The 57,671-nt window shown below is 33.4% G+C and carries 49 protein-coding genes (2 of these 49 only partly in view); 31 read left to right on the forward strand and 18 right to left on the reverse strand.

Annotated features, from left to right (window positions below; translation table 11 throughout):
• Both L0669_RS12310 and L0669_RS12315 read right to left on the reverse strand, forming a co-directional pair.
• Positions 1–959, reverse strand: the 5' portion of a protein-coding gene (locus L0669_RS12310; protein ID WP_263763853.1) for a DEAD/DEAH box helicase. It extends 949 nt beyond the left edge of the window; 959 of the gene's 1,908 nt are visible here — the first part of the coding sequence; its start codon is at positions 957–959; its stop codon lies off the left edge, out of view.
• Positions 960–1,163: 204 nt separating this feature from the next.
• Complete coding sequence (locus tag L0669_RS12315; protein ID WP_263763855.1) at positions 1,164–1,742, reverse strand: non-canonical purine NTP diphosphatase; 579 nt, start codon at positions 1,740–1,742, stop codon at positions 1,164–1,166.
• A gap of 92 nt (positions 1,743–1,834) precedes the next feature.
• On the opposite strand from L0669_RS12315, the gene L0669_RS12320 reads away from it, so the two are divergent.
• Positions 1,835–3,613: an ABC transporter ATP-binding protein gene (locus tag L0669_RS12320; protein ID WP_263763857.1), complete on the forward strand. Its 1,779-nt coding sequence runs from the start codon at positions 1,835–1,837 to the stop codon at positions 3,611–3,613.
• Here the strand turns inward: L0669_RS12320 and L0669_RS12325 are convergent.
• Entirely contained in the window at positions 3,610–3,981 is a 372-nt protein-coding gene (locus tag L0669_RS12325; RefSeq protein ID WP_263763859.1) for a ribosomal maturation YjgA family protein, read from the reverse strand. The two genes, L0669_RS12320 and L0669_RS12325, sit on opposite strands and share 4 nt — an antisense overlap.
• Positions 3,982–4,317: 336 nt before the next feature.
• Here L0669_RS12325 and L0669_RS12330 point away from each other — a divergent pair, with 336 nt between their 5' ends.
• From L0669_RS12330 to L0669_RS12340, 3 genes are all read left to right on the forward strand, one after another.
• Positions 4,318–5,499, forward strand: coding sequence for a glycoside hydrolase family 88 protein (locus L0669_RS12330; protein WP_263763861.1), 1,182 nt, complete (start codon positions 4,318–4,320; stop codon positions 5,497–5,499).
• A gap of 4 nt (positions 5,500–5,503) precedes the next feature.
• Entirely contained in the window at positions 5,504–5,911 is a 408-nt protein-coding gene (locus tag L0669_RS12335) for a hypothetical protein (RefSeq protein WP_173972386.1), read from the forward strand.
• A 237-nt stretch (positions 5,912–6,148) separates the two neighbouring features.
• On the forward strand, positions 6,149–6,583 hold the full coding sequence (locus L0669_RS12340; RefSeq protein WP_173972384.1) for a hypothetical protein: 435 nt from the start codon (positions 6,149–6,151) through the stop codon (positions 6,581–6,583).
• Between the two features lie 59 nt (positions 6,584–6,642).
• Here L0669_RS12340 and L0669_RS12345 read toward each other — a convergent pair whose 3' ends face one another.
• A complete protein-coding gene (locus L0669_RS12345) occupies positions 6,643–8,154 on the reverse strand; it encodes an FMN-binding glutamate synthase family protein (RefSeq protein ID WP_263763863.1) in 1,512 nt (503 codons plus the stop codon).
• A 33-nt stretch (positions 8,155–8,187) separates the two neighbouring features.
• Positions 8,188–8,970 (reverse strand): NYN domain-containing protein, encoded by a 783-nt coding sequence (locus L0669_RS12350; RefSeq protein WP_263763865.1) that lies wholly within the window; start codon positions 8,968–8,970, stop codon positions 8,188–8,190.
• 203 nt (positions 8,971–9,173) lie between these two features.
• Between L0669_RS12350 and L0669_RS12355 the strand changes: the two genes are divergently transcribed.
• The 6 genes from L0669_RS12355 (at position 9,174) to L0669_RS12380 (ending at position 14,567) form a co-directional block, all read left to right on the forward strand.
• A complete protein-coding gene (locus L0669_RS12355; protein ID WP_173972379.1) occupies positions 9,174–9,620 on the forward strand; it encodes an RrF2 family transcriptional regulator in 447 nt (148 codons plus the stop codon).
• A gap of 21 nt (positions 9,621–9,641) precedes the next feature.
• Positions 9,642–10,160, forward strand: coding sequence for an azurin (gene azu, locus L0669_RS12360; RefSeq protein WP_263763867.1), 519 nt, complete (start codon positions 9,642–9,644; stop codon positions 10,158–10,160).
• A 103-nt stretch (positions 10,161–10,263) separates the two neighbouring features.
• A complete protein-coding gene (gene ric / locus L0669_RS12365; RefSeq protein WP_173972375.1) occupies positions 10,264–10,986 on the forward strand; it encodes an iron-sulfur cluster repair di-iron protein in 723 nt (240 codons plus the stop codon).
• Positions 10,987–11,090: 104 nt separating this feature from the next.
• The gene (locus L0669_RS12370) at positions 11,091–12,326 is read left to right on the forward strand and encodes a cbb3-type cytochrome c oxidase subunit I (protein ID WP_263763869.1); all 1,236 of its coding nucleotides are present in this window, start codon (positions 11,091–11,093) and stop codon (positions 12,324–12,326) included.
• A gap of 377 nt (positions 12,327–12,703) precedes the next feature.
• Positions 12,704–13,966: a cysteate-C-fatty acyltransferase gene (gene capB, locus L0669_RS12375; RefSeq protein WP_099711537.1), complete on the forward strand. Its 1,263-nt coding sequence runs from the start codon at positions 12,704–12,706 to the stop codon at positions 13,964–13,966.
• Positions 13,967–14,084: 118 nt separating this feature from the next.
• Positions 14,085–14,567: a hypothetical protein gene (locus L0669_RS12380; protein ID WP_263763872.1), complete on the forward strand. Its 483-nt coding sequence runs from the start codon at positions 14,085–14,087 to the stop codon at positions 14,565–14,567.
• 329 nt (positions 14,568–14,896) lie between these two features.
• Here L0669_RS12380 and L0669_RS12385 read toward each other — a convergent pair whose 3' ends face one another.
• Both L0669_RS12385 and L0669_RS12390 read right to left on the reverse strand, forming a co-directional pair.
• Complete coding sequence (locus tag L0669_RS12385; protein WP_173972369.1) at positions 14,897–16,015, reverse strand: GTP cyclohydrolase; 1,119 nt, start codon at positions 16,013–16,015, stop codon at positions 14,897–14,899.
• A 53-nt stretch (positions 16,016–16,068) separates the two neighbouring features.
• The gene (locus L0669_RS12390) at positions 16,069–17,046 is read right to left on the reverse strand and encodes a transporter (protein WP_263763874.1); all 978 of its coding nucleotides are present in this window, start codon (positions 17,044–17,046) and stop codon (positions 16,069–16,071) included.
• 89 nt (positions 17,047–17,135) lie between these two features.
• On the opposite strand from L0669_RS12390, the gene L0669_RS12395 reads away from it, so the two are divergent.
• The 6 genes from L0669_RS12395 (at position 17,136) to L0669_RS12420 (ending at position 25,152) form a co-directional block, all read left to right on the forward strand.
• Positions 17,136–17,456, forward strand: a complete 321-nt coding sequence (locus L0669_RS12395) for a DUF4834 family protein (RefSeq protein ID WP_228520363.1) — start codon at positions 17,136–17,138, stop codon at positions 17,454–17,456.
• 51 nt (positions 17,457–17,507) lie between these two features.
• Positions 17,508–19,967: a YfhO family protein gene (locus L0669_RS12400; protein ID WP_263763876.1), complete on the forward strand. Its 2,460-nt coding sequence runs from the start codon at positions 17,508–17,510 to the stop codon at positions 19,965–19,967.
• 56 nt (positions 19,968–20,023) lie between these two features.
• Positions 20,024–21,310 (forward strand): glycosyltransferase family 4 protein, encoded by a 1,287-nt coding sequence (locus tag L0669_RS12405; protein WP_263763878.1) that lies wholly within the window; start codon positions 20,024–20,026, stop codon positions 21,308–21,310.
• Between the two features lie 81 nt (positions 21,311–21,391).
• A complete protein-coding gene (locus L0669_RS12410) occupies positions 21,392–22,861 on the forward strand; it encodes a lipopolysaccharide biosynthesis protein (RefSeq protein ID WP_263763880.1) in 1,470 nt (489 codons plus the stop codon).
• 94 nt (positions 22,862–22,955) lie between these two features.
• Positions 22,956–24,608: a mechanosensitive ion channel family protein gene (locus tag L0669_RS12415; protein WP_263763882.1), complete on the forward strand. Its 1,653-nt coding sequence runs from the start codon at positions 22,956–22,958 to the stop codon at positions 24,606–24,608.
• Positions 24,609–24,852: 244 nt separating this feature from the next.
• Positions 24,853–25,152, forward strand: coding sequence for a hypothetical protein (locus L0669_RS12420; protein ID WP_065447970.1), 300 nt, complete (start codon positions 24,853–24,855; stop codon positions 25,150–25,152).
• 171 nt (positions 25,153–25,323) lie between these two features.
• Here L0669_RS12420 and uvrA read toward each other — a convergent pair whose 3' ends face one another.
• Entirely contained in the window at positions 25,324–28,119 is a 2,796-nt protein-coding gene (gene uvrA, locus L0669_RS12425; protein WP_263763885.1) for an excinuclease ABC subunit UvrA, read from the reverse strand.
• A gap of 331 nt (positions 28,120–28,450) precedes the next feature.
• Between uvrA and L0669_RS12430 the strand changes: the two genes are divergently transcribed.
• The 9 genes from L0669_RS12430 to L0669_RS12470 all read left to right on the forward strand — a co-directional run bounded on the left by L0669_RS12430 (position 28,451) and on the right by L0669_RS12470 (position 43,025).
• Positions 28,451–31,252: a triple tyrosine motif-containing protein gene (locus L0669_RS12430; RefSeq protein WP_341849971.1), complete on the forward strand. Its 2,802-nt coding sequence runs from the start codon at positions 28,451–28,453 to the stop codon at positions 31,250–31,252.
• 241 nt (positions 31,253–31,493) lie between these two features.
• Positions 31,494–34,565, forward strand: coding sequence for a SusC/RagA family TonB-linked outer membrane protein (locus L0669_RS12435; protein WP_263758013.1), 3,072 nt, complete (start codon positions 31,494–31,496; stop codon positions 34,563–34,565).
• Positions 34,566–34,576: 11 nt separating this feature from the next.
• Positions 34,577–36,052, forward strand: a complete 1,476-nt coding sequence (locus L0669_RS12440) for a RagB/SusD family nutrient uptake outer membrane protein (RefSeq protein WP_263758015.1) — start codon at positions 34,577–34,579, stop codon at positions 36,050–36,052.
• An 11-nt stretch (positions 36,053–36,063) separates the two neighbouring features.
• Positions 36,064–37,620 carry a PKD domain-containing protein gene (locus L0669_RS12445; protein WP_263758016.1) on the forward strand — a complete coding sequence of 519 codons (1,557 nt, stop codon included), beginning with the start codon at positions 36,064–36,066 and terminating at the stop codon, positions 37,618–37,620.
• A 14-nt stretch (positions 37,621–37,634) separates the two neighbouring features.
• Positions 37,635–39,293: a glycoside hydrolase family 16 protein gene (locus L0669_RS12450; protein WP_263758017.1), complete on the forward strand. Its 1,659-nt coding sequence runs from the start codon at positions 37,635–37,637 to the stop codon at positions 39,291–39,293.
• An 81-nt stretch (positions 39,294–39,374) separates the two neighbouring features.
• Entirely contained in the window at positions 39,375–40,133 is a 759-nt protein-coding gene (locus tag L0669_RS12455) for a glycoside hydrolase family 16 protein (protein WP_173972344.1), read from the forward strand.
• A 334-nt stretch (positions 40,134–40,467) separates the two neighbouring features.
• A complete protein-coding gene (locus L0669_RS12460) occupies positions 40,468–41,052 on the forward strand; it encodes an RNA polymerase sigma factor (RefSeq protein WP_173972342.1) in 585 nt (194 codons plus the stop codon).
• Between the two features lie 50 nt (positions 41,053–41,102).
• Entirely contained in the window at positions 41,103–41,246 is a 144-nt protein-coding gene (locus tag L0669_RS12465; protein ID WP_165606639.1) for a hypothetical protein, read from the forward strand.
• A 714-nt stretch (positions 41,247–41,960) separates the two neighbouring features.
• Entirely contained in the window at positions 41,961–43,025 is a 1,065-nt protein-coding gene (locus tag L0669_RS12470; protein ID WP_263758018.1) for a tetratricopeptide repeat protein, read from the forward strand.
• A gap of 24 nt (positions 43,026–43,049) precedes the next feature.
• Here L0669_RS12470 and L0669_RS12475 read toward each other — a convergent pair whose 3' ends face one another.
• The gene (locus tag L0669_RS12475) at positions 43,050–43,727 is read right to left on the reverse strand and encodes an endonuclease III domain-containing protein (RefSeq protein ID WP_263758019.1); all 678 of its coding nucleotides are present in this window, start codon (positions 43,725–43,727) and stop codon (positions 43,050–43,052) included.
• 223 nt (positions 43,728–43,950) lie between these two features.
• Here L0669_RS12475 and L0669_RS12480 point away from each other — a divergent pair, with 223 nt between their 5' ends.
• Both L0669_RS12480 and bcp read left to right on the forward strand, forming a co-directional pair.
• Entirely contained in the window at positions 43,951–44,631 is a 681-nt protein-coding gene (locus tag L0669_RS12480) for a hypothetical protein (protein WP_263758020.1), read from the forward strand.
• 33 nt (positions 44,632–44,664) lie between these two features.
• Positions 44,665–45,117 (forward strand): thioredoxin-dependent thiol peroxidase, encoded by a 453-nt coding sequence (bcp, locus tag L0669_RS12485; RefSeq protein ID WP_263758021.1) that lies wholly within the window; start codon positions 44,665–44,667, stop codon positions 45,115–45,117.
• A gap of 361 nt (positions 45,118–45,478) precedes the next feature.
• Here the strand turns inward: bcp and L0669_RS12490 are convergent, their stop codons facing one another.
• Positions 45,479–46,942: a TonB-dependent receptor gene (locus tag L0669_RS12490; protein ID WP_173971792.1), complete on the reverse strand. Its 1,464-nt coding sequence runs from the start codon at positions 46,940–46,942 to the stop codon at positions 45,479–45,481.
• Positions 46,943–47,032: 90 nt separating this feature from the next.
• Between L0669_RS12490 and L0669_RS12495 the strand changes: the two genes are divergently transcribed.
• The 3 genes from L0669_RS12495 to L0669_RS12505 are packed head-to-tail and all read left to right on the forward strand — an operon-like array spanning position 47,033 to position 48,790.
• On the forward strand, positions 47,033–47,797 hold the full coding sequence (locus tag L0669_RS12495) for an MBL fold metallo-hydrolase (protein ID WP_173971793.1): 765 nt from the start codon (positions 47,033–47,035) through the stop codon (positions 47,795–47,797).
• Positions 47,798–47,810: 13 nt separating this feature from the next.
• Positions 47,811–48,314: a hypothetical protein gene (locus tag L0669_RS12500; RefSeq protein ID WP_173971794.1), complete on the forward strand. Its 504-nt coding sequence runs from the start codon at positions 47,811–47,813 to the stop codon at positions 48,312–48,314.
• 44 nt (positions 48,315–48,358) lie between these two features.
• Positions 48,359–48,790 carry a hypothetical protein gene (locus tag L0669_RS12505; RefSeq protein WP_263758023.1) on the forward strand — a complete coding sequence of 144 codons (432 nt, stop codon included), beginning with the start codon at positions 48,359–48,361 and terminating at the stop codon, positions 48,788–48,790.
• Positions 48,791–48,841: 51 nt separating this feature from the next.
• On the opposite strand, the gene L0669_RS12510 is transcribed toward L0669_RS12505, so the two are convergent.
• From L0669_RS12510 to L0669_RS12530, 5 genes are all read right to left on the reverse strand, one after another.
• The gene (locus L0669_RS12510) at positions 48,842–49,435 is read right to left on the reverse strand and encodes a hypothetical protein (protein ID WP_263758025.1); all 594 of its coding nucleotides are present in this window, start codon (positions 49,433–49,435) and stop codon (positions 48,842–48,844) included.
• A gap of 58 nt (positions 49,436–49,493) precedes the next feature.
• Positions 49,494–50,138, reverse strand: a complete 645-nt coding sequence (locus tag L0669_RS12515) for an alpha/beta hydrolase (RefSeq protein ID WP_263758026.1) — start codon at positions 50,136–50,138, stop codon at positions 49,494–49,496.
• 238 nt (positions 50,139–50,376) lie between these two features.
• The gene (locus tag L0669_RS12520) at positions 50,377–50,703 is read right to left on the reverse strand and encodes a hypothetical protein (protein ID WP_055098245.1); all 327 of its coding nucleotides are present in this window, start codon (positions 50,701–50,703) and stop codon (positions 50,377–50,379) included.
• Positions 50,704–50,708: 5 nt separating this feature from the next.
• Positions 50,709–51,965, reverse strand: a complete 1,257-nt coding sequence (locus tag L0669_RS12525) for a dihydroorotase (RefSeq protein WP_263758027.1) — start codon at positions 51,963–51,965, stop codon at positions 50,709–50,711.
• A 187-nt stretch (positions 51,966–52,152) separates the two neighbouring features.
• Complete coding sequence (locus L0669_RS12530) at positions 52,153–54,081, reverse strand: vWA domain-containing protein (RefSeq protein WP_263758029.1); 1,929 nt, start codon at positions 54,079–54,081, stop codon at positions 52,153–52,155.
• Positions 54,082–54,365: 284 nt separating this feature from the next.
• Here L0669_RS12530 and L0669_RS12535 point away from each other — a divergent pair, with 284 nt between their 5' ends.
• Positions 54,366–55,478, forward strand: a complete 1,113-nt coding sequence (locus tag L0669_RS12535; protein ID WP_263758031.1) for a lactonase family protein — start codon at positions 54,366–54,368, stop codon at positions 55,476–55,478.
• A 132-nt stretch (positions 55,479–55,610) separates the two neighbouring features.
• On the opposite strand, the gene L0669_RS12540 is transcribed toward L0669_RS12535, so the two are convergent.
• The 3 genes from L0669_RS12540 to L0669_RS12550 all read right to left on the reverse strand — a co-directional run.
• A complete protein-coding gene (locus L0669_RS12540) occupies positions 55,611–56,963 on the reverse strand; it encodes a DEAD/DEAH box helicase (protein ID WP_055098242.1) in 1,353 nt (450 codons plus the stop codon).
• Positions 56,964–57,072: 109 nt separating this feature from the next.
• Positions 57,073–57,441 carry a response regulator transcription factor gene (locus L0669_RS12545; RefSeq protein WP_263758032.1) on the reverse strand — a complete coding sequence of 123 codons (369 nt, stop codon included), beginning with the start codon at positions 57,439–57,441 and terminating at the stop codon, positions 57,073–57,075.
• A 10-nt stretch (positions 57,442–57,451) separates the two neighbouring features.
• Positions 57,452–57,671, reverse strand: the end of a protein-coding gene (locus L0669_RS12550; protein ID WP_263758034.1) for a DUF4838 domain-containing protein. It continues 1,931 nt past the right edge of the window; the window shows 220 of its 2,151 coding nt (coding positions 1,932–2,151); its start codon lies beyond the right edge, outside the window — the gene reads right to left on this strand; it ends in the stop codon at positions 57,452–57,454.

A 57,671-nucleotide genomic window follows, 5' to 3' on the forward strand; every position in this document is an offset into this window, starting at 1 on the left:
GGAAGTTGGTAATTTACTACGTGAGTAATATTATCAACATCAATACCACGTGCAGCAACGTCAGTAGCAACAAGCATCTGAATTTGTCTTCCACGGAAAGATTTCATTACACCATCACGTTGCGCCTGAGATAAATCTCCGTGCAATGCAGCAGCGCTGTATCCATCTTCAATTAATTTTTCAGCTACAGCTTGTGTATCTCTTTTAGTACGACAGAAAACCACAGAGAAAATGTCTGGGTTAGCATCGGCTAAACGTTTTAAAGCTTCGTAACGGTCACGTGCATTTACTAAGTAAAATTCGTGAGAAACTGTTGCAGAACCTGAGTTCTTAGCTCCAACAGTAATTTCAACCGGTTCGCTCATGAATTGTTTTGCAATTCTGGCAACCTCTTGTGGCATAGTTGCAGAGAACAACCATGTACTTTTTTGATCTGGAGTATCTGATAAAATAGATACGATATCCTCATAAAATCCCATGTTCAGCATTTCGTCAGCCTCATCAAGAATACAGTAATCTATATTTTTAATGTTAACCAATCCTCTGTTGATCATGTCTTGCATTCTCCCAGGAGTAGCCACAATAATTTGTGCTCCTCTTTTAATGTCTCTAGCTTGCTCTGTAATACTAGCCCCGCCGTAAACTGCTACCACATTAATACCTTTCTCGTATTTTGAGTAGTTTTTAAGTTCGTTGGTAATCTGTAAACAAAGTTCTCGTGTTGGCGATAAAACTAATGCTTGTGTATTTTTGTTGTCAGCATCAATTTTTTGAATTAGCGGAAAACCGAAAGCTGCCGTTTTCCCTGTCCCTGTCTGAGCCAACGCAACCATATCTGTGTCTTTTTCCAATAATAGGGGAATCGCCTTTTCCTGTACCTCTGACGGATTTTCAAATCCTAGATCTAAAATCGCCTTCAGTAACGATTCATTCAATCCTAATTGTTCAAATTTATTCATATGTATTTTTAAAATAGGGTGCAAAATTACTGTTAATTATTCAGATAAACTAATGCTATTTTAAGAATTATGTATTTGTTATGATTTGATTATCAAAAAGTTATGTTTAGTGTAGCACGATTTTTTTCTAACAATCCAGAAAATTCGGGAAAAATACGTCGTGAAATATAAATTTTGGGCTCTAAAATGTTGTATTCTAAACAATTATTTTGCTGCGTTCAGAAAATCAATTAGTTGGTGAGTTGCTTTTGCACGATGACTGATTGTGTTTTTGATGTCTGAGGCCAGTTCAGCAAAAGTCTCAGTATAATTTTCAGGTTGAAAAATAGGGTCATAACCAAAGCCGTGATTTCCTGTTTTATTAAGAATAATGTTTCCTTTTGCAATTCCGGTAAATAAATGCTGTTCTCCTTTTAAATTTAAAGCAATAACAGTTTTAAATTGAGCGCTTCGATCTTCTTTATCTGACAAAGCGTTCAAAAGTTTGTTCATATTATCATCGGCATTGCGCTGTTCTCCGGCATATCGTGCAGAATAAACGCCAGGTTCTCCGTTTAAAGCGGTAACTTCTAAACCCGTATCATCGGCAAAACAATCGTAACCGTATTTTTCAGTAACATAATTGGCTTTCAAAATGGCATTTCCTTCAATCGTATCGGCAGTTTCGGGAATTTCTTCGTGACAGCCAATTTCTTCTAAACTTAATAATTGAATAGATCCTTTTAGGATGCTTTGAATTTCTTTGATTTTATTGAGATTGTTTGAAGCGAAAACCAATTGCATGATGCTATATTTTTAAAGTTGATTCTTGAGAGTAATTCTAAAACACAAATTTAGAATTCTTATATTTGATATGCGACATGAAACAAAAATAAATGCAGATATCATTATTATATAAAAAAATAACCCCTTTTGTTAAGCCTTACAAAAAGATGGTTATTGCTACTTTGCTGCTTACTTTTTTAGGATCGTTTGCGGCTCAGGTAAATGCATTAATATTAAAGTATACCGTAGATTCTATTAGTGATCTAATGGTGGCGCATAAACCTTTATCAGAAGGGTTTCATTTATTAGGTATAATAAGTATCGTTTTGCTTTCGAAAGAGTTGGTATATTCTGTGGTGCAGTTTGGTCAGAAATTTTATGGGGAAAAACTGCGAATCTTTATTACGCGGGATATATCTCAGGCAATTGTCGAAAAAAATCTGAGTTATCGAATGGAGTTTTATACTTCTAACGAAAATGAAAGCGGTAAACTGCAAACCAGAATCGATTTAGGAATTAGCAGCTTAACACGATTGGTTCAGAACTTTTTTATCGATATTTTGCCTTTGTTTGCCAATGCTTTTGTGGCTCTGGCAATTATGTTTTATGCCAATGTTTATGTGGGGCTGGTAAGTTTGTGTATTATTCCGATCTACTTTTATATAAGTCAGTTGCAGGCCACAAAACTGAGTGGTTTTAGACGAAGAATGCGCAATTATCGCGAAACAAAAAATAACGGAATTATCAGTTTAATCGAATCGATCACGGTGATAAAATCGTTTGTTCGCGAACCTATGGAAGCGGATCGTCATAAAGACATTCAGTTTGAAATGACCGAAAATCAGCTTGAAACCAGAAAAACCAGTTTTATTTTTGAAAGTGTAAAAGGCTTTGTAGAACAAATAGGAGTTGTCATTATCATTATTCTAACAGCTTATTTTGTGCTGAATAATACGATGACAATTGGTGCGATCATGTTTCATATTATGTTGTTTAATAATGTATCTGCGCCAATCAGACAATTACATCGCATTTATGATGAAGTCAATGATGCTTTGATTTATTCTGAAGGATTTTTTGATATTTTAGAATCGGATAATGAAAAAGAAACCAGCGGAGATTATAGTCCTGAAAAAATAGTAGGACTTATAGAAGTTAAAAATGTCGATTTTGTTTACCCAAATGGGACAAAAGCACTTTTTGGAATTGATTTTACCATTAAACCAAATGAAACTACTGCTTTGGTAGGATTAAGCGGAGCAGGAAAAAGTACTATTATCAATTTATTGGATAAGTTTTACCTGCCTTCATCTGGAAAGATATACCTGGACGGAGTAGATTTAAATGATTATAATACTGATTTTCTGCGCAAAAATATTGGATTGGTGTTGCAGAAGAATCACATTTTTAAGGGTACAATTGCCGAGAATATTTTATACGGAAAACCCAATGCCACACAAACTGAAATTATAGAAGCGGCCAAGAAAGCTTATATTCATGAACAAGTCATGCAGTTGCCAAAAGGATATGATTCTGATGCGCATTTACTTTCGGGAGGACAGCAACAACGTATTGCTATCGCAAGATTGTTTCTAAAAAATCCACCTATTATTTTCTTAGATGAGCCAACAGCAAGTTTGGACGCAATAGCAACAGAGCAAATAAAAAAATCCCTTGATGCTATTAAAAAAGATAGAACTGTAATTATTATTTCGCATAGTATTTCTCAAATTATTGATGCAGCAAACATCATTGTTTTAGAAGAGGGAAGATGCGTCGAAAAAGGAACTCATGACGAACTGTATGATAATAAATCCGTGTATTATCAAATATTTACGGCAATGGCAAATAGTCTGAATATTGATAAAATTACGCAAACCTTAGATTAGAGTTTGTTTCTTAAAGTGATTCTTTCGATTATAACAGTTGTCAGAATTCCAAAAGTATAGGCCAGAATATCGGTCCATAAAAATCCTTGTCCTAATACATATCTTCCAAAAAGAGTCTTTCTGATTTCAATAATCCATTCTGATTGATAGAGCTGGAAAAATTCGATGGCATAACATATTAATAAAGAAGTAATCATTATTTGAATTGCTTTTTTATCAATTAGTATTATTCTGACCAGAACATACATCATAACAGCGTAAAGAAAATCTCCGGTACACAAGGGTATTACATCAAATTTTCTGGAGAAGATTCCGAGGAAAATAATGAGTAGGAGAATGATGAAGTAGTAAAGTTGTTTTCTTTTCAAGCTGAGTTAAGTTTGGGGACAAATTTATATTAAATCTTTTATTTGTAGATACTGAGTGATTTCTCTTTGTTAAAGTTTTAAACTTTGACAAAGAGTAAATAGAAATGAAGTATTCAATAAACATTATTATGAAAATGATTGCCCTAGCCCCGATAGAAGAGGAAATCCTTTTGTGCCGGCGTTCGGCACAAAAGATTGCAACGTATAGCGGGATCAGCTCCTAAAAAAAGGCATCAATAGTCCACTTTTAGGGAACGAAAAATACAAACCTTCAAATAAGTTTACTTTATTTTATAAATTTATCGGTTAAACAAATTATCTACTAAAAATAACCACATGAATGTAAAATTTTTTACCCTGATTGCTGCTGTATTTCTTTTAGGAAATCAAAGTTATGCTCAAAAAAACAACTCGTTTAATGTAAAAAAACAACTCGAATATTGTGCAGAACAAGCATCAAAAACCTTAAAAGTAATTCCTAATGACGGAACTTCTCCGCGAACGGTTCCTAATGGAAGCAAAGACTGGAAATTTGTCAATTATAAAGATTGGACAAGTGGATTCTGGCCGGGAGAATTATGGTATTTGTATGAAGCAACGGGAGATAAAAAATGGGAAAAAGAGGCGGATAAATTCAGTCAGTTTTTAAAGCCTTTATCGGTTAGTAAAGCCAATGATCACGATTTGGGCTTTCAAATTTTTAATAGTTTCGGAAACGGATATCGTTTGACAAAAAATCCGGAATACAAAGACGTTATTCTGAAAACTGCTGATACTTTGGCTACACTTTTTAATCCAAAAGTGGGTACTACAATATCATGGCCTCACAATAAAATGGGTGGTCATAATACGATCATCGACAATATGATGAATTTGGAATTGCTTTTTTGGGCTTCTAAAAACGGAGGTAATAAAAAGTTGTATGACATTGCAGTAAAACATGCAGAAACTACGATGAACAATCATTTTAGACCAGATTACAGTTCGTATCATGTTATTATTTACGATTATGAAACCGGTAAAAAAATACAAGGCAGGACTGCGCAAGGTTATAGCGATGATAGTATGTGGGCGAGAGGCCAGGCATGGGCTATTTATGGTTTTACAATGGTTTACAGAGAAACAAAAGATCCTAAGTTTTTAGATTTTGCCCATAAATTAACGCGTGTTTATTTAGACAGATTAACTACCGAAGATTTGATTCCGTACTGGGATTTTGATGCGCCGGGAATCCCAAATGAGCCAAGAGATGCTTCGGCTGCTGCTATTGTGTCTTCGGCACTTATGGAGTTGAGTTCGTATACAAAAGATGCAAATCTTAAGAAAGAATATTTGACAAAATCGAAAAAGATGATTGTTTCACTTTCAGATCATTATCAAAGCCGCGATGTTAATTCGGCATTTTTATTACATTCTACAGGTCATAAACCTGCCGGAAGCGAAATAGATTGTTCTATAAATTATGCAGATTATTATTATCTTGAAGCACTTTTAAGACTTCAAAAATTAAAAAAATAGCATTATGATGAAAAGAATTATCCAAATTTCGTGTGTCCTTGCTCTTGTTGTAGTATTGGTGAGCTGTAAAAATGCAAAACAAAAATTGCAGGAATATGTTAAGACTTATAATAGTACAGCCGCAACTTTTAAAGCTGATAATGTTACGCTTACAACGGCCAGAGGATATATTAATGACGATAAAATCGAATTGCGTTTTGAAACTGATTTAGAACAGAATGAATCGAATAAGATAAAAGCGAACCAATCGTTTCCTAAGCTGTTGAAAGAAATGATCAATAAAAACGAAATCCCTAAAGAACTTGTTGAAGAAGGAATTCAATTTGATGCCTATTTTTTGGCAGGTGACAATACAGTTCTGGTAAAAGAGATTATAAATAAAGAATCTATAAATGAATTATTACAGAAATAGTTTAGTTTTATAATTGCACAAAGCCGCTTTAATCGTTTTTAAAGCGGCTTTTTTTATTTGTTTTTTAACTGTAGAAGTAGTAGACACGAGTCCCGGTTTAGTGTAAATGGTTGTTTATTTTGGGATAATTTATTTGTAGTCAAATAATTACACGCTTTATTTTTGTAAAATGATGTTGCTTTTGTTTGAAAAGTTCATTATGTTTGAGTTAAAAAATAACCTAAAACCTAAAAATTTATGAAAAAAATTACCCAAATCGCATTTATTGCTGTTGTTGTGTTGTTAATGGTAAGTTGTAAAAATACCAAGCAAAAAATTCAGGAGCACGTAAGTACTTATAATAATTCGTCATCAATAAAAGGCAGTGGTATTACGAGTACGACAGCAAAAGCATTTTTGAATGACAACAAAATCGAAATTAGAATTGAAACCAATTTAGAAGAAAACGATACCAATAAATTAACCTACAAAGAATCGTTTCCTGATTTGTTGAAAGAAATGATCAAAAACGATCAAATTTCGAGAGCATTAATAGAAGAAGGAGTAAAATTTGATGTGTACTTTTTAGCGTATAATAATGCTATTCTTGCGCAACGAATAGTAGATAAAGAAGAACTGGCAGTTTTAGAAAACACAGCAGATTCTAAAGAAAAAGTAACTGCAAAATTGTAGTTTGAAGAAAATAGCAAAAAATAAAGCCTCTTTGAGATTATGCAAAGAGGCTTGTTTTTTTATTTTTTAGTAACATTTGTTAAGATATCCGGGAAATAAGAATCGGATAAATGACCAAACTCATCACCACGCATAAAGATATTGATGTCAACATCGGCAAAACTGTTTTTGCCTGCTGCTGCTAAAAGTTCATTGGCAGAATGCAAAGTGTTTTTATGAAAATGATACACACGATCTGATTTATCGGTAACAACAAGTCCTTTCATTAGCATCTTGTTTTGGGTAGCAACTCCGGTAGGGCATTCGTTATTATGACAACGTAAAGCCTGAATACAACCTAATGAAAACATAAATCCACGAGCGCTATTACACATGTCTGCACCTAATGCAATGGCGTGTAAAATGGAGTAACCCGAAATGATTTTTCCGCTGCCAATAATGCGTATTTTATCGCGAATATTTAGGCCTACCAAAGTTTTATTTACAAATATTAAAGCAGGTTCAAAAGGCATTCCTACACCATCAGCAAATTCTAACGGAGCAGCTCCTGTTCCTCCTTCGGCACCATCGATAGTAATAAAATCAGGGTAAATATCTTCGGCAATCATTTCGTGGCAAATGGCTTCAAATTCAGCTGTATTTCCAATACATAATTTAAATCCAATAGGTTTCCCGTTTGATAATTGACGTAATTGTGCAATAAAATGAATAAGTCCTTTAATATCAGCAAAAGCATGATGACCAGGAGGAGAAAGAATCATGGTATGAGGTTCAACTCCTCTTATTTTAGCAATTTGCTCCGTATTTTTGGCTGCCGGAAGCACACCTCCATGACCTGGTTTTGCACCTTGCGAAAGCTTAATTTCGATCATTTTTACGTTAGGAAGATTCGCTTTCTCTGAAAATTTTTCAGGGCTAAAGTTTCCTTCGGCATCACGACATCCAAAATATCCTGTACCAATTTGCCAGGTAATATCTCCGCCGCCGGCAAGATGAAATTCAGTTAAACCACCTTCTCCCGTATTTTGGTAGAAGTTTCCTTTTTTAGCACCAATATTGATCGCACGAACAGCATTTTCACTTAATGAACCAAAACTCATGGCCGATACATTAAATAGAGAAGCTAAATAAGGTTGTTTACAATCTTTTCCGCCCACTAATACACGAGGTAATTCTTCGTTGACTTTTGCCGGAAAGATAGAATGTTTTATTCCCTCATAACTATCATGGTTTAGGTTTTGCTGTGTTCCGAAAGGCGTACTCGAATCAATATTTTTGGCTCTTTGATACACTAAAGAACGCTGGTTTCTGGAGAAAGGTCTTCCGTCAGTTGATCTTTCGATAAAATATTGCTGAATTTCAGGTGCTATCATTTCGAATAAATACCTGAAATAACCCAGAACCGGGAAGTTTCGTAAAATAGCGTGTTTTTCCTGAAGTGCATTATAAACACCAATAACCAGTAAGATAGGAATGATAATAACCAGTAAAAAACCACGATCGGTTTTAAGATAGATTGCAAAAACAATTAGAAACAATAAGAATCCGTAGATGAAGAATTTTTTTCTCATGTTTATAAAATTTAAAAAATAATAGTTGAATAATTAATTGAATCGCAGGCGTACATAAACATGTTTAATGCCTTTTTTATCTGATTCTCTTTCGTCGATCTCCAGAATATCAGTTAGCGATTTTAGCATGGGTGTAAGTTTAGAAAAACCATAATTTCTTGGGTCAAATTCCGGTTTTTTCTTTACAATTAAGTTTCCTACATCTCCTAAAAATGCCCAGCCATCATCATCTTCGATGTCTTCGATCGTAGCTTCGATAAGTTCAATCGTCGGTGCATCAATTTTGTGTAAGGCTTTTTCGGCAGGTTTTTCTACCGGTTTTTTAGCGTCGGCTGCAGTAGTTGTTTTTGGTTTTTTCTTCTGGATTGCACCATCAAGAACCTCAATATAAATAAATCGGTCGCAGGCAACAATAAAAGAATTTGGAGTCTTTTTTTCGCCAATACCAATTACTTTCATTCCTGATTCTCTTAATCTTATGGCCAAACGGGTAAAATCGCTATCGCTCGATACGATGCAAAATCCGTCTAGTTTTCCGGAATAAAGTAAATCCATAGCATCGATAATCAAAGCAGAATCGGATGAATTTTTACCTACCGTATAGCTGTATTGCTGAATAGGGGTAATGGCATGTTCTAGTAAAACAGCTTTCCAGCCATTAGAATTTGGCTTGGTCCAATCAGCATAAATACGTTTTGTGGTTGGTGTGCCAAATTTTGTTATTTCTTCCATCATGCCTTTTACATTACTGTAAGGCACATTATCGGCATCAATAAGAACGGCTAGTTTGAGATCTTTTGAGTTGCTTAAAGCCATTTTTTAGGTGTTAGGAAAATTAGTACTTCCAAAGGTAAAACTAAAATTGGTTTTTATTAGAATTTGGTGCTGAATTAGTGTTTTGTTCCATATTAATTATTTTGGTTATAAATAAGAGTGATTTTTATAATAAAACAAATAAAGATAAATTTGTCTTTTATATTGAATTTGAATATATTTGTAGTCAATCAACAAATTTTCCTATGTTTTCAAAAGCCTGCGAGTACGGAATCAGAGCTTCGATATTTATCGCCACTAAATCATCAAAAGGAATTAGGGTTGGTATAAAAGATGTTGCGAAAGAAATTGATTCGCCAGAACCTTTTACAGCCAAAATAATGCAAATTTTGACTAAAAACGGAATCATCGAGTCATCAAAAGGAGTAGGAGGCGGCTTTGAAGTTTCTGATAATGCTGTAAAATCGATTAAATTAATTCAGATTGTTGATGCGATCGATGGCGATACTATATATAAAGGTTGCGGTATAGGATTAAAAGAATGCTCAGAAATTAAACCCTGTCCGGTGCATAAAGAGTTTAAAAAAGTACGTGAATTGCTTTTAGAGATGCTTACTAATACCACGTTAGAACAGCTTGCCTCCGGAGTTAAAACGGGTGATTTTTTTCTTAGAATAAACGATAGAGAATAATAAAAATTTAAATACTTAGTGATGAATAAAAAAATTAGAATTTCGATTGTATTGCTAATGGGATGTTTAGCAATAACTTCTTGTGGTAAAAAAGATGCTGCAACGACTGAAGAGCCAACAGAAATAAACGAAACTACATCTGATGAAGGGCATCCTGCAGCTGCCAGTAATGTTTTAGTTATTACAGGAGATGATCAAATGCAGTTTAATACTAAAGAATTAAGAGCCGAAGCCGGAAAGCCAATTACTTTAACACTTAAACATATTGGTAAGATACCTAAACAGGCAATGGGACATAATATTGTAATTTTGCAGGAAGGTACCAATGAAGCAGATTTTGCAGTTAAAGCCGCAGCAGCTCAGGAAACAGATTATATTCCAGCTTCAGAAAAAGCTTCAATTATTGCTCATACTAAATTATTGGGCGGAGGAGAACAAGATACAATCGAATTTACTATTGATAAAAAAGGAACATATAATTTCTTATGTTCATTCCCTGGGCACTTTGCGATGATGAAAGGTGTTTTAATTGTTGAATAAATAAAAGGACTCTAATCCTGCTTTCTAGGTTAGAGTTTTTTCTTAAACTAATAAAAGATTAATTTGTCTTTTATTGTGTGTAATATCAAAAAAAAATAAAAAAATGGAGAATTTAAGAGATAAAACAGTAGGGTCATTTGTGACAGAAGATTTTAGAACAGCGGCAGTATTTACAAAATACAAAATTGATTTTTGCTGCAAAGGAGGTAAAACCATCAATGAAGTTTGTTTAAAACAAGGAATTGATACGAGAGTTTTACTGAAAAAACTTAATGAAGTTTTACTTGCAGAAGATTCAAATGTCATTGATTTTAACTCGTGGCCTTTGGATTTATTGGCAGACTATATCGAAAAAACACATCATAGATATGTTGTAGATAAATCGGTTATTATCATGCAGTTTTTAAATAAACTTTGCAATGTGCACGGAGGACGACATGAAGAATTGTTTAAGATAAATGAATTGTTTAACCAATGTGTTACTGAATTATCGCAGCACATGAAAAAAGAAGAACAAGTTTTGTTTCCGTTTATCAAAAACATGGTAAAAGCTAAAGAAAGAGACGAAGCTGTTCTTCAGCCGCCTTTTGGATCAGTTGCTAACCCAATTGCCATGATGACGCATGAACATGAGGTAGAAGGAGAAAGATTTAATGAAATTTCTAATCTCACTAATAATTATACAGCACCAGCCGACGGATGTACTACATATAAAGTAACATTTGCCATGCTAAGAGAGTTTGAGGAAAATCTCCATACGCATATTCATTTAGAAAATAATATATTGTTCCCTAAAGCAGTAATTTTAGAAAAAGAGTTTTCTTAAAACTGGTTTATAAAAAAGCACTGACGAGTCTCTAACTTATCAGTGCTTTTTTTAATTATAATTGAATTCAATTTCAATGAAATACTTTAATCTCGCTAAAAAAAATGAAAGTCCTGACTACAAGCGTACAAAAAAGCTGGATAATAGTTTGTTTTTTAAATTTTCTGATAGCCTCATTGATGGGGTTATTGATGCGTTTTTATTATTTGTTTCCTGTAAAACATATAAATTACAGTTTTTTGCTTCATGCTCATTCTCATGTAGCCATGTTAGGCTGGACGTATTTGATGATTTACGTTTTGATAGTTCATTTTTTTATCCCAAAACATAAAAGCAGTAAACCTATTTATAATCAATTGTTTTGGCTTACAGAATTTTCGGTTGTAGGTATGATGATTTCTTTTCCTGTTCAGGGATATGCTTTATTTTCTATTATATTTTCGACATTGCACATTTTGCTTAGCTATATTTTTTGTGGCCTGGTTTGGAGGGATTGTTGTAAAGGAAAAAGAACAGATAAAAAGTTACTTTTAGGAGCCATTCTATTCATGATTTTGTCTACAGTTGGGGTTTGGAGTTTGGGTCCGATAATAGGTATGGTGGGTAAACAGGGCATTTTATATCAAATTGCCATTCAGTTTTTTCTTCACTTTCAATTCAATGGATGGTTTTTGTTGGCTGTTTTAGCTTTGTTTTTAAAACAGTTTAAAAATGAAATAGACAAAGAGCAGTTCAAAGTATTTTTTATTTTGCTAATCGTCTCAACAATAGCAACAGTTGCATTTCCGGTCAGTTGGTATGTAAAAAATAATTTGATAATCGGTATTAATGCCGTTGGTATAGTGTTGCAGCTTATTGCGTTTGTATATTTTTATAAAATGCTAAAGCCACAAATTTCGTGGTTTAAAATCAGTTTAAGTGCTACGGCAAAAAAGGTATATAGTTTAGCAATCTGTTCTTTATTTCTTAAAATTATTGTTCAGTTGCTGCTTTTGATTCCTGATATCGCTTCGTCTTCACACCAAATTAGAGGTTTTGTAATAGGTTTTATTCATTTAACCACTTTAGGAATTATTACAGGATTTTTGTTTGGGATTCTGTTTCAGAATAAATTACTTTCAGCAAATTCTTCTTTAGTTCGATCAGGTGTAAAGTGTTTTATTGTGGGATATATTTTCACAGAAATAATACTGTTTCTGCAGGGCGGACTTTTTTACTTCAATATTGGTTTATTGCCTTTTTATTACGAATCAATTTTTGCGGCAAGCGCATTTATCGTTTTAGGTTTGATTTTGATTATTATATCAGAACTTAGAATAAAAAAAATAAGGGCCGATTAATTACAATCGCCCTTATTTCTTACTAATGAATCAATCTATTTAAAATGCGTAATTTTTAGTTTATGGTTTGCTGTTTGTTGTTAATATATAAGTTTGTTTAAAATCAATTTAGCTTTGTTTTTAATACAATGTAAAAGTAAAGGATAAACTTGTCTTTTATAATGATAAAAATCATGTTGCAAAATATAATTGGTATAAAATTTAAAAATCTTTTAATTCTAAATCTATTTATAGTCGGGAAGCGTTAGAAACAAATACGATTTGATCGATGTTATCTGATTATTTTTAATAAAAATAAAGGGCAAACTCGATTTTAGAATAATAATCATTATTTTTGCACCCTGTATAAATTAAAATTATTACTTCAAAATATATTTATGGTAAAAGATTTATTCGAAAGAATTCAGAACAATAAAGGACCATTAGGAAAATGGGCTTCACAAGCTGAGGGATATTTTGTATTCCCTAAATTAGAAGGGGAACTTGGTCCAAGAATGAAATTTGGTGGAAAAGATATTTTAAATTGGAGTTTGAATGACTATTTAGGTCTTGCTAATCACCCGGAAGTTCGTCAGGCAGATATTGATGCTGCTACTCAGTACGGTGCTGCTTATCCAATGGGAGCTCGTATGATGTCAGGTCATACTAAATACCACGAACAATTAGAAAATGAATTAGCTGAGTTCGTAATGAAACCAGCAGCTTATTTATTGAATTTTGGTTACCAGGGAATGGTATCTATCATTGATGCATTGGTAACTAAAAACGATATTATTGTATATGATGTAGATTCTCACGCTTGTATTATTGATGGTGTTCGTTTGCACATGGGTAAACGTTTTACCTACAAACACAATGATCTTGAAAGTATGGAGAAAAACCTGCAACGTGCTACTAAAATGGCAACAGAAACAGGTGGTGGAATTTTATTTATTACCGAAGGTGTTTTTGGAATGAGAGGACAACAAGGTAAATTAAAAGAAATTGTAGCCTTAAAAGAAAAATATAATTTCCGTTTATTAGTAGATGATGCACACGGTTTTGGTACTCTTGGTAAAACAGGAGCCGGAGCAGGTGAGGAGCAGGGAGTTCAGGACGGTATTGATGTTTACTTCTCTACTTTTGCAAAATCAATGGCTAATATTGGAGCTTTTGTAGCTGCTGATCAGGATATTATTGATTATTTGAAATATAACTTGCGTTCTCAAATGTTTGCAAAAGCATTGCCAATGATCCAGACAATTGGATCATTAAAACGTTTAGAATTATTGCGTAATCACCCGGAATTGAAAGACAAGCTTTGGGAAAACGTAAATGCATTACAAAACGGATTACGTTCAAGAAACTTTAATATTGGAGATACAAATACTTGTGTAACACCAGTTTATTTACAAGGAAGTGTGCCTGAAGCAATGGTTATGGTAAACGACTTAAGAGAAAACTATGGTATTTTCTTGTCGATCGTAATTTATCCGGTAATTCCAAAAGGAATAATTTTGTTAAGAATGATTCCAACAACTTCACATACTTTAGCTGATATCGACGAAACGTTAACAGCATTTGAAGCAATTCGTGAAAAATTAGAAAACGGTACTTATAAAGAAATTGCAAGCAGAACTACAGTAGATTTAGATGCTTAATTTCTAGAGAATAAATTCCTAATATGGGAATTATGTAAAAAAATCCATTCGTTATGCGAATGGATTTTTTTTATTTCAACTAAATTTATACTTATAAACCACAGTAAAAATAAAAAATATGAAAAAAGTATTAGCCATAACCGTAATTGTTTTAGTTGTTTTTGTGTCTTGTAAAAGGACAGAACCTGTGCCGGAAATAGCACCAAATCCTCCTAAAGCAGCTGAAATTGCAGAACCTTCAGGAGATCAGTGTTTTGCTTTTTCAAATGATAGCAGTAATGTTGAATTGAGTTTTAATGTTAATTCGCATCAGGAAGTAAATGGAAAACTAACGTATAAGTTATATCAAAAAGATAAAAACGAAGGAACGTTAATAGGAAACATGAAAGGAGATACCTTAATAGCAGATTATACTTTTATGTCTGAAGGAACTTCATCAGTTAGAGAAGTTGCTTTTCTAAAAAGAGAAAACACTTTTATTGAAGGTTACGGAGATGTAGCGGAAGCAAACGGAAAAGTAATTTTTAAAGATAAAAAGAAATTAAAATTCGATCCGAAAATGGTTCTTACAAAAGTAGACTGTAAACCTAAAGTAGAGTAAATTACTAAATAAAAAATCCATTCTAGAACGAATGGATTTTTTATTAGCATTAAAAGAAAATAATAACTTATTTCTTTGATTTAATTTTATCTAAATAATCATTTGAATTGCCGTTCCAATAGCATTTTATACAACGTTGATTTGTAAATTCATGCTCACAATTTTTATATCCGTATAAAATGTTTGAACATTCAGGACATAAATTTTGCATTAAAGAAGAATCTTTATAGAATTCACTTTTACATTCATCACAAGTTTCAATTTTAGACATTTATTGTTTTTGAATTATGTATGGCTGTGCTAATTTAATGCTTCGAATGAATACTTTATTAAAGATATTTCAAATACGTTTTTCTCTGACAGTGAATTTTTGGATCAAAGTTTTTCCATAGTAAATGAATCGCTGTATTGTCTGCTAATTCAGGAGTTCTGATACAAGTTTGAATTCCTTTTTCAGAAAAAGTTTTATAATATTCATCAAAAATGATGGCTGTAACTCCTTTATTTTGGTAATCAGGATGAACTCCGATAAGGTAAAAAACAACATCTTTACTCTTTTTTCGTGCTCTTAGTAAATGGATAAATCCAAAAGGAAATAGTTTTCCTTTCGCTTTTTGTAAAGCTTCAGAAAAACTAGGCATTACAATACTAAAAGCTACGAGATTATCATCTTTATCGACTACAAATTTGATGTATTCCGGATTGATGAAGCTGATATATTTCTTTTTAAAATATTCCTTCTGAACGTCAGAAATGGCTACAAAAGAAGCTAGTTTCGCATAAGAATCATTAAACAAATCAAACATTTTGTCTACATGAGGCATAATGTCTTTTGTTTTTGTAAAAGTCAGGGATCTTAAACCGTATCTTTTTTTAATCAATTCCTGTGCTTTAAGGAAAAATTCAGGTTTAACATTCGAAAACGGAAAAACACTTTCGATATATTCTTTTTCTACCTGAAAGCCTAATTGTTCGAAATGAGTTACATAATAGGGATTGTTATACCATGTAATCATGGTTCCCATTTGATCGTAACCTTCTGTAAGCACACCCACTTTATCAAGGTTAGAAAAGCCCATTGGGCCTTCAACATGCTCCAGATTATGTTGTCTTCCTAATTCATATACTTTTTCTAGTAAAGCTTTTGTTACTTCGATATCATCTATAACATCAAACCATCCAAAACGAACTTTTCTTTTATGCTGATTATTAACTTCTGCCCAGTTGATGATGGCAGTAATTCTTCCAACAATTTTATTGTCTTTGTATGCTAAGTAAAAATAAGCTTCGGCGTTATCAAAAGCAGGATTTTTTGTTTTGTCAAAAGACTCTAATTCATCTGCAATAATAGGCGGAACCCAATACGGATTGTCTTTATAGAGAGAAAACGGAAATTTGACATAGTCGGTTAATTCCTTTTTGGTTTTGGCTTCTTTAATTGTAATCATTAAGATTCAGTATGTAAGTTGTCTCTTTATTTAGAGAAGTTGATTATTAAAATTTATTCGTATTTCGATTTACGTTTTCTTTCTTTGGCCTGATAATCGATTTCTCTTTGTTCCATCTGATTATCCTTGTTCTTTTTGGCTTTTTCTTTTCCTTTAAATTCCATTTGCTTTTCTTTATAACTTCCGTCATAACGCCAGGAAACTCCAACTCCACCATATAATACAGAAGGTGTATTTTTGAAATTGGTACTTACAGAAGCATCCACCTGAAGATTAGAATTGATCAAATATGCCGCTCCGCCACGAACAATTGCATCACTGTAGAAATCGCTTTTGTAACCCTGATTTTCAACAAATCCTGACCATTTATCATTAAATCCGTGAGTTAATGTCAATACGTAACCATAACTAGGATAATCTGTTGTGATATAATCGGCAATAATATTGGTTACAAAAACCCATTTTCCGCCGCCAAATAAATTTTGGGTAATCAAAGCCACTTTTGGCGATATAGCAGATTGTGGTGAAAAGTAATACGGATTGTCAGCACCCGTAAAATTGGCTCCGGCAAAAATAGAAACTGCGGGAATTAATTCATGCCAGTTAAAACTATGATTGGCTTTATAACTATAGATATTAGCTTCTTTTTTGTAGTTTTTATAAGGATCGTAAACTAAATACTTTGCTCCTAAAACGGTTTGTTTAAAGTTATTCTTTTTGTAGCTGGTGTAAGGAGTATCAAAATTTTCCATTTGATATTGTATGTCCAGAATCAATTCTAGTTTTTCCAGAAAAGCACCATAACGCAGGGTTAAATCTGTACCAAAACCACTTGCATCATAATCTAATAAATCGTGCTTTTCTTTGATGCCGTAAACACCAAGTTCTGCCTGAATTACAGATTTTCCAACTGCATAAGCAGACATTGTTTCACCAGGACGATTAGAGTTAATAACATCAGTATACTGCGCGAAAAATAGTTGGGGAACTAAACAAAGAGCTGCAATAAATAAGTTTTTATTTTTTAACATAAACGTTTTTTTTGATTAAAAAGTAATAACGCATTTCAAATGTACTATATTTTATTATTTATTTAAGATTGATATTTTAATTTTAAACAATGGATTTATTAATTTTGGAAAAAAATTATATGATCATGCAAGAAGCATCTTTTACAAATTTGTTTAAAACGATAATGTGGATTATTGCGTTTTATTATATTTTTAAATTTTTAGCTAAAATATTTTTACCGGTATTGGTAAAGAAAGCAGTTGAAAAAGCAGGAGAGAATTTTCAGAGACAACAACAATATAGTCAGGATACTACATGGCAAAAAACACGTTCGAATAATGATGAAATTATTATCGATACGGCCAATGCAAAAAAGCCACGCGAAACCAAAAAGGTGGGCGATTATGTTGATTACGAAGAAATAGATTAAGTTTGTGTCCTAGAGTTATAGGATTCATCATTTAACCCAAACCAGTTTCAATTGAAAATAGTAAATAAGTTCTATCCGCATGCCCTTGTTATATTGGGCTTTATTATCGTTTCTTTAATTTATTTTTACCCGGTTTTACAGGGAAAACAAATCTTCCAATCGGATATTGCCCAATATACCGGAATGGCGAAGGAACAAAATGATTTTAGAGCTACAGAGCATTCTGAGCCTTATTGGACAAATTCAGCATTTGGTGGTATGCCAACCTATCAATTGGGGGCTAATTACCCAAATGATTTTATTGGACATTTAGATGATGTGTTGCGTTTTTTACCACGTCCTGCAGATTACCTATTTTTATATTTCTTAGGTTTTTACGGCTTATTATTAGTCTTAAAAACAGATCCTTTAAAAGCTTTTATTGGAGCCATTGCCTTTGGTTTTTCTACCTATTTAATTATAATTCTTGGAGTAGGACATAATGCAAAAGCACATGCAATTGCTTATATGCCGCTTGTTATTGCCGGATTTATACTGGTTTTTCAGAAAAAATATATTTGGGGAGGATTACTCACCATGTTTGCGGTTGCGTTAGAAATTAATGCGAACCACTTTCAAATGACCTATTATTTATTGATTTTCTTATTGATATTATCAGGTTATTTTGCTTTTAATTTTATTAAAGAAAAAGAATATAAACCTCTTTTAACTGCTATTGGCGTTTTGGCTGTAGCAGGAATTTTTGCTATTGGTGCCAATTCTACCAATTTAATGGCAACAAGCGAGTATGCTAAATTTAGTACCCGTAGCAACAGCGAATTGACTTTTAATCCTGACGGATCTAAAAAGACAAACGAAAATGCTTTAAGCCGCGAATATATTACAGAATATAGTTACGGAATTCCGGAAAGTTTTAACCTGATTGCTCCAAGACTTTTTGGTGGTTCTAATCATGAAAATGTAGGTACAGACAGCCGTATGTATTCGTTTATGATTGAGCAAGGTGTTCCTTCAGAGCAGGCTCAGGATTTTGTTTCAGGAATGCCAACGTATTGGGGAGATCAGCCTATTGTGGCAGCTCCGGCCTATATTGGTGTGGTTGTTTTCTTTTTGGGAGTTTTGGCATTATTTATTGATGATAGAAAAATAAAATACGTTTTTCTTGCTGGAGCATTAGTTTCTTTAGTGCTTTCATGGGGTAAAAACTTCGCTTTACTGACCGACTTTTTTATTGATTACGTACCAATGTATGATAAGTTTAGAGCTGTTTCATCGATTCAGGTTATTCTTGAATTGTGTTTCCCAGTTCTTGCTATTATGGGACTACAATCTTTCTTTAAAGCTAAAGATGAACCGAAACTACAACAAAAAGCGCTTGTGCAAACGGGTGTTTTTGGTATGGGAATAATCATAATCTTAGTTTTTGCTAAAAGCATGTTTCATTTTACAGGAAGCAACGATAATTACTTCTTACAAAGTTACGGACCGGCTTTTGTTGATGCTTTGAAAGAAGACAGAATGACATTGTATTCTGCTGATTTATTGCGTTCAGGATTTTTTATCGTGTTGACTTTTGGAATCTTGTGGCTGTTCATTAAAAACAAATTGGCTCAAAATACTACGCTAATTATCGTGGGTCTTTTAATGATTTTCGATTTGTTCTTTGTAGATAAAAAATATGTTTCGGCTAAAGACTTTGTGAGCCCTGCTCAAATTGCGGCTCCGTTTCAGGAAACACCATCTGATGCTCAGATCTTAAAAGATACAACACATTACAGAGTTTTTGAAGTAAACGGAAACATGTCAAGCGCGCGTGCTTCTTATTTCCACCATTCGTTGGGAGGATATCATGCAGCAAAACCGAGAAGAATGCAGCAGTTATTCGATTATCAGATTGCCAAAAACAATATGGAAGTTCTGGATATGCTGAATGTAAAATACATCATCCAAACTGATAAAGAAGGAAAAGAATTCCCGACTATAAATCCAAATACAAACGGAAATGCTTGGTTTGTGAGTACTGTAAAATTGGTCAATAAGCCAGACGATGTCATGAAAGCTTTAGACAATATTGATACTAAAAAAGTAGCCGTTTTTAATGTTCGTGAACACGAAGGTAAATTTAGAAGCGCTCGTTTAAAGAAGGAGTGGGATACAACCGGAACAATTAAAGTAGTACAATACAAACCAAATTATATTAAATACAAATCAGACAATAAGAAAGATGGTTTAGCTGTTTTTTCTGAGATTTATTATAAAAATGGCTGGAATGCGTATATCGATGGTGAATTAACAACTCATTTCCCTGTTGATTATGTTTTAAGAGCTATGGAAATTCCTGGTGGAAATCATACTATCGAGTTTAAATTTGAGCCTCAGGTTGTTAAAACCGGAAGTATAATTACTTTGATCAGTTCAATTGGAATGTTCTTATTGTTGATTGGTGGAATTTATTTTGAAAAATTCTACCGCAAAGATTCACAAAGAAATCAGGGAGTAAAAAATAAATAAAAGCTTTGGTGTGACTTAGTGAAAGCTTTGTGTCTCTGTGAAATAGAATAAACCTGATGGAACAAAAAAAACTCTTAATCATTACTTATTATTTTCCACCTGCCGGAGGACCTGGTGTGCAACGCTGGTTAAAATTTGTAAAGTATTTACCTGAATTTGGTGTTCAACCTATTGTTTACGTTCCTGAAAATCCAACTTACCCTATCATTGATGAAGGTTTAGTTGATCAGATTTCTGATAAGGCAATTATTCTGAAAAATAAAATTTGGGAGCCTTATCAATTGGCTTCTGTTTTTTCGAAAAATAAAACCAAGAAAATTAGTTCCGGAATTTTTCCTCATAAGAAAAAACAAACTTTCTTGGATAAAACCTTTCTTTGGATTCGTGGAAATCTATTCATTCCCGATGCTCGTGTTTTTTGGGTAAAACCCTCTGTGGCTTATCTTGAGAAATACATTAAAGAAAATAATATAGATACTATTGTAACTTCCGGACCACCGCATAGTTTGCATTTAATAGGTTTAGAATTAAAGGAAAAATTAAATGTAAAATGGTTTGCAGATTTTCGTGATCCGTGGACAACAATTGGGTATCATAAAGCTTTACGTTTATCAGGTTATGCTGCTAAAAAGCACAAAACTCTTGAACATAAAGTATTAAATACAGCAGATACCATCATCGTAACCAGTAAAACGACTAAAACTGAATTTCAGGCGATTACCAATAAGCCAATTTCGGTAATTACGAATGGTTATGATATCGAAAATGTAGAAAAACAAACTCTCGATACTAAATTTACTTTAGCGCATATTGGATCATTTTTGTCTGATAGAAATCCGAAGTTTTTATGGGAATGTCTGGTAGAATTACTTCAGGAGATTCCGGATTTTAAATCGCATTTAGAAATTAAATTGATAGGAGCAGTAAGTCAGGAAGTTTTAGATGCTATTGCAGTTTTTAATCTAAATGATTATTTGAATCTTTTAGGATATGTATCGCATCGCGAAGCCATTGCACATCAAAAAAAATCTCAGGTTTTACTTTTAATCGAGATTAATTCTGAAGATACAAAAAGCATTATTCCGGGTAAATTGTTCGAATATATGGTCTCAAATCGTCCCATAATCGCCATTGGACCAAACGGATCAGATTTCGCGGATATCATCAAAGAAACTAATACAGGAGTATTTTTTGATTATTCTGAAAAAGCGAAGTTAAAAAGTGTAATTTTGGACTTTTATAATCAATTTTTGGAAGGGAAATTACAATCTCATGGTGTTGGTTTACAACAATATTCAAGAAAAAGCCTTACTAAACAATTGGCACAATTGATTAGCGAATAAAAAGCAATAATAATTAAACAATCTATAGAGAGTAGAAAATCACAAATCTAAACTCTACAATCTAAAATTTGCAATCAAAACATGGGTATTGTTTTAAACCAGTCTTTCAAAAATACTATTATCACTTATATTGGTTTCGCTATTGGAGCCATTAACACACTTTATTTATACCCTGTTTATTTAGGTGCAACTTATTACGCTTTAACAAACTACATTTTGTCAGCAGCAAATGTTATTATGCCTTTGTTTGCTATCGGAATGCAAAATACGCTTGTTAAATTTTATTCCCAATATAAAACCGAAGAAGAAAGAGAAGAGTTTTTATCGTTTACGGCTTTATTTCCGATCTTAATGTGTATTCCGTTAGGGATTATTGGTGTTTTTTTCTTTGATGATATTACAGCATTTGTAACAAAGAAAAATCCTGTTGTAAAAGAGTTTATGTTTCTGATTCCTTTTATCGGGATTTGTATGGCTTACTTTGAAATTTTCTATGCGTGGGCGAGAGTACACATGCATTCTGTTTTCGGAAATTTTATTAAAGAAGTCGGACTACGATTATTCTCGACTTTTGCTTTGGTAGGTTTATATTTTCACTGGATGACACTTATTCAGTTTGTATATGTAACAGCAGGGATTTATTTCGTAGCCTTTATCGTTACGATGTTCTATGCTTTTTATATCAAAAAGCCAAAATTTCAAATCAATATTCCTCAGAATGTAAAAGATGTGATGGAATATACTTTTTACATTATTTTGTCAGGAAGTGTTGCCAATTTGCTTTTAGATGGTGATAAATTGATGCTGAATCAATATATGAAAATTGAAAATATCGCTTATTATTCTGTTGCTACCTATATTGCTTTGGTAATTTCAGTTCCAAGCCGTGCCATGCACCAAATTGTATATCCAATTACGGCAAAATTAATGCATGAGAACAAACATGATGAGTTGAATCAGCTTTACAAAAAGACCTCAATAAATCTGCAGATGGTGGGGGGGTTTGTAATGCTTTGCATATTTGTAAATATTAATCAGCTGTACGAATTGGTTCCTAAAGAATATAGCGGAGGAATCGCTGTTGTATTTATGATAGGATTGTCGAAGTATTTTGATTTGATTTTAGGAAACAACAATGCTATTATTTTTAATACTAAATATTACCGAATGGTATTGTATTTAGGATTGTTATTGGTGTTTTTAACCATTATATTAAACATGATTTTTATTCCGATTTTCGGAATCTTTGGTTCTGCTTTTGCTACTTTGTTGTCTATTACTTTATACAGTTTGGCAAAGCTTCTTTTTGTGGTGAAAAAACTTCATTTATATCCGTTTACCAAACAAACGATATATTCGATGTTGCTTACATTCGCTTTATTTTTACTATTTTATTTCTGGGAATTTCCTTTTTATCAATTGATTAGTATCGCGTTAAAATCGATTTTAGTAACTATTTTATATGTTTACTTGAATTACAAGTTTAATATCTCTCCTGATATTAACAAAGTAATCGATATGCTTTTGCGAAAAATAGGAATTAAAATTTAGTACGATTTTATTGAGAAAAGAGAAAGTAATTTAAATTCGAATCTATTTTGTCTCTATATTTGTTAGAAGGATAACCACTTATTGCTAACGAAATATGAAAAAGAAATTAATTTGTTTTTTAGCATTCTTTATTGTTTTGTTTTCTTCATTGGCTTTTGGTCAAAAAGATAGTCTGCAAACCTCAAAAACTACCGCAACTGAATTAAAACCAAAAGGTTATCCTGTAAGTCCATTTAAGGATACGCTTTTTTATGTTTATAATAAAGTGGGTTCTTTTTCTGCCGAAAACAGGGCAAATGCCATTACCGAAAAAATTAGAAAACTATACGAAGATTCTTTTTTTGAGAAAGATTCTATTTTGGTTGTTCCTTCGGATATTTCTCAGGATATCATATATAAGAATGATTTCATTATCATGTCGATCCTTGATGTTGATGCAAAAGCCGAAAATCAAACTGCCAGTTTTATTGCCAAACGAAATTTGAACGCAATAAAAAAAGCAGTCATTTATCAAAACGAAAATTATTCAATGCTTCCTAAAAGGCTTGCCTATACTGCATTGTTGATTCTTATTATCGGAATCATTTTATATTTTGTAGGTAAAATTTTCAATAGGATACGCTTACATATTCTTAAAAACAGCGATAAATACTTTAAAGGTTTTAGTTATAATAACATCACAATACTTTCGCCTCAAAAGCAACAAGGGCTGCTTATGCGATTGTATAGCTTTATAAAAGGGTTTACGTTGGTTTTGATTGTTTACTTTTCATTACCGCTATTGTTTAGCATTTTTCCGGCTACAGAAGCCTATACCACAACCTTATTACGATGGATTCTTACGCCTGCAAAATTGGCTGTAATGGGATTTGTTCATTTTCTGCCAAGCTTCGTTACAATCGTAGTAATCGTTTTTATTTTTAAGTATACCATAAAAGTAATCCGATTCTTTTTTGATGAAATAAAAAAAGAGAATATCAAAATTGATGGATTTTATAGCGATTGGGCAATGCCTACATTTAATATAATTCGGTTTTTGTTGTTGGCGTTTATGGTGGTAATAATATTCCCGTATTTGCCGGGATCAGATTCTCCAATTTTCAAGGGAGTTTCAGTTTTTGTCGGGATTTTGTTTTCATTAGGTTCTTCGAATGCCATAGCGAATATGGTTGCAGGATTGGTTATTACTTATATGCGTCCGTTTAAGATTGGCGATTTTATAAAAATTGGCGATGTAAGCGGAGAAGTAATTGAAAAAACAGCTTTGGTAACCCGAATAAGAACGCCAAAATTTGAAGATATTACGATACCCAATTCTACTGTTTTATCGAGTACTTCAACAAATTATTCTTCAAATACAAAACACGTTAATAATGGTTTGTTAATTCATACCACTGTTTCAATTGGTTATGATGTACCCTGGAAAGACATTCATAAAGCGTTGATAGAAGCAGCGCTAAAAACTGAACTGATAGAACAAACTCCATCACCATTTGTTCTGCAAACAAGCTTAGATGATTTTTATGTTTCGTATCAAATCAACGTCTATACGAAACACCCTACAAAACAACCGGTAATTTATTCTTCGTTGCATCAAAACATTCAGGATTCATTTAATGCAGCGGGAATCGAAATCATGTCACCACATTATAGTGCGCTACGCGACGGAAATAATACGACTATTCCTGAAAATTATTTAAAAGATGATTATGATGCACCTTCCTTTAATGTTAAAACCAAAAGCTAATAGGTTGAAAATGTGTTATTAATCTTAAAAATTTAACAGTGATTTGTTTTGAAGTTAATTTTATAAAAATTAACTTTAGCTGAGAATTTAGCAACACTTTACTAAAGAGGATAAAAAAGATCTCATTTAAGACAATAAAAGTGTGTGTTATTATGTTTATTAGGTTGGATTACCCCGCTCAATAAATGTTAAAAGCGGGAAATAATTTTTGCAGTATTTGGATTAATTTTTTTACGTAATGATTATGAAGAACAATGGACTTAGTCAGGAGCAGAGCTTACAGGTGTTTTCTAATATGATATCAAACAAAGTTCATAACGGATTTACATTAGAAGAGAGAAATGATGAATTCCTTTTTGCAGTCCTTTCCAAAGGCGGAAAAGTGGTAAATCATGGTTTAAATTTCATTATTTTTTGTCTAACCTTAGGATTGTGGTCATTTGCATGGCTTTATCTCACAATTGAGGCATCAAAACAAAAAAAAGTATTAGTTGCCATCGACGAAGATGGTTTCCCCTTTGAAGAACGATGTTTAGTCGCTTAACAAATTTAAATCGCAAAATTTAAAAATTCCAAATTCCAAATGATTAACTCATTGGAATTTGGAATTTTTTATTTTATTGTCAGGCTAAGCAAAGTCAAACTATTAAGTTCTCTAAAATAAAAAGTAAAAACCCTTTGTCCCTTTGCACCTCAGTACCTCAGCACCTTTCCTCTATAATTTATCCTTTAAATAAATCCCCGTAACAGATTTCTTTTCTTTTACAATATCTTCAGGGGTTCCTGCGGCTAATAAATATCCGCCGTTTTCTCCTCCTTCTGGACCTAAATCAATGATCCAGTCGGCACATTTTATAAGATCCAGATTATGTTCGATTACAATGATCGAATGTCCTTTTTCTATTAATGCATCAAAAGAAGCTAATAATTTTTTGATATCATGAAAATGCAAACCGGTTGTAGGTTCATCAAAAACAAATAATGCCTTGTCTTTTGTTGCTCCTTTTACTAAAAAAGAAGCTAGTTTAATACGTTGTGCTTCTCCACCGGAAAGAGTAGAAGAAGACTGCCCCAATTGTACATATCCTAAACCAACATCTTGTAGCGGTTGAAGCTTTTGAGTAATCTTAACTTGTTTGTTTTTATCGAAAAAAGCAATGGCATCATCAATAGTCATGGTTAGAATATCGTTGATGTTTTTATTATCGAAAGCAATTTCTAAAATTTCCTTTTTAAAACGTTTTCCTCCGCAAGTTTCGCAAGGTAAAGAAACATCGGCCATAAAGACCATTTCGACGTTTATAGAGCCTTCTCCTTTACAGGTTTCGCATCGGCCGCCATCAACATTAAAAGAAAAATGTTTGGCCTGATAACCTCTTATTTTGGATAATTTTTCTTTAGCATATAAATCACGAATATCATCATAAGCTTTGATATACGTTACAGGATTTGACCTTGAACTTCTACCAATCGGATTTTGATCGACATATTCGATATGTTTGATTTGAGAAAAAGAACCTTTTATTTCGCTAAACTGGCCCGCTTTTTCAGCAGCATTTTCCAGTTTTTTCTGCATTGCCGGAAACAAGATCTTTTTAATCAAAGTACTTTTTCCACTTCCTGAAACTCCTGTAACGACAGTTAGGACGTCCAATGGAAAAGTAACATCGATATTTTTTAAATTGTTCTCTCTGGCGCCAATAATATCAATATGATTTTTAAATTTTCGTCTCTTTTTAGGAACCGAAATTTCTAAATCACCATTTAAGTATTTTGCTGTTAATGAATCTGATTGCAGAATTTCATCATAAGTTCCCTGAGCCACAAGATGACCTCCAAAAGTACCTGCTTCAGGACCAATATCGATAATCATATCAGCAGCTTTCATGATATCTTCATCGTGTTCTACCACAATAACCGTATTGCCTAAATCTCGTAGAGATAATAAAACTTTGATTAAGCGCTCAGAATCTTTTGGGTGTAAACCAATACTTGGTTCATCAAGAATATACATCGAACCCACCAAACTGCTTCCTAATGAAGTGGCCAGGTTGATACGTTGTGATTCTCCACCGGAAAGCGTTGCAGAATTTCTGTTTAGCGTAAGATAATCTAAACCAACTTCTGTTAGAAACGATAAACGATTATTGATTTCGACCATTAAACGTTTTGCGATTTGCTTTTCGTAAACATTTAAATCAATATTTTTGAAAAAAGTAACCAAATGTTTAATTGGTAAATCGACTAAATCAGAAACTGTTTTGCCGTTAATTTTTACGTAAGAAGCTTCTTCGCGTAAACGTTTTCCGCGACACGCATGACATTTTGTTTTTCCGCGGTAACGCGATAACATCACACGGTTTTGAATTTTATAATTTTTTTCTTCAAGTTCTTTAAAGAAACCGTTCAACCCCTGAAAATACTGATTCCCTTTCCATATTAAATCTTTTTGATCTTCGGTTAATTCAAAGAAAGGTTTATGTATAGGGAAATCAAATTTATAAGCGTGTTTAACCAATTCGTCTTTATACCAGCCCATACTATCTCCTCTCCAAGGATAAATAGCATTCTCAAAAACCGATAAAGAGGTATTTGGTACCACTAAATCAGCATCAATACCAATAATATTTCCGTAGCCTTCGCAAACCGGACAAGCTCCGTAAGGATTATTAAAACTAAATAAGTGAACGTTAGGTTCTAAGAATGTAATTCCGTCTAATTCAAAATTATTTGAATAGGTAAATCTTTTGTCTGAACCCACTTCCTGAAGGTAACAAATTCCTTTTCCTTCAAAAAAAGCTGTTTGTACTGCATCGGCCAGACGGTTATAAAACTCTTCTTCATCCTTGACAACAATCCTGTCAATGATTAGTAAGATATCTTTATTGTCTAATTTATGAACTTCTGTAGGGGTAAATTCGTCTAAACGAACCATTTCGTTATCTACCAGAATACGTGCAAAACCTTGTTGCAACAATACTTTTAGTTTGTCTTCAAGTTTTCTTCCTTCTTCAAGATGAATAGGGGCAAGAAGCATCCATTTGCTGTCAAGTTCCATACTTTTTACATCTGTAACAACATCAGTAACAGTATTTTTTTTGACTTCAAGTCCGGAAATAGGCGAATAAGTACGACCAATCCTTGCGAATAAAAGCTTTACGTAATCGTAGATTTCAGTAGAAGTTCCTACAGTCGAACGTGCGTTCGTTGTATTTACTTTTTGCTCAATAGCAATTGCCGGAGCAATACCTTTTATATATTCTACTTTTGGTTTGTCTAATCTGCCAAGAAACTGACGTGCGTAGGATGATAAACTCTCTACATAACGGCGTTGTCCTTCGGCATACAAAGTATCAAAAGCTAAACTTGATTTACCTGATCCTGAAAGACCTGTGATTACAACAAGTTTATTTCTGGGAATAGCGACATCTACATTTTTTAAATTATGTACCTGCGCTCCTTTAATTATAATATTATGTTTTGGGTCGAGTGTAGAAAGATCAATCTGCATACAAAAAGTCAATTTTTACAAAAGTAATCAATTTTGAATTGAGTTTTGTTAATGCCATTGTTCCAAATTCTAACATAATTACCATGTTTCGTAGTCTTTAGTTTCCTGAAGGATGAAAGCGTGAGATATGTTTAAATTCTATAGTAGTACAATAGCCAATAGTTTCAGCCATTGAGATGTAATGTACTCTCACGTTCGATATTTTAAGCTTAACGCGTGAATTAATCGAGACATACTAAAACGTTTTTTATTTTATTAAAAATTTGTGATTTCAATATAAAATGAGCTATTTTAGGACTGTTTTTGTAATAAATTAATACCACGGCTAAAATTGAAGACTAAAATATCTATCCTGCTTTTTTTGATGAGTTTTATCCTGTTTTCGCAGGAGTTTCCACCAATTATTAAATATTCCTCTTCTGTATATGGTGCCGGAAATCAAAGTTGGATGATTTCTCAGGACGATCAGAACTATTTGTATTTTGCCAACAATGATGGTCTTTTAGAATATAACGGTACAAATTGGCAATTGTATCCTACGCCAAATGAAACCATAATGCGATCTGTAAAAGTTATTGGAAATAAAATTTACACAGGCTGCTACATGAATTTTGGTTATTGGACGAGGCAAAAAAACGGTAAATTAAAGTATACTTCTCTCAGCGATACGATCAAAAATAAAATTTTAGACGACGAACAATTCTGGAATATTCTTAAATACGATCAGTGGATTTTATTTCAATCCCTGAATAGAATTTATATTTATGATACCAAAACAAGAAAATTTAAAATCATTGCACCTAAAAATGGTGTTGTTAAATCATTCGCAAATAAAAACGCCATTTATTTTCAAACCTTAAACGAAGGACTTTTTGAAATAGAAAGCGGTGTTGCTAAATTAGTTTCAGATCATCCAATCCTTAAAAAATTCACGATGGTCAATATATTTACCACAGAAGAAGGCTTGCTGATTCAGACACAATTAGATGGAATTTATAAATTATCAGGAAATAATCTAACGCGTCTTACAACAGATGTTGATGCTGAACTAAAATCGAGTTTTGTCTATAGTAGTCAGCTTCTCGAGGATGGAAGTTTTGCTTTGGGAACTGTTTCAAACGGAATTTTTATTTTATCAGATACAGGAAAACTAAAATATCATATTTCGCAAAGCAAAGGGCTGAGCAATAATACCGCATTGTCTCTTTTTGAGGATAAGGATCGTAATTTGTGGGTGGGGCTGGATAACGGAATCAATTGCATCAATATTAACTCGCCGGTACATAGTTTTACAGATGATACCGGAGTTTTGGGAACCGTATATGCATCGGCCAGTTATAATGGTATGTTGTATGTAGGAACCAATCAGGGATTGTTTTGCAAAAATATTCAAAGCAATGCTGAGTTCAAATTCATAAACGGAACAAAAGGACAAGTCTGGTCGCTTTTTGTGTATGATAACACACTTTTTTGCGGACACGATTCAGGAACTTTTATTATTACAAATGATTCGGCACGAAGTATATTTTCTGGTTCAGGAACCTGGAAATTTGAATCTGTTCCCAATAATAAGAACAAACTGCTTCAGGGAAATTACTACGGAATTTCGGTTTTAGAAAAAGTAAACAATCAATGGGTTTTTAAAAATAAAATAAAGGGATTTGATTATTCGTCGCGTTATTTTGAAATCACCAATAATTTTGATGTTTATGTAAGTCATGAATACAAAGGAATTTTTAGATTAAAAGTAGATCAGACTTTATCCAAAACAAGTGGATTTTATACTTATAAATCTCCTAAAAAAGGTAAAAATGCAAGTTTAGTTAAATTTAATAATGCGATTTATTATGCGTACAAAGACGGAATTTTCAAATTAAACCAAAACACCAAACAATTCGAAAAAGATAATCTGTTGAGTTCTATTTTCGAAAAAGATGAATATACCTCTGGAAAATTAATTGTAGACAATTCGAATAAAATCTGGCTGTTTTCTAAAAACTACATTCATTATTTTTCGGCCAGTAAATTAAGTAATCAATTAAAACAGAATGTAATTCCCATTCCGTCTTCATTGACGAACTCAATGCTGGGTTTTGAGAATATTACACAAATTTCAAAATCTACTTATTTAATAGGTACGACAGATGGTTATTATACCTTGAATATCGAGGATTTAAGTTTTAAAAATTATACCGTTTTTATTACTGATATTACAATCAATAAGCAAAATGAAAACCTGAAGAATGTCGCGATTCAGGATGAAGGAGAATTTAAATCAAACGAAAATAACATCACTTTAAATTACACCGTTCCGGAATACAACAAATACATCAACTCAGAATATCAGTATTTATTAGAAGGTTTTCAGAACGATTGGAGCGAATGGAGCACAAAAGCTACAGTAAATTTTAAAAATTTAGCTCCGGGAAAATATACTTTTAAAGTAAGGGCAAAATACGCCAATACAATTTTGCAAAATACGGCGACCTATACATTTGTAGTTTTAAAACCATGGTATTTGACCAATTTGGCGTGGTTTATTTATTTTCTTTTAATGATGGTTTTGGCATATTTCGTCAACAAAGCCTATCGCAATTATTATCATAAACAAAAAGAAAAGCTGATAGAAGAAAACAATCTTTTACTGGAGATTAAAGAACTCGAAAATGAACAGCAATTAATGAAACTCAGAAACGAGCAGCTCTCTCAGGATGTTGATAATAAAAATAGAGAACTCGCAGTTTCGACCATGAGCTTGAACAGTAAAAATGAATTGCTGGCATTTATAAAAGAAGATTTAAAAAAGACGAGTCAAAACGATAGCACTAATATCAAATCGGTTATAAGTACGATAAACAAAAATATTACCGAGGAAGATTCCTGGAATGTATTTAAAGAAGCGTTTGATAATGCCGACAAAGATTTCCTAAAAAGGATCAAGCAGCTTCACCCTTTGCTTACGCCAAACGATTTACGTCTTTGTGCCTATTTGCGATTGAATCTTTCATCAAAAGAAATCGCTCCATTATTTAATATCTCTGTTCGCAGCGTAGAAATAAAAAGGTATCGTTTGCGTAAAAAAATGGATTTACAACACGAAAACGGTTTAGTCGAATATATTTTGGCTGTATAGTACATTAAAAAAAGCTTCTAAAAAACTATACATTACCTCAACATTAACGGTTTGTTGTGATTTTGCAGCATTTATGTTAAAGAAATTAACATTCGTAAATTATAGTTAAATAAGGGTGTATTTTGAGATATCTTGAATTTAGCTGTGATTTTTTTATGATGTATGTTTTTTGTTGAGGTTAAAATTATCGTTTTCCTAAACGGATAAGATAAATTTATCTTTCAATAAAAACTAACTAATTATGAAATCTAGATTATTACTAACCGTACTAATGCTGTTTACATCTTATGCGTTCTCGCAGTCTTTAGATGTAAGCGGTACAGTATTAGATGGCTCGGGTTTATCTCTGCCGGGCGTAAATGTAAAAGTTAAAAGTTCATCACAAAGTACAACCACAGACTTTGATGGATCTTTTAAATTATTAGGAGTTCCAAAAGGAACTATAATTGTTTTCAGTTATATAGGTTTTAAAACGCAGGAAGTTGCGGTTTCAGGAACTAAAATAACAGTTAAAATGACTGACGATGCCAGATCTCTTGATGAAGTTGTAGTATTAGGATACAGCAGCAGAAAGAAAAGAGATGTTACCGGAGCAGTTACAGTTGTATCAAGTAAAACGATCGAGGATCTTCACCCTCTGAAAGTAGAACAAGCCCTGCAAGGTACTGTTGCCGGTGTGAGTGTTACAGCGCAATCAGGTGCTCCCGGAGCACCAATGAATATCAATATTAGAGGTATTGCTACAAACGGAAATAATGCAGCAACTGTATTTATAGATGGTTATCAGGGAGATTTAAGTATTTTAAATCCTAGTGATATCGAATCGATAACAGTACTTAAGGATGCGCAGGCAGCTGTTTATGGAGTATTAGGAGCCAACGGAATTGTGTTGGTAACAACAAAAACGGGTAGAAAGAATTCTAAAACCAAGGTTTCTTTTAATTCTTCTTTTGGTACGCAGGAAACATCAAGAAAAATGTCGATGCTTAATGCTACAGAATATGCATTATTACTAAACGAAAGTTATGCTAATGGAGGACAGGCATTGCCTTATCCGAATGTTTCAGGTTTAGGAAAAGGAACTAATTGGCAGGATGAAATTTTTAATCCGGCTCCGGTTATTAATAATGATATTTCAATTTCTGGAGGTTCAGATAAAATCACATATTTATTTAGCGGATCAGATTTAAGCCAACAAGGTATTATTGGTGGATCAAAATCTGATTTTAAAAGAAATACAGCAAGACTATCTTTAGGGGCTGATTTATCAAGTAAAATCAAACTACAAACCAATTTTATTTATACTTATCTGGACAGGGATTCATTAAATGAAAACGGATTAGGTTCAGTACTTTTTAATGCGATCAATACACCATCAACTTTACCGGTGCGCGATAAAAACGGAAATTATTCATTAGTTCCTAGTACACCAGGTTATGGGGTAGAAATCATCAATCCTTTGGCACAAATAGATAACACTTATAATGACTATAAATTAAGAAAACTAAACGGAAGTGTTAGCCTTGTTTATGACATCACCAAAGAGTTTAAATTTACATCGCGTATAGGTTTTAATACAGGAAATAGCATTAGCAGAAACTTTGCGAAACAAGTAAGTTACGGAGGAAAAGTGTTTGATGTTACCCGTAGCAGTGTTACTCAAAATACCGTAAACGATAATGATTATACGCTTGACCTTATTGCAGAATACAAAAAGACTCTTTTTGGAGATCATAATATTAAAGCAATCTTAGTATCAACAGTTTACAAAACCTGGGGTTCAGGACTTGGGGCAACTGGTTTTGATGTTCCTAATAATTCATGGAAATATGCTGATATCAACCTTGCAAAAGGAACAAGTCCGGCTGGTGGTCGCGATGTATCATCGTATAGTTATGATGAAAGAAGAGTTTCTTATGTTGGGATTCTGGAATATGATTATAAAGGAAAATATCTTTTAAATGCAATTTTAAGAAGAGATGCTTCAACTAAGTTCGGACCAGAGAACAGAGTGGGATACTTTCCTTCATTTACTGCAGGATGGGTAGTTTCTGAAGAATCATTTTTAAAAGATAATAGCTTTTTAAATTTCTTAAAATTTAGAATAAGTTATGGAGTTTTAGGAAATGACCAAATACGACTTAATGGTTATACAGGATTATTAGACGGAGAAGCCACTTATGTATTTAATGGAGCTTTGGTAAACGGAACAGCGGTTGGAGGATTACCAAATCCTAAACTGCAATGGGAAGAAGCTAAAAAGTTTGACGTAGGTTTTGATTTTAGATTATTGAATAATAAGTTAGACTTTACAGCAGATTATTTCATAGATACACGCGATAAATTATTAATACCAAAAATTCCGGTATCTGGAATAACAGGAGTTTATGCTCCGGGAGCTTCTTCACCTACAATGAATGCAGGTTCAGTGCGTAACAAAGGATTCGAATTTTCTGTAAATTATAAAGACAAAATATCAGAGAATTTTAATTTTAATATTGGATATAATATCACTACAATCGACAATGAAGTTTTAGAAGTAGCCAATAGTACAGGTTATACAGAAGCGGGAGGTTTTGGTGTAGGACAACCTCTTCTTCCTTCAAGAATGGAAAAAGGACAACCTATTGGATATTTTTATGGATATAAAACAGACGGAATTTTTCAGAATCAGGCCGAAATTGCAGCACATCCTTCACAGGCAGCTTTAGGATCAGCTACAGCTCCGGGAGATATTCGTTTTAAAGATATGAATGGTGATGGTATCATAGACAGCAAAGACAGAACTTATATTGGAGATCCGATTGCAAGCGTAATTATGGGATTAAATCTAACCCTTAACTACAAAAATCTTGATTTTCTTGCCTATGCTTATGCTTCTATAGGAAACGATATGGTTAGAAATTACGAGCGTACACTTACAGATGTAAACAAATCTAATTACGTATTAGGAAGATGGACTGGAGAAGGAACAAGTAATACAGTTCCCAGAGTTACAACGGGAGCTACCAATAACAACCTTTTTTCTGATTATTATGTAGAAGATGCTTCTTTTGTAAGAATTCAGAACGTACAATTAGGGTATACATTAAACAAAACATTCTCAGATAAAATTGGGATTTCAAAATTTCGCCTGTATGTAGGTGTAAACAATTTGTATACGTTTACCAAATACAAAGGTTTTGATCCGGCTGCTATAACAGGGCCAAGAAATGACGATAATGTTTCGCAATCGTCTGTAGGATCAGGAATCGACAATGGATTTTATCCAACTCCAAGGATTTATACAATGGGACTAAATCTAAATTTTTAAAAACCAAGAAAATGAAAAAGTATATTATAAATATAGGATTAGGAATCGTGCTTTTAGGAGCTTTGAGCGTTTCTTGTTCAGATAACTTTGTTGAGCGTGAGCCTGTATATTCAATAGATTCTGAAAATTATTTTAATTCAGAATCAGATTATAAGAATGCCTTAATTGGAGCGTACGATTTGCTGCAATCTACTTATATCAATGTTTTATTGGGCGAAATAGCATCAGATAATACATTGGCCGGAGGAGAAAGTGCCAGTGATGTAATTGGTTTTCAGCAAGTAGATGAAATGACCCACACAGCTGTAAACAGTAATATAAAAGATGTCTGGAACTGGATGTTTGCAGGAGTAAACAGAGCAAGTTATATTCTGGAATTTAAGGATAAAACAGACTTTTCAGGTAAAAATCAAATATTGGCCGAAGCACATTTTTTAAGAGCATATTATCATTTTGAGTTAGTAAAATGGTTTGGAGGCATTCCGTTAAATGGAGATAAGAGGTTTAAATTAGGTGACGAGAAAAAGGTTCCGCGTTCATCAGTTCCCGAAGTTTACGCTTCGATTGAAGCTGATTTGCTTTATGCCATCGATAATTTAAACCCGAATGCCCCTGAAGTAGGAAGAGCAACAAAAGGAGCAGCACAGGCCCTATTAGGGAAAGTGTATTTGTATCAGGATAAATTTGTAGATGCATCCAAAGTTTTAGACAAAGTAATCGAATCAGGAAAATATTCATTGGTAGCCGATTATAACACCATCTTTGAAAACGCAGGAGAAAACGGAAAAGAATCAGTATTCGAAGTACAATACAGTGATGCAGAAGGAGCAGGTTTTACTTGTTTACAATGTAGTGAAGGTAACGTAGCCGTTGGTTTTAACGGAATAAGAAATTATGTAGGACCTGTGTTTGATTCAGGATACAGTTTTAATGTGCCAACCGCAAAAATTGCCAATGCATTTGAGGTGGGAGACAAACGTAAAGATGTTGCTATTTTGGATATTGTTGCCTGGGCTGCAGCTAATAATGCTACTTATGGTACGGGATATAAACACACTGGGTATTTTAACAGAAAATATTTACCACGTCAGGGAGATTCTAATATTGGAGATCAAAATCTTACAAACCCTAATAACTACAGAGCAATTCGCTATGCAGATGTATTATTAATGGCTGCCGAAGCTTACAGCAGAGGAGGATTAGGCGATGGAAAAGCAAGAACCTATTTAAATGAAGTTAGAAGACGTGCATTTGGAGATTTAAATCATGATATCGCAGCTTCAGGACCAGCCTTAACCGATTTTATCTGGTCAGAAAGAAGGTTTGAATTTGTTGGAGAAGGAATTCGCTTTTTCGATTTAGTGCGTACAGGTAAAGCAGCACAGGAAATTGCTGGTTTCAAGGCAGGAAAAAATGAAATATTCCCAGTTCCTATTGAAGAGATTCAATTCGCAAACGGAAACTGGCAGCAAAATCCACAATATTAAAAAATAGTATTATGAAAAAATTACATTTTATTATAAGTCTGTTCGTTTTAGCAATCACAGTAAGTTGCTCTAATGACAGTGATGGCAGCGATGTTGATATCGATTCGATAGGAGCGCCAAAAAACATATCGGCACTCGCAACCATTACTCAGGATAATTCAGGTAAAGTAACCTTTTTACCTAAAGGAGAAGGGGTAACGCAATATCAAATTAATTTTGGTGACGGAAGTCCGGTATCCAGCTATCTTTCGGTAGGTGCATCTGTAGCACATACCTATAAAGAAGGAGTTTATCAGGCCAAAATTATGGCAATGGGGATAAACGGAAAAGTAACCGAAGTAACACAAGAAGTTACAGTTTCATTTTTGGCTCCAAGCAATTTGCAGGTAACATTAGCACACGTAATTGGTGATAATTTATCAGTATCGGTAAGTGCTAAAGCAAGCTTCGAAACCTATTTTCAGGTTTATTTTGGAGAAGTTGCAAATGAAATTCCGGTTGACTTTATGGAAGGAGAAACTATTAAGCATACTTATGCTAATATCGGAACCTACGAAGTAAAAGTTGTCGCTTTAAGCGGAGGAAAAGCAACAACGGTACATACAGAATCTGTTACAATTTCGAACCCAATTTTATTACCGGTTGATTTTGAATCGGCTACCCTAAATTATGCCTTTACTACTTTTGGAGGTGTAGCAACAGTTGTGGCTAATAATCCTAGTGTAGACGCCAGTAACGTAAGTGCAAAAGTGGCTAAATTAACCAAACCGGCAGGTGCTGAGGTATGGGCAGGTTCATTCTTAGAATTAGGAGAGCCAATCAATTTTTCTACATTGAAAAAAATCAAAATCAAAGCATGGTCACCAAAAGCAGGAATTGTGGTGAAAATGAAATTAGAAAACTTAACCAATCCTGATATCAATGCTGAAGTAGATGTTACCAATACCGTAGCAAACAACTGGGAAGAATTGATATTTGATTTCTCAGCTGTTGATAATGCAAATAAATACCAAAGAGTAGTGCTTTTCTTTGACTTTGGTAATGCAGGAACCGGAGTAGATTATTACTATGACGATATTCAGTTAACTTCAGGAGCAGAATCTCTGGTATTACCATTAACATTCGAATCGGCTACATTAAATTATCCTTACGGAAATTTTGGTGGTGCTGCAGTAACAGTAGTAGCTAATCCTGATAAATCCGGAATTAATACATCAGCAAAAGTAAGTGCATTAACGAAAAATAATGGTGCCGAAGTTTGGGCAGGTTCATCATTACCGCTTGAAACGGCGATTAATTTCTCAACATTTAAAAAATTAAAAATGAAAGTCTGGTCACCTCAGGCAGGAATTATAGTGAAATTTAAATTAGAGAATTTAAACGATGCCAGTATAAACAAAGAAATTGATGCTACTACAACAGTGGCAAACGGTTGGGAAGAACTCACCTTTGATTTTGATGGAATTGTAAATGCCAATAATTATCAGAGAGTTGTACTTTTCTTTGATTTTGGAAACAATGGCACAGGCAAAACCTACTATTTTGATGATATTAAACAATCCAACTAAAAATATAAGTAATCATGCGTAAAATAATTATAAATATCGTGTCCGTACTTACGATTCTGCTTATGGTGGGTTGTCAGGAAGACGATTTAAAATTCGGGAACTTACAAGCGCCAACAAACCTTGTAATTAAAGCCGAGATTGTAGGTAAAAGCGATGCAGATCCAAACGGAGATGGCTCGGGCTTAGTAAAACTTGTTGCTACAGCAAATAATGTGATCTCATATAAATATGTATTTAGCGACGGAACATCAGCAAATGTACCATCGGGTAAAATGGAAAAAAGATTTACCAAACCGGGATTAAATACTTATACCGTAACTGTTATTGCAACAGGAACAGGAGGAATAGAAACCAACACCTCAATTGATGTTACCGTGCAAAGTGATTTTAGCGATCCTGAAGCCGTAGCATTCTTAACAGGCGGAACTTCTAAAAAATGGTATTGGTCAGCTTCAGAACCAGGACATCTTGGTGTTGGGCAAAACGATGGCGATGCAACCAAAAATTATTTCCCTAACTACTATTCAGCAGGACCTTTCGAAAAAGCAGCATCTCCGGCAAGTAGTTGTTTGTATGATAACGTATTAACATTCTCTCTGGATGGAGATGTAGTCAAATACCAATTAGATAATGGTGGCTCAACATTCTTTAATGCATCTTTTTCAAGCATAGCAGGCGGAAGCGGACCAGATGATGCATGTTTGGCATATGATGCAAGCGGAACAAAAATAGTGTCGCTAAGCCCTTCAGAATCGGTTGTAATGAACAACCCGGATCATTTAACACAAACCAGAGGAACGGCAATAAACTTCTCTGATGGTGGATTCATGGGCTACTATATTGGTCAAAGTACTTACGAAATCATCTCTATAACAGCCAACAGAATGGTGGTAAGAGCAGTAATGGGAGGTAATCCGGCATTGGCATGGTACCACATATTTACAACTACAAAACCTACTCAGGCGCCACCGGCAGATTATACTAAGTTAGTTTGGTTTGATGAGTTTAATACAGACGGAGCGCCTGATGCTACAAAGTGGAATTACGATCTTGGCAGAGGAGACAGCGGTTGGGGAAATAATGAAGAACAAAACTACACCAACTCAGCAACAAACGTAATCGTTCAGGGCGGAAGCCTAAAAATTACGGCTAAAAAAGAAGCTTCAGGAGGTGCTAATTATTCTTCAACCCGACTAAAAACCGACGGTAAATTTAAATTTACTTATGGTAAAGTCGAGATAAAAGCCAAACTTCCTATTGGTGTAGGAACGTGGCCGGCAATCTGGATGTTGGGATCAAATTACGCTACTAAACCATGGCCAGCCTGTGGAGAAATAGATATTATGGAGCATGTAGGTAAAAATCAAAATGTTATTTTGAGTACACTGCATTATCCTGGACACTCAGGAGGACAGGGTAATACAGGTTCTAAAACGATACCAAATGTTTCAACAGAATTTCACGTTTATAAAACAGTTTGGAGTCCTGCATCAGTAACAACTTTTGTAGATGATGTTCAGATCCATTCTGTTCCTAACGATGGCAGTTTGCCTTTCAATAGCGACTTTTTCTTAATACTGAATGTTGCAATGGGAGGTAATCTGGGCGGTAATATTGATCCTGCTTTTACACAATCTTCTATGGAGGTTGATTACATAAGAGTATATCAATAGATTATAAATTAATTAGTAAGAATGAGGTGAGAAGGTCAGTTAAGGCTGACCTTCTTATTTTATTAATTTTAAAAGGACTTTATGAAAAAAGTAATTGTATTATTAATGATAACCAGTTTTAGTTTTGCTCAACAAACAAAAAGAAAACTAGTTTGGGAAGAAAATTTTAATAAAAAAGAAGTCAATGAAACCTTTTGGAATTTCGAACTCGGCGACGGATGTCCTAATCTATGCGGTTACGGAAATAACGAAAGACAAATTTATACCAAAACAAATCACGAATTCAAAGATGGAAATCTCGTTATAGAAGCCAGAAAAGAAGGCGATAAATATACCTCGACAAAAATCACCACAAAAGGGAAAAAAGAATTTAAATATGGCCGAATCGAAGCCAGAGCGAAACTACCCTTAGGACATGGTTTATGGCCGGCATTCTGGATGCTTGGCGCTAATATCGATGAGGTAAAATGGCCCAAAACAGGAGAAATCGACATTCTCGAATACATAGGCAGAGATCCTCACATGGTATACACGACTTTACATACGCAAGACAGTCACGGTAATACCATTAATACAAAAAGAACCCCTTTTCCTAATATCGAAGAAGGATATCATGTGTATGCAATTGAATGGACAAAAGATAAAATCGATTTTTTTGTAGATCAAACATTAGTATACACCTTTAATCCTGAGGTAAAAAATGAAGATACGTGGCCTTTTGATAAACCATTCTATATTATCCTAAATTTGGCCATAGGGGGAAATTTTGGAGGTCCTGAAGTAGATGATAATGTGCTTCCTCAAAAATTTTATATCGACTATGTGCGTGTTTATCAATAAAAAGCATTAGTTCAATAAAAGTGCTGTATTAGTCAGATGTAAATAGGTTAATTATTTAGTATTGAGTTATTTATGTTTGATTTTTTATGTTAAAAAAAGCGTTGAATTTTATTTTTTTTGATCATTTCAAGCCTAAAATTAAGTTTGTTCTGCAAAAATTAACGATTTATTGTTAATTATTCTTCATTTTGTTTGCTTTTTAAAATTATAATTTGTTAAATTTGGTCAGAATATTAACATAACATCATAACCCAAAAGATACGCCTATTATATAAAACTACTTTTTAGAAAAATTACTCCAAATTTTAAAACAGAACTAAAAAAAAGTAGTATTATGGCTGATCTGCATATTCCAGACGCTCTATTAGTGAGAAATTATGTCGAAGGCAACGAAACTGCCTTGGCGACATTAATTAAAAGACACGAGTCTAAGATATATGGATTTATATATTCTAAGATAGCTGATAGAGATATTTCAAATGATATTTTTCAAGACACTTTTATTAAGGTAATTAAAACCTTAAAAAGTAATTCCTATAACGAAGAAGGTAAATTCTTGCCTTGGGTAATGCGTATATCTCACAATTTAATTGTAGATCACTTTCGTAAAACCAAAAAAATGCCAATGTACAGAGAAACAGAAGAGTTTTCTATTTTTTCTGTAATGTCTGATGATTCCCTTACAATCGAAAACAAAATGATCTTTGATCAGGTCGAAGTAGACTTAAAAAAGATCATAGAAGAACTTCCTGAAGATCAAAAAGAAGTTTTGGTTATGCGTATGTATCAGGACATGAGTTTTAAGGAAATATCTGAAATTACGGGAGTTAGCATCAATACTGCACTAGGTAGAATGCGTTATGCCCTAATGAATTTAAGAAAAATAATCGACAAACATCAAATTATTTTAACCAACTAATACTATTTTGAGTAATAGTCCGTTATACTATAATAAAACATTTTGATAGTATGGCGAAAATTTACTCTAAAAAGGCATTAGCTTCTAAAGATTTAAAACCTAAAAAAGAAGTAGTTTCTTTTTTATTAAATTATTCACAAGCTTTAACGATTGTGAAAATTGAAGATAAAAGTTTTGAAATTATAGCTAATTAAACAGCCCACTACATTTGTCGGATGTTTATTTCGAAAGAAAAACCAACTGGTCGTTTGGTTGAAAGCTCACTATTTGTATGCAAATACAGGTAGTGAGTTTTTTTTATGATTTTTTTATTTCTGATGCTAAAAGATACAATTTCAAAAATTGACGATTAGTAAAAAATACCCCAATTATAAAACATAGCCAATGGTTTCAACCATTGGTACGCAATCCATTCACAATCCATTTTTCCATCATACAAAGCGCAATCATAACCTATTCGTTATTGAAGATTTTACCCATTATTGATCATAAATTGATTATAAGTTTACAGTTGGTTTGTTAAAATTCGATATTTTAAGTTAATATCAAATATTTATTTTATATTTAGCTTTGTTTTAGTTAAAAACCAGTTTTTTATTTAACAAAATAACTATATAAAAGAAGTTTATGTATTAAAAACCTTTCAATATATAGAAAAATTCAATATTCAATAATAACCAAATAAGAAGTATAACCAAAACCAAATCATCTATGACCAAAAATTACTCTAACCACGTTTCGTTTGTTGTTCATTTTAATATTTCCTAGAGAATATTAAAAACCAATGAGAATTTATCGAATATTGATTAAGGCAAGAGTAAAAAACTTTTAGCCTCTGCAGTCATATTTGCATTAAAATCCTCATAAGTAGTACCCTTAATCTATTTAACAACCAAACCTAACCGAAAATGAAAAAGAACTTTAAGATCTTATTATTGCTACTATCAATAAGTATAGGCGCATACGCTCAAAAAGAAGAAATAAAAGAAGCGCAATCTTATTACAGCAAAGGAAAAACACAGGAAGCATTAGCGATTTTAAAAAAAATAGAATACCTAATAGTAAATGCGCCGGTTGAGGTAAAATCAGACTTTTATTTTACAAAAGGAAACGTATACAAAGATTTAGCAAGCAAAAATGTCGATGCCGCAGCCAATTTTGCTTTAGCAGTAGGAGCATATCAGGATGTATTATTGTATGAGAACGATTCTCAAATTTACAAATATGCTTTCAAGGCAAGTTTGGCCCTAAAAGAAATGAAATCTAAATTGGTTGATGGAGCCTACAACGACTTTAAAGCAGAAAAATTCAAAGAAAGTGCCGATAAAAGTTACGAGGTCTATCTATTCGACAAAAAAGATGTCAGAAACCTTTTCAATGCAGCTTCAGCCGCCTTTGCTGCCAAAGAGTATAAATCAGCTATTAAGTACTTCGAAGAACTTAAAAGGTTAAACTACACAGGCGAAGTGGTTATTTTTTATGCGACCAATAAAAAAACAAAACAAGAAGAAGCCTTTATTTCAATGAGTGCCAGAGAAGCAAGTATTCAGGAAGGACTTTATGAAAAACCAAGAAATGTAAATCCGCCATCAAAAAAAGAAGAAATCCTGACTTCCTTAGCATTCTGTTACATGGAAACCAACGATTATTGTAGTGCCGAAAAATATTATGAAGATGCATTACAAGTCAATCAAAATTGCATGACTTGTTTTATCAATCTCGCCTATGTCAAAATCCAATTCAAAAAAGAATTACAGGACCTTATGGGAACTTTAGGAAACAGCCCAAGCGAAATGCAGCAATATGATAAATTAGATGCTCAAAAAGACGAAATTGTAAAAAGTGCCATTCCGTACTTGAAAAAAGCACTTAATATAGAACCAAAAAACGAAAGTGCGACAAAATCACTTTTGGGAATCTACAGATCGCTGAATATGACAGGCGAATATAACGCACTTAAAAACAGCATGTAAAGCAAAATAAAAAATAGACAGAAGCTACTTAACAATCTTTTTAGTAGCTTCTTCCTTTTTTATAGCTTCCTCTATCAGCGATTTTTTGCCAACAGTTCGGGTAATAATATCTTTATCCAGACTCCATCCTCTTGCAGGCGAATATTCACGGCCATACCAAATAATCTGAAGATGAAGATTATTCCACAATTCTCTCGGAAATAACCTTTTAGCGTCTTTTTCAGTCTGCACTACATTTTTCCCGTTCGAAAGATTCCATCTCAGCATCAATCGATGAATATGTGTATCAACCGGAAAAGCCGGAACACCAAAAGCCTGTGACATCACCACGCTTGCCGTTTTGTGTCCCACCGAAGGCAATTCTTCAAGAGCTTCAAAACTCTGCGGTACTTTCCCGTCATATTTATCAATCAAAATATGTGATAACCCATAAATTCCTTTCGATTTCATTGGCGACAAACCACACGGACGAATAATTTCCTTGATTTCCTCAACCGACATTTTAATCATATCATACGGATTATCAGCCTTCGCAAAAAGAATCGGTGTAATCTGGTTCACGCGCACATCCGTACATTGCGCCGAAAGCAAAACAGCAATCAGTAACGTATACGGATCCTTATGATCCAAAGGCACAGGTATAGTAGGGTAGAGTTCTTTTAACGTATTTATAACAAATTGTACGCGAGCTTCTTTATTCATTTCCGTATTTTTAATCCCGTAAAAATACTATAATTTTCATGATGTGCCTAATCCAGCTTTCCGTTGCAACTCCTCATTGTGGCAATAACATTTTTAAGCATTCGCAAGAGCTTCCTCCGGTCGCTTTGCCAATGCAAAAAATGTAAATTACCACAACTCCGGGGTTTTCACTTCAATCTGGGGCATAAAAAAAAAGTATCTTAATTATGTAATTTATTAAAAAATGAAAATTGTAGTAATAGTTATTTTTATGGTTTTTTCGCAATTTAGTTTTGCACAAAATTGTAGTTGTAAAGAAAAACCCCAGTTAAATGAAATTATATCTTGCGAAAAAACAATCTTTAAAAACGGAGCAAAGATTTACTATCAGTTTAATTGCAATTCATCCTGGCTTGTTTTTGAAAGCAAGACAAAAAAGAAGAAAAAACTTTTTTCGTTAGATAAAGATTTGATCGAGTTAACAGGAAGATTAGGTTATACAAGCTGGGCTGAGTATAATAACACATTTATTATAGAAAATCGTTTAGTTTCTGGTTGTTGCGATCCATCAGAGTTCGTACTGTTTAATAAGAATAACGGAAAAAAAATTGCAAATCTTGGTAGGGAAATTTATCATAGTAACATTAAGAAATATCCTTATTTTGTTACTATTGATTCTAAAGAGTCTAATTTTTTAAGTTTTTTAAATTTGAGTACCAACAAAATTTTTAAAATTAATTTACCAAAGGGGAGAATAGATAAAACCTTAAAAATTACTAGCGGAATTTTTTCTGAAACCTTATTTGAAGAAGGAGAAATTAAAAATGGTATTTTTGATATTAAATATAGATATAAAACTCAGGATAACGGAAAATGGTTGATTGGAGAGATAAAAGTAGATTTAAATAAACAGGTATTAATCTAAAATCTAAAATCAACAATCTAAAATTTAAAACATATGACAACATTAAAAGCCGGTGACAAAGCACCAAATTTTTCAGGAACAGATCAGGACGGAAAAACACATAAATTAGCAGATTACGCCGGAAAAAAATTAGTCGTTTTCTTTTATCCAAAAGCAAGTACACCGGGTTGTACAGCCGAGGCGTGTGATTTAAGAGATAATTTTGAGCGTTTTAAAGCCAATAACTACGAACTTCTTGGAGTAAGTGCCGATAGTCAAAAAGCGCAGGCAAAATTCAAAGACAAATACGAATTTCCTTTCCCACTTTTGGCCGACGAAGATAAAGCTGTTATCAACGCATTTGGCGTTTGGGGACCAAAGAAATTCATGGGAAAAGAATACGACGGTATTCACAGAACCACTTTCGTAATCAACGAAAAAGGAATCATCGATGAGGTTATCGAAAAAGTAAAAACTAAAGAACACGCAGCACAGATTTTGAAATAAAGAATTTTTGTCTGAGGTTTTAGGTTTCGAGCTTAATGGTGATTTTACCGCAAAGCACGCTAAGTTTTTTTTCTTAGATTACATTTGTAATGCGCAAAGTTCGCAAAGCTTTACCTGAAAAAATACCTCAAACAACTTTGTCAAAGTTTAAAACTTTGACAAAGTTTCAAGCTCAGCAAAACCTGAAACCTAAAACAAAAAAAGTTCGTAAAGCTTATTCAACACAAAGCTTTGCGAACTTTTTTTTACAAAAGCTTCAATTATAAGAAAAAAACTTAGCGTGCTTTGCGGTAAAAAAAAAATAGAATAAGAATCAAAAAAAAGTCCTAAAAAGAAAATTCTCTTTAGGGCTTTTTTGATGTTATAAATTGTTTTGTTCCAATTCAGTTTCCGGATGATATCCAAAAAGATGGTGTTCTTTTATAATTTCGGCAATACCAGACGGAAGCATTGGTTCCCAACCTGGTTTTCCCTGATTGATCATTTTTAAAACCTCGCGAGAGAAAACTTCAAGATTATGCGGATCGTAATCTGCGATATCAACCACTTTTCCGTTGAATTTAAAGAATTTGTACAATTCTTTCATTCTTGGATGTACTTTTAAGTTGTTTGAATCCATCAAAACGCCATTTTCGTCTAACATCGGATACAAGAAAACTTTCATATCTCTGTAGAATAATTTTCCAAAGGCTTCTAAGATTCCACCACTTAAATGACGGTAGTATTTCTCATCAAAAATGTCGACTAAATTGTTTACACCCATTGCCAATCCCATTCTCGCTTTGGTATAATTAGCAAAATATTCAACCACTTTATAATATTCCTGAAAGTTCGAAATCATTACGGTCTGGCCTAATGAGCAAAGCAACTCGGCTCTGTCCATAAAATCGCGTTCATCAATTTCACCATCAGAACGTAAATTCGAAAGTGTAATTTCAAAAACTACCAAAGTATTATCTTTCTCAACTTTATTTTCCTCAAGAAACATCTTAAGAGATTTCTCGTACATGTCCATATTTACTTTCGTAACCGGACGGAAACTTCCTCTTAAAGCAAGAAGGTTCTTTTTGTATAAAATGGCAGCTGGCAAAATGTTTTTTCCTTCCGGATTAAACATTACGGCATCAGTCATTCCGTTTTTAACCAATTGCAAACTCATTAAACGATTATCAACATCAGCAAAACGAGGTCCTGAGAAGTTAATAGTATCAATTTCGAGTTGGTCTTTGTCTAAGTGGTCGTATAAATAACGAAGTAATCGTTTAGGATCGTTGTATTTGTAAAAAGCACCGTAAATAAGGTTTACACCTAAAATCCCCAGTGTTTCTTGTTGTAGTCTGGCATCAGTTTCTTTAAAACGAATGTGAAGAATAATTTCGTTGTAAGCTTCGTCAGGTTCAATTTGGTATCGAATTCCAACCCAACCGTGACCTTTAAACTGTTTTGCAAAATCTATTGTCGCAACAGTATTAGCGTAACTAAAGAACAGTTTTGTAGGGTGTTTTTCTCTGCTTAAACGCTCCTCAATGATTTGGCCTTCAAGAGTAAGCATTTTTTTTAATCGCTCTTCGGTTACGTAGCGACCATCGCTTTCAACCCCATAAACCGCATCACTAAAATCTTTGTCATACGCAGACATTGCTTTTGCAATTGTTCCCGATGAACCTCCGGATCTGAAAAAATGTCTGACAGTTTCTTGCCCGGCACCAATTTCAGCAAAAGTTCCGTAAATATTCTCGTTTAAATTAATGCGTAACGCTTTGTCTTTTATGGAAGGAATCTGTTCGATGACCTTGTCACCTTTGAGTTTTATTTCTGTACCCATTTTATTTTAAATAGATTTGTTACAAAGTTAGCAAATTAGGCTTCTAATGAAAGAGAAATAATCCTATTTTTGTAAAAAAATTAAGTTCAATTGAAGGTATATTTTTTAGGTACTGGTACTTCACAAGGCATTCCGATAATCGGAGTCGATCATCCTGTTTGTAAAAGCACTGATGCTAAGGACAAAAGGCTCCGCGTATCCATCTGGATTACCTGGGGAGAACATTCTTACGTTATCGATTGCGGTCCTGATTTCAGGCAGCAAATGCTTTCTTGCGGCTGCACACATCTCGATGCTATTTTATTTACACACGAACATGCAGATCATACTGCCGGTTTAGACGATATACGCCCGTTTAATTTCAGACAAGGCGAAATCCCTGTGTATGCACATCAACGCGTGATAGACAATTTAAAACGACGTTTTGACTATGTTTTCGAAACCGTAAACAAATATCCGGGAGCTCCAAGCGTTAAAACCATTGAGGTTATCAATGATCAACCTTTTGCAGTTGGCGATAAAACAGCCATTCCGGTAAATGTTATGCATGGCGATTTGCAGGTTTTTGGTTATCGCATAGATGATTTTGCTTATTTAACCGATGTAAAAACAGTTCATGAAACAGAAGTCGAAAAACTAAAAAATCTTAAGGTTTTAGTCGTGAATGCATTGCGCGTAGAACCTCATGATACACACTTTAATTTGCAGGAAGCACTTGATTTTATAAATTTAGTCAAACCTGAAAAAGCCTATTTAACGCATATTAGTCATGTTTTGGGCTTTCATGAAGAAGTTCAGAAACAACTGCCTAAAAACGTTTTCCTCGCTTACGACAACTTAGAAATTACAATTTAATTATACCACAACAATGAAAAAATCCTTAATGCTTTATCTTTTTATCCTTGCGATACTTATGAATGTTTTTACTTATATGTTTTACAGCAGAGAAGTAAAATTTGGAGAAGAGCGATATGATAAAACGACTAAGAAACTAAGAGATAGCATCAGTTTAATGACAACGAAATTAGCCGATGCTGATTATTTTTCGTTAGAACATAACGAAAATGCGCAAAATTACTTTGATAACGAGGCTTCTGGAGGAAAAGTAATTTTATTCGAAAAATTAATTCCGGTTGTAACCGAGAAATTATTAGACTTCAATGCAAATCCAAATGGGAATCCTTACACAGGACAGGATAAAATAGGTCCGAACAAATTTATCATCAATAAAATAAAAATATTAAACCACAGATGGATTATTGCAGATTACAGCAATGGTGAATTATGGGGAGAAGTCCTGTTAAAATATTTTGTTGATCAGGATGAAAAGATTACTTTTGAAGTAAATCAAACTTGGTTATATCAAAAATAGAGTTCGAAATTCTATTTTTTGACCAGTTTTAAAAAATGGAATTTATGAAAAAGATATTTTTATTTTCGGCTATTATTGGATTATCATTCTCTTGCGCTAAGAAAGTAGGAGAAGAAAATAAAGCGCCAAAGCAAGAAGAATCAAAACCGGCTAAAGTAGTAGGGGGAGATTCTGATGCACACGGATGTAAGGCTTCTGCAGGATATACCTGGTCTGCACTTAAAAATGAATGTGTACGACTTTTTGAAGTGGGTACAAAATTAGCCCATGCCGAAGACGGAAAAACATATTCAACCGTTGCCTACGTCATTTTTGACGGAAATAAAGCAGAACTTTTTCTCGACACTCAAAAAGAGCCAATTCTTTTAGAAAGAAAATCCGAGGGTGATTCCTGGACGAAAGACGATTACCAGTTAATTCCCTGGAAAGGTTATGTTCTAAAGAAGAACGGCAAAATTATTTATACAGGAGAGTAATCAGTTTACAGTATACAGTCGCAGTTTTCGGTTTGAAAGCTGCGATTTTTTTTATAATTGATTAAAAAATTCTTTGATTATTTTTGAGCTTTCTTCGGGGCTTCGTAGTGATACAAATTCACCATTTTTATCTATCGTAAAATGTCCTTTAAAGGCATCTGGCATTGCGTTATATTGGTCATTTACCTGATTGAGAGTTTCTTTAAAACAATTGTAATTGTATTTCTCGACTAAATAAGGCAAAGAATTTTGTCCTCTTAAAAGTTCGTACTCCTGATAATTATAAGGCGTTGTTTCTTGTCTTTTTAGCAAAGTTAAATTAAATTTCTGCAATAGTTTTTCTGTGTCTTTCTCACTAATAAACTGAGAAAGTCCGCGCAATGCATAGATTTTCATATCCAGATAACGTTCTTTTTTATACGCACTATCAAAGAAAATCTTTAATTCAGGAAAATCAAAATCATATAAAAGTCTCAGTATCTTGTTTCTGATATCAAGCTGCTTTGTTGCAGAATAAATCCTTGTTAAGTGAACAGAATTATCATTATCAATGAATTTCTTATCCAAAGAAAATAATGCATTTCTAAAGTCTTTATTACTATCCTTAATTTTTTCGTCAGTTAGTATATCTGGAAATTTACTCATTGTTAAGATTTAAAAATAGCTATGTACTGAGACTCTAACTGCGACTGAAAACTAAATACTACTCAGCCAGCCAATTTTTAAAATCAAAGAAATTTTGAGGAGCGACACCATGCCCAACAGGATATTCCTTATAAGTAACCGGAATATTTAATTTTTCAAGAATAGCGGGAGTTTTTCTTGCCCATTCGATTGGAATTACCTGATCTACGGTTCCGTGTGATGCGAATATTTTAAGGTTTTTAAAGTCGTTTTTCTCGTAACCTTCTTTGATGATTTCTTCGTTGAAATAACCACTCATCGCCACCACTCGCTGAATTTTTTTAGGGTAAGAAAGTGCCACTGAGTAACTCAAAATAGAACCCTGACTAAAACCAATTAAAGTTACATTATTAGCATCAATAGGATAATTCGCAACCAATTCATCTACAAAAGTGGCGATTAAATCACGTGAAGTTTTGGCTTGCTCGTTATCTGAAAATTTATTCTGATCTGCATCAAAATTAATCGCGTACCAGGCGTAAGCGCCATATTGTAAATCATAAGGTGCGCGAGCCGAAATAATATAGTAATTATCCGGAAGCTCAGTAGCAAACGAAAACAAATCGGCTTCGTTACTGCCATATCCGTGTAATAAAAGTAAAACAGGATTTTTATCTAAGATAACTTTTGGTTCTTGTATTTTATATTCTAAAGATAGATTCATTTGTTTAGTTTTCGGTCGCAGTCTCAGTTTTCAGCTGAATTACGAGTTTGTTATATTTTATGCTTTGAGCTTTAATTAGGATGATGAAAAATCTGCTTTTATTCGCGTTTTTGCTTGCAATCTGCGTCATCCGTGTTCAAAATTTATACGCTGATAAAACATATTCGCTAAAGCGAAAACGCTGATTTCAACGGATTTTTTTTGGAATTTGGAATTTTAAAAAATTGGAATTTAAACTTTATCCTATTGATTTAAACCATTTTTGAAATAAATTCCCCACTAACGGAATTGGTCTTGTTTGTCCCTGAATTGCGCTAAAAATTCCATAAGTCCATAAGATAGAAATGCAAATCCACATTGGGAAAGTGATCATAAAGCTGTCGAAATTGCTGATAATAGCTCCAAAAGAAATAAAAGCAAGCGATAATCCTAAAGCCTGACGAATATGAAATGATGCAAAACTATTTTTATTTTCAGAGTTCATAGACATCGCAATCAAAACACCAATAATTAAAATATAACTGGTAATGGCGATTGATTTTCCCTCTTCGATTGAATTATTCATTGTAATTATTTAGTGATAACAAGTTGATTTTGATTCAAAATTCCGTAAACAGAACCTTTTATTTCAGTTCCTAAAAAAGCAGAGTTTTTAGATTTTGAAAGAATGTTTGCTTTCGTAAAAGTCGATTTTCCTTCAGGAGTAAAGAGAGTAAAGTTAGCTTTGGAACCTTCGGCAATTGAATTGCTTTCAATTCCAAAAATAGCTTTCCCTAAAGTCAATTTCTCGATTACAGTTTCAAGAGGCAGAACAGTTAACAAAGCTCCAAAAGCACTTTCTAAGCCAATTGTTCCATTTTTTGCCGTATCAAATTCCATTTTCTTGAATTCAATATCAATTGGGTTGTGATCTGATGTAATAATGTCGATTGTTCCGTCTGTAACTCCTTTTAATAAAGCTTGTCTGTCAGCTTCAGTTCTTAGCGGAGGGGTAACTTTAAAACGCGTATCAAAACCTTCTAGTTTTTCATCGGTTAAAACCAAATGATGTACAGCGACACTTGCCGTTACTTGTAATCCTTTAGCTTTAGCTTCTCTGATTAGCTCAACCGATTTTGCGGTAGAAATGGTCGGAATATGAAGTTTTCCTCCTGTATATTCCAGTAGAAATAAGTTTCTTGATATTTGTAATTCTTCGGCTAGATTCGGGATTCCTTTTAAACCTAATTTGGTCGAAACGATTCCTTCATTGGCCACACCATTTCCTTTTATATTTGGATCCTGAGAGTAGGTAATGACTAATCCGTCAAAATCCTGAACATATTGCAAAGCGATTTTTAGCAAGTTGGCGTTGTCGATACTTTTATTGTAATCTCCAAAAGCAACCGCTCCGGATTTTTTCATATCAAATAATTCCGCCATATCTTTTCCTTCGCTCGCTTTGGTTAAAGCACCAATAGGAAAGAGTTCTGTAGCAAAACCATTCGCTTTATTCTTTACAAAATTTACCTGGGATTGATTGTCGATAACAGGAAAAGAGTTGGGTTGTAAAGCAATTGCTGTAAAACCACTTTTTGCTGCTACGTTCAGTCCGTTTGCAATGGTTTCCCTGTCTTCGTAGCCAGGTTCTCCTAATGAAACACTGCTGTCAAACCAACCTTGAGAAAGATGTAAATTGTCAAATTTAACTTCGGTTGTATCTTCGATATCAAGAATCGAAGTTCCTATTTTTTCTATTAAACCATCTGCAATTAAAAGATCAACGGTCTGGTTATGAAACGGACTTTTTGAATCGATAATTTTGGCGCTTCTGATGATTATTTTCATATGTAGAGAAATTTATTTTAATTGAAATCTTGTTTCTAATACTTTTGGACATACAGTTTGTCATTTCGACGAAGAAGAAATCTCCGCAAGTAACTCCGTAATGAGAATCAAATCTTTGTCGAGCTTCTCGTGGAGATTTCTCCTTCGTCGAAATGACAAACTAAGAGCTAAAAGAAAACGTTACGTTTTACTTCACAAATTTAATAATTGCCATTTCTAATGCTAAAAATAACAGTGCAAAGATAACAAACCATTTCCAAATTTGGCTGTCAGTTCGTTCAGTTTGTAGTGTATTAAAGATAGTCGAAATCGTATCGGCAGTTTTAAAATCCGAAACCACATTTGTGTTTACCTGACTCAAATCGCTTTCGGTTCTTTTATAATTGAAGCTCAGGTTTTCTACCCATTCTTTTTTATCAAAAATGCTATAATTTCCGGCTGTTTCAGGGAAATCATTAAAAGTTAATTTTACTTTATTATTCAGGATTTGCTGAATCGGAATAAAAAAATCTTCAGTTCCTTTTACTTCCAAAATAGCATCTTTCGTCAATAAAACATCTACAAAATACGGTTCGTTATTACCAATGGTCAGGGCATTAACTCCTGTTTTTTGATTGTTTTGACCCATTTTATAGAATAACGGAACAATCAAGGGCGATTGCTGAAAGTTAGAATTTGTAGTATTGATAGGTGCTGCAAAAACGGTAATTCCAGAAACAGGATTCTGAATTGCTGTTACAAATACACTTTGATCTTCATAAGATAAAACGGCCGGATAAGGGCTCGAAATATCAAATGAGCTATTTGTTTTTGGATATTGAAAATTGGTAATTTTATTTTCGAAAACTCCGGAAAATAAAGGATGATCGAAATTGATTTTGGTAATTAGCTTGTTTTTATTTTCAAGATCTCTGAATTGAATTTTTCCAAAGTTGCCCAAAAATGAATTCAAATTCGAGACAGAACTTTTTTCTGAAGGAATGACAACCAGATTTCCACCTTTAGAAACAAATGCTTTCAAGGTAGTTTGCAAGGCCTGAGGAACTTCAATTAATTCATTTAAGATAATCGTGTTTTGTTTGTCTAAACTATTATAATCTAAACTGTTAATCGAGTAATTGTTGTAATTGAATTCAGATGAAGTATAAATTCTCGCTAAGAAATTACTTTTTTCCGGTTCTCCGATACTAATAACATTTGTTTTTTTAGTTTTCGAAATACTAAAAAAGAGTTTGTTATCGTAAGTAAGACCATTGTCCTCAATTGTTACATATCCGTGAAAAGCTTCTTTTGGAATTGTAAAGTTGATTTTCTTTTTCTTCGCATCAAAATTAATAATCGTTTTGGCAATCAATTTATTCTGATTGTATAATGCCATCGAAACGGGTTTAAAACCTTCTCCGTAAGCAGATAAATTCACCGTTAATTCGTAGAAATTCTCTAAAGTCTGATTGATAAAAACACTATCAATAGCAATATTGTTTTTTTGTTCGGCTGATGGAATTATAAAATATGGTTTTTCTTCGCTATCGATATTTTTAACATCTTTTTCAGCTAAACCTACAGCATCTGTTATAATGACAATGTCTTTTTTATAAGCCGATTTATGGGCTTTTATTTTCGCCATAATCGACGAAAGTTCAAAAGGAGTTGCGCTGTATTGTAGATTCTGCAAAGCCGCTTTAGATGATTTGATATCGGTATTCCAATAATTTTCGGTATTAGTTAATAACGAAAACTGAGTCGTTTCTGGTGTATTTTCTAATAATTCCTGAACGGCGCGTTTTAATAGTTCACCTTTTTTGCCTTTAGCCTGCATACTAAACGAATTATCAAGAATGATATACATTTCGTTCGTTGCATTTTTGCTGTCTTTTGCTTCAAAGAAAGGTTGGGAAAAGGTTAAAATAATACAAGTCAATAATAATAAACGAGTGGCTAATAAAAGTCTTTTTTTGATTTTTGAACTCTTTCGGGTTTGAATCGAAAGTTCTTTTAAAAAGCGTACGTTAGTGAAATAAGAAGTTTTAAAACGTCGTAATTGAAATAAATGAACCAAAATTGGAACAATCAATAAAAACAGAAAGTATAGAATTTCAGGATGTTTAAAATGCATTCTGGCTTAGATTTATTTCACAACGTTTTGTAGATGCTGGTCAAAAATACAAATTTTTCGTCAAACCATATAGGTAATAATATTTAAACCATATAAGTAATGTAAGAGATATAAGTAAAATGTAATGGAAAAAAAATTAAATGAACTTATATCACTTATATGGTTTAAAAAGTTAGCAACGAGTTTGAATAATGTAACTTTTGTAATTTCTTTTGTAACAAAAAATGGCTTTGCGAATGATATTATTGAGTATTTTAGCGTATTCAAAAAACAAATAAAAAACTATGAAAAGATTATATATGCTGCTTTTTTCAGCGTTAGCTTTTACAACTTCACAAGCTCAGAATAAATTTAATTTGCTGGTAGGAACTTACACGAATACTTGCGATAGTAAAGGAATTTATGTTTACGAATTTGATGCAGCTTCGGGTGATTTCAAATTAAAAAATTCTACAGAAAAAGTAGTAAGTCCGAGTTATGTATCGGTTTCAGCAAATAATAAATTTGTTTATGCAGTAAACGAAAACGGAACGCAAAGTGCTGTAACAGCATTATCGTATGATGCACCAACAGGTAAACTTAAAGTGTTGAATACAAATTCTTCTTTAGGCGCAGATCCTTGTCATTTGATTAATGACGATAAAAATGTGATCGTAGCTAATTATTCCGGAGGAAGTATCGCAGTATTTAAGAAAAATGCAGATGGAAGTATCACCGAAGGCCAACAATTGATTCAGCATGAAGGAAAAGGACCCAATGCGGCACGTCAAGAAAAGGCGCATGTGCATCAGGTTGTTTTTTCTCCGGACAAAAAGTTTGTTTTGTCGAATGATTTGGGACAGGATAAAGTTTTTATTTATAAATACAATGCAGGTGCAAGCCACGAAATGCTTACTTTAAAAGGAAGCGTTGATGTAAAAAAAGGAAGTGGCCCGAGACATTTAACTTTTAGTAAAGACGGTAAATTTGTGTATTTAGTTCAGGAATTAGATGCAACGCTTACTACTTTTAGTTATGATAAATCAGGAAGTTTAAAACTGATTGCGGAAACGAGTATTTTACCAAAAGGATTTACCGGAGGAACTGGTGCTGCGGCTATTAAAATTTCGCCTGACGGAAAGTTTTTATATGTAACAGATCGCGTTGATGCTAATAATATTTCGGTTTATCAAATTAAGAAAGACGGAAAAATTAAATTTGTTGAGCAACAAAGTACTTTAGGAAAGGGCCCAAGAGATTTCGCTATTGACCCAACAGGAAATTACCTTTTAGTTGGTCATCAATATACTAATGATATCATTATTTTTAAAAGAGATAAAATCACAGGAAAACTTACTAATACAGGAAAGAAAATTGAATTGTGTTCTCCGGTTGGATTGGTGTTTACCAAGATATAGTTTTCAGTCTCGGTCTCAGTTTTCAGTTTCCTAAAAGTGCTGAAAACTGAAACTGAAAACTGCGACAAAAAAAATCCAAATTCTAAGTTCAACAACTTGGAATTTGGATTTTTTTTATTGGAATTTTAGAGATTACTTGTTCTTATCTTTTCTCTTCTTATCTCTCGTTTTCAACATATTTCGGTTGACAGATCCGTGGGTTTTCTTTTTAGTTTTAGAAGGGCCTCCAAGGTTCACTTTTTTATTCTTTTTATCTTTTTCATGAAAAGCACCATCACCCGTTAGTTTTTGTTTTTTCATTAAAAACTTAATCGGTTGTTTGTCTTTTTCAGGTTCAATTAGTTTTGATGAAATTTCAACTTCTTCAGGAAAGTCAGCAATTGCCAATTCCTGATTCATTAGTACTTCCACTTCTACTTTAAATTCTTCTTCACGAGGTGTAATAAAGCTAATAGCGGTTCCTGTAGCATCTGCACGACCTGTACGACCAATTCTGTGCATGTATAATTCAGGAAATTCCGGAAGTTCAAAGTTAATTACGTGAGAGATATTCGAAATATCAAGACCTCTCGCCATAATATCTGTCGTGATCAATCCGCGTAGATTTCCTTCCTGGAATTCAGCCATAGTACTCAAACGGTAATTTTGAGATTTATTTGAGTGAATTACTCCAAACTGACCTTCGAAATCCTCTTCGATTCGGGTATGAAGCATATCCGAGATCTTTTTATTATTCACAAAAACCAAAACACGTTCCATGCTTTCGTTTGTTTCTAATAAATGTTTCAACAAATTTACTTTTGTATTGAAGTTAGGCACATTATAAGTAATCTGAGTAATATTTTCAAGCGGAGTTCCTGAAGCAGCAAGTGTTACTTCTTCCGGAAAATCAAAAAAGTCATTCAAAACAGCATCCACTTCATCAGTCATGGTTGCAGAGAAAAGAATGTTTTGACGTTTGGTTTTCATCATCGCCAAAAGCGCTGTTAATTGCGTACGGAAACCAAGGTTTAACATTTCATCAAACTCATCAATTACCAGTTTTTGAGTTTCATCAAAACGAATAACCGCATCAAGCGCTAAATCCATTGTACGACCTGGAGTTCCAACTAAAATGTCGACACCTTCGTAAACGGCTTTTTTTTGTGTATTGATATTTACCCCACCAAAAATACCAAGTGTTTTAACCGACATATATTTGGTTAATTTTTCGACTTCTTCTACAACCTGAACTACTAATTCACGGGTTGGAACCAGAATTACGATTTTAGGCGTATTGGTTGGTGTAAATTTGTATAATTTTAAAAGAGGTAACAAGTAGGCAAATGTTTTACCGGTACCGGTTTGTGCAATTCCCATCATATCCCGGCCAGACATAATCACGGCAAAAGATTTTTCCTGAATAGGAGTAGGCGTAACAAAGCCTAATTCGTCGATTGCTTTTTGTACTGATTTTGGAAGATTGAATTTTTCGAAAGTGCTCATTTGCATTAAATTTTGTGCAAATATAGCTATAAATAGCTGAAAATTGGTATTTCTTAGAAATTACGATAGTTTGGGGCATTCGTATTTCTCAAAAAACGACTTTGAATTGCTATAAAAATCGTTTTATTCGCAATAAAAGTTCATTTGGATTAAAGGGTTTTGCAATAAAATCATCAACGCCTAACTGAAAAGCTTCTTCGACCGTATTTTCTTCCTCACCAAGTGCCGAAAGCGCAACGATACGAATATCCTTAAAGTTTTGTTTGATATGGCTAATGATTTCCAACCCTGATTTAAGCGGTATAATAATGTTAGTAATCACTAAATCAGGCATAATAGTCGGAATTCGTTCTATAGCATTAATACCGTCTTTGGCAATACTTATTTTATAGCCTTCTCTTTTCAGAATAAATTTTAGAATTTCGATTGTCATGTCATCATGATCAATAATCATAATTTTTTTGTCACTCGTGTTCATGTTTTAAATGTCATTTTTTGTATAATTCTATTTCGTCCAGCATTACCATTGGTTTTTTATTTTTTCTTTTCCTCCAATTGGGTACTGCGGTTTGATTTTGTACAATTATTTTAATCGAGGCAAAACTACTAAAGCTTTGATCTTCAAATTCCCATGATTTTGTTGTAATTTCAAAGTCTTCTGTTAAATTGTCACAAATTTTTTCTTGCAGAAGATGCCACTTTTGATCT

Origin of the sequence: Flavobacterium bizetiae (assembly GCF_024271895.1) — a bacterium.
Taxonomy (GTDB): domain Bacteria; phylum Bacteroidota; class Bacteroidia; order Flavobacteriales; family Flavobacteriaceae; genus Flavobacterium; species Flavobacterium bizetiae.

What these genes read in the sequence shown, in the direction of transcription:
- L0669_RS12370 (WP_263763869.1), top strand. Translation starts at nt 11,091, where the DNA reads ATGAAAGTCCTGACTACAAGCGTACAAAAAAGCTGGATAATAGTTTGT.
- L0669_RS12410 (WP_263763880.1), top strand. Translation starts at nt 21,392, where the DNA reads ATGGGTATTGTTTTAAACCAGTCTTTCAAAAATACTATTATCACTTAT.
- L0669_RS12480 (WP_263758020.1), top strand. Translation starts at nt 43,951, where the DNA reads ATGAAAATTGTAGTAATAGTTATTTTTATGGTTTTTTCGCAATTTAGT.
- L0669_RS12395 (WP_228520363.1), top strand. Translation starts at nt 17,136, where the DNA reads ATGGATTTATTAATTTTGGAAAAAAATTATATGATCATGCAAGAAGCA.
- L0669_RS12450 (WP_263758017.1), top strand. Translation starts at nt 37,635, where the DNA reads ATGCGTAAAATAATTATAAATATCGTGTCCGTACTTACGATTCTGCTT.
- L0669_RS12420 (WP_065447970.1), top strand. Translation starts at nt 24,853, where the DNA reads ATGAAGAACAATGGACTTAGTCAGGAGCAGAGCTTACAGGTGTTTTCT.
- L0669_RS12385 (WP_173972369.1), bottom strand. Translation starts at nt 16,015, where the DNA reads ATGATTACAATTAAAGAAGCCAAAACCAAAAAGGAATTAACCGACTAT.
- L0669_RS12505 (WP_263758023.1), top strand. Translation starts at nt 48,359, where the DNA reads ATGAAAAAGATATTTTTATTTTCGGCTATTATTGGATTATCATTCTCT.
- L0669_RS12340 (WP_173972384.1), top strand. Translation starts at nt 6,149, where the DNA reads ATGAAAAAAATTACCCAAATCGCATTTATTGCTGTTGTTGTGTTGTTA.
- L0669_RS12415 (WP_263763882.1), top strand. Translation starts at nt 22,956, where the DNA reads ATGAAAAAGAAATTAATTTGTTTTTTAGCATTCTTTATTGTTTTGTTT.
- L0669_RS12525 (WP_263758027.1), bottom strand. Translation starts at nt 51,965, where the DNA reads ATGAAAATAATCATCAGAAGCGCCAAAATTATCGATTCAAAAAGTCCG.
- L0669_RS12530 (WP_263758029.1), bottom strand. Translation starts at nt 54,081, where the DNA reads ATGCATTTTAAACATCCTGAAATTCTATACTTTCTGTTTTTATTGATT.
- L0669_RS12535 (WP_263758031.1), top strand. Translation starts at nt 54,366, where the DNA reads ATGAAAAGATTATATATGCTGCTTTTTTCAGCGTTAGCTTTTACAACT.
- azu (WP_263763867.1), top strand. Translation starts at nt 9,642, where the DNA reads ATGAATAAAAAAATTAGAATTTCGATTGTATTGCTAATGGGATGTTTA.
- L0669_RS12455 (WP_173972344.1), top strand. Translation starts at nt 39,375, where the DNA reads ATGAAAAAAGTAATTGTATTATTAATGATAACCAGTTTTAGTTTTGCT.
- L0669_RS12440 (WP_263758015.1), top strand. Translation starts at nt 34,577, where the DNA reads ATGAAAAAGTATATTATAAATATAGGATTAGGAATCGTGCTTTTAGGA.
- L0669_RS12330 (WP_263763861.1), top strand. Translation starts at nt 4,318, where the DNA reads ATGAATGTAAAATTTTTTACCCTGATTGCTGCTGTATTTCTTTTAGGA.
- L0669_RS12510 (WP_263758025.1), bottom strand. Translation starts at nt 49,435, where the DNA reads ATGAGTAAATTTCCAGATATACTAACTGACGAAAAAATTAAGGATAGT.
- L0669_RS12335 (WP_173972386.1), top strand. Translation starts at nt 5,504, where the DNA reads ATGATGAAAAGAATTATCCAAATTTCGTGTGTCCTTGCTCTTGTTGTA.
- L0669_RS12470 (WP_263758018.1), top strand. Translation starts at nt 41,961, where the DNA reads ATGAAAAAGAACTTTAAGATCTTATTATTGCTACTATCAATAAGTATA.
- capB (WP_099711537.1), top strand. Translation starts at nt 12,704, where the DNA reads ATGGTAAAAGATTTATTCGAAAGAATTCAGAACAATAAAGGACCATTA.
- L0669_RS12445 (WP_263758016.1), top strand. Translation starts at nt 36,064, where the DNA reads ATGAAAAAATTACATTTTATTATAAGTCTGTTCGTTTTAGCAATCACA.
- L0669_RS12520 (WP_055098245.1), bottom strand. Translation starts at nt 50,703, where the DNA reads ATGAATAATTCAATCGAAGAGGGAAAATCAATCGCCATTACCAGTTAT.
- L0669_RS12490 (WP_173971792.1), bottom strand. Translation starts at nt 46,942, where the DNA reads ATGGGTACAGAAATAAAACTCAAAGGTGACAAGGTCATCGAACAGATT.
- L0669_RS12545 (WP_263758032.1), bottom strand. Translation starts at nt 57,441, where the DNA reads ATGAACACGAGTGACAAAAAAATTATGATTATTGATCATGATGACATG.
- L0669_RS12405 (WP_263763878.1), top strand. Translation starts at nt 20,024, where the DNA reads ATGGAACAAAAAAAACTCTTAATCATTACTTATTATTTTCCACCTGCC.
- L0669_RS12460 (WP_173972342.1), top strand. Translation starts at nt 40,468, where the DNA reads ATGGCTGATCTGCATATTCCAGACGCTCTATTAGTGAGAAATTATGTC.
- L0669_RS12345 (WP_263763863.1), bottom strand. Translation starts at nt 8,154, where the DNA reads ATGAGAAAAAAATTCTTCATCTACGGATTCTTATTGTTTCTAATTGTT.
- L0669_RS12380 (WP_263763872.1), top strand. Translation starts at nt 14,085, where the DNA reads ATGAAAAAAGTATTAGCCATAACCGTAATTGTTTTAGTTGTTTTTGTG.
- L0669_RS12515 (WP_263758026.1), bottom strand. Translation starts at nt 50,138, where the DNA reads ATGAATCTATCTTTAGAATATAAAATACAAGAACCAAAAGTTATCTTA.
- L0669_RS12315 (WP_263763855.1), bottom strand. Translation starts at nt 1,742, where the DNA reads ATGCAATTGGTTTTCGCTTCAAACAATCTCAATAAAATCAAAGAAATT.
- L0669_RS12540 (WP_055098242.1), bottom strand. Translation starts at nt 56,963, where the DNA reads ATGAGCACTTTCGAAAAATTCAATCTTCCAAAATCAGTACAAAAAGCA.
- bcp (WP_263758021.1), top strand. Translation starts at nt 44,665, where the DNA reads ATGACAACATTAAAAGCCGGTGACAAAGCACCAAATTTTTCAGGAACA.
- L0669_RS12350 (WP_263763865.1), bottom strand. Translation starts at nt 8,970, where the DNA reads ATGGCTTTAAGCAACTCAAAAGATCTCAAACTAGCCGTTCTTATTGAT.
- L0669_RS12475 (WP_263758019.1), bottom strand. Translation starts at nt 43,727, where the DNA reads ATGAATAAAGAAGCTCGCGTACAATTTGTTATAAATACGTTAAAAGAA.
- L0669_RS12320 (WP_263763857.1), top strand. Translation starts at nt 1,835, where the DNA reads ATGCAGATATCATTATTATATAAAAAAATAACCCCTTTTGTTAAGCCT.
- L0669_RS12465 (WP_165606639.1), top strand. Translation starts at nt 41,103, where the DNA reads ATGGCGAAAATTTACTCTAAAAAGGCATTAGCTTCTAAAGATTTAAAA.
- uvrA (WP_263763885.1), bottom strand. Translation starts at nt 28,119, where the DNA reads ATGCAGATTGATCTTTCTACACTCGACCCAAAACATAATATTATAATT.
- L0669_RS12390 (WP_263763874.1), bottom strand. Translation starts at nt 17,046, where the DNA reads ATGTTAAAAAATAAAAACTTATTTATTGCAGCTCTTTGTTTAGTTCCC.
- L0669_RS12355 (WP_173972379.1), top strand. Translation starts at nt 9,174, where the DNA reads ATGTTTTCAAAAGCCTGCGAGTACGGAATCAGAGCTTCGATATTTATC.
- L0669_RS12435 (WP_263758013.1), top strand. Translation starts at nt 31,494, where the DNA reads ATGAAATCTAGATTATTACTAACCGTACTAATGCTGTTTACATCTTAT.
- ric (WP_173972375.1), top strand. Translation starts at nt 10,264, where the DNA reads ATGGAGAATTTAAGAGATAAAACAGTAGGGTCATTTGTGACAGAAGAT.
- L0669_RS12500 (WP_173971794.1), top strand. Translation starts at nt 47,811, where the DNA reads ATGAAAAAATCCTTAATGCTTTATCTTTTTATCCTTGCGATACTTATG.